The organism is Streptomyces albiflavescens (assembly GCF_014645835.1).
Classification (GTDB): Bacteria; Actinomycetota; Actinomycetes; order Streptomycetales; family Streptomycetaceae; genus Streptomyces; species Streptomyces albiflavescens.
Genome location: NZ_BMMM01000017.1, coordinates 56,945 through 113,044 on the forward strand (window position 1 = coordinate 56,945; position 56,100 = coordinate 113,044).

The window sequence follows — 56,100 nt, forward strand, 5'->3', positions numbered from 1 at the left end:
GATGCTGGCACTGCCGTAACGCCGGCGCTGTGCCTACGCCGATGGGGTGCTCCTCTCGCTGAGGGGCACCCCATCGCTGGTGCGGTGCCCCTCGCACTGAAGGGCACCCCATCGCTGGTGGCACGGGTCTGGGCCCATGGGGTGGGGGTGGGTGGGGACGGGCCGGCGCGAAGCGGCCTGCCCCGCGTCCGACCCGCTGCCTAGACCCCCGCGGGTTCCGGCTCCCCCGCCTCCGTCGGCGAGGACGGGATCCCCGTCTTCGCCGCCCGCTTCGCCGCCTTCTTCTTCGCCCGGCGCTCCTTGCGGAGTTCGATCACCGTGTACAGCGTCGGGACCAGCAGCAGTGTCAGCAGGGTGGAGCTGATCAGGCCGCCGATGACGACCACGGCCAGGGGCTGGGCGATGAAGCCGCCCTCGCCGGTGACGCCCAACGCCATGGGCAGGAGGGCGAAGATGGTCGCCAGGGCCGTCATGAGGATCGGGCGCAGCCGGTGGCGGCCGCCCTCGATGACCGCCTCGACCGTGCCGTAGCCCTGTCGCCGGTACTGGTTGATCAGGTCGATCAGCACGATCGCGTTCGTCACCACGATGCCGATGAGCATCAGCATGCCGATCATCGCCGGAACGCCCATCGGGGTACCGGTGGCGACCAGCAGGCCGATCGCGCCCGTCGCCGCGAAGGGGATCGAGACGAGCAGGATCAGCGGCTGCACCAGCGAACGGAAGGTCGCGACCAGCACCATGAAGACGATCGCGATCGCCGCCAGCATCGCCAGCCCCAGGGAGGCGAACGCGTCGTCCTGGTCCTGGGACACCCCGCCGATCTCCGCCGTGGCACCTGAGGGGAGCTTCAGCGCCTTCAGCTTCGAGGTGAGGTCGGCGCTGACCGCACCGGTGTTGTCGCCGGTCGGCTTCGCCGTGATCGTGGCCGCCCGCTGACCGTCGATCCGGGTCATCGAGACCGGACCGTCGACCAGCTTCACGTCCGCGATGTCACCGAGCTTCGCGGCACCCAGCCGGAGGTTCTTCAACTGGCCCAGCGTCTCGGCAGGCTTCGCCGACCTGATGACGACGTCCCGCTCGATGTCGTCCAGGATCGCCTTGCCGCTGGTCGTGCCGCGGACCGCCTCGGCCACGGCCGCACCGAGCGTCGTGTCGTTGAAACCGGCCGCCGCGGCCTTGGAGTTGGCCTTGACCGAGATGCGCGGCACGCTCTGCGCCAGGTCGCTGGTCACGTCCGTGACGTGGTCCAGCTTGGCGACCTCGTCGCGGACCTGGTCGGCCGCCTCGCGCAGCACGCTCGCGTCGGCCGCCTTCACGACGACGCTCAGGTCCTGGTTGCCGAACCCGTCACCGGCCGAGACCGTGGTCGTACCGATCCCGGAGAGCTTGCCGAGACCGTCCTCGATACGGCTCTGGACGTCGTCGTACGACGCCGAGTCGTCCAGCATGACCTGGTACGAGGCCTGGTTGGTGTCCGTGCCGCCGCCGAAGGCGGCCATGAAGCCGGAGGAACCGACCGTGACCTGGTAGTCCTTGACGCCCTTGACGCCGTCCAGCAGCTTCTCGACCCTCTTCGCCTGCGCGTCGGTCGCCGCCAGGCTCGTGCCCGGCTTCAACTCCTGCTTGACGGTGAGGACTTCCTGGTCGCCCTGGTCGAAGAAGTTCGTCTTCAGCAGGGGCGCCATGCCGAACGTGCCGACGAGGATCGCGACCGCGATCAGCACGCTCGTCAGACGGCGACGGGTCGCGAAGCGCAGTACGGGAACGTAGAAGCGCTGCAGTCGGCTGCGCGCCTCCTTCTCCTCCGCCTTGCGCCGGGCCTCGTCGGCGTCCGCCGGGGTGCCCTTCGGGGCGCGCAGGAACCAGTACGACAGAACGGGCACGACCGTCAGCGAGACGAGCAGGGAGGCCACCAGCGCCGCGGTGACCGTGAGACTGAAGGAGCCGAACAGCTCGCCCACCATGCCGCCGGTCAGGCCGATCGGGAGGAACACGGCGACCGTCGTCAGCGTCGACGATGTGACCGCACCCGCGACCTCGCGGACCGCCTTGAGGATGGCCTCCTCGCGCTCCTCGCCGTAGCCGAGGTGCCGCTTGATGTTCTCCAGGACGACGATCGAGTCGTCGACGACACGGCCGATGGCGATGGTGAGCGCGCCGAGCGTGAGCATGTTGAGCGACAGGTCGCGGGTCCACAGCACGATCAGGGCCAGGACCACCGACAGGGGGATCGAGACCGCCGTGACCAGCGTCGAGCGGATCGACGCCAGGAAGACCAGGATGACCAGGACCGCGAAGAGCAGACCCAGCGCGCCCTCCGTGGTCAGGCCGTCGATGGACTTCGACACCGCCGGACCCTGGTCGCTGACGACGGTGATCGTCGCCCCGGCCCCCAGGTCCTTGCGCATGCCGGACAGTTTGTCCTTGACCGCGTCGGAGATGGCGACCGCGCTGCCGTCGTGGTCCATGGTGACGTTCACGGCGAGGCTCGGGCGGCCGTCCGTCCGGGTGATGGAGTCGGCCTTGGACTGCTCCTGCTTGACGCCGGCGACGTCGCCGAGGCGCACCGGCTTCTTCCCCTGGGCGCCCGTGACCATCAGGTCCTGGATCTGCTTCAGGGAGGTGAAGCCGCCGCCGACCTGGACGGTGCGGTTACTGCCGTCCTCGTCGAAGGAGCCGGCGGGGACGGTCGCGCCGCCCGCCTGCAGGGCCTGGCCGAGGGCGGCAGAGGTGAGGCCGGCCTTCGCCATCTTCTTGTCGTCGGGAGTGACGGTGACCTGGACGTCGCGTACGCCGTCGACCGTCACCTGGCCGACGCCGTCGATGTCCTTCAGGTCGGGCACGACGGTACGGTCGAGCTGGTCGGACAGGGCCTGCTGGTCCTTGTCCGAGGCGACGGCGAGGACGACGGTCGGGATGTCGTCCGTCGAACCGGCGATGACCTGCGGGTCGACGTCGTCCGGGAGCTGCACGCGGGCGCGGTTGACGGCCTGCTGGACATCGGCGACGAGCTGCTTGGTGTCGTTGCCGTAGTCGAAGGACGCCATGATCACGGCGTTGCCCTCACTGGCCGTGGACGTGACACCGGTGATGCCGTCGACGGCTTCGAGGGTGTCCTCGATGGGCTCGACGACCTGCTTCTCCACCACATCGGGAGACGCGCCCTGGTACGGCGCGAGCACGGACACCATGGGCAGTTCGATGGTGGGCAGCAGCTGCTGCTTGAGCTGGGGGATCGCGATCGCTCCGAAGGCGAGCGCGATGATCGAGATCAGCCCTATGAGGGCCCGTTGCGCGAGGCTGAATCTGGACAGCCAGGACATGGGTGGCGGGTCTCTCTTCTGTGGCGTGAGCGGAACGTGAAGCAAGGGGGCGAGCACATCTGAGCGCCCCACCTCACACCCTGAGCCATGGAAGGGGACCGATCCGTAGCCCCTGAGTCCATTTCCTTATGCGGCTCCTACTCCAGGCGCAGTACGCCCAGGTGGAGCTCAGTCCACCCTTGGACGGACCAGCCCGGACTCGTACGCGATGACGACCAGCTGCGCCCGGTCGCGCGCGCCGAGTTTCGCCATGGCCCGGTTGACGTGCGTCTTCACCGTCAGCGGGCTGACTTCGAGACGCTCGGCGATCTCGTCGTTGGAGTGCCCGCCCGCGACCTGGACGAGCACTTCGCGCTCGCGCCCGGTGAGCGCGTCGAGCCGCTCGGCGCGGGCCGGATCCCGCTCCTCGTCCGAACCGTCGCCCTGCGCGAGGAACTTGGCGATCAGCCCCTTGGTGGCCGCCGGCGACAGCAGCGCCTCGCCACCGGCGGCGATCCGGATCGCGTTCAGCAGCTCCTCCGGCTCGGCGCCCTTCCCGAGGAACCCGGACGCGCCGGCCCGCAGCGACTGCACCACGTACTCGTCGACCTCGAAGGTCGTCAGCATGACCACCCGCACATGGGCGAGCCCCGGGTCGGCGGTGATCAGCCGGGTGGCGGCGAGCCCGTCGGTCCCCGGCATCCGGATGTCCATGAGCACGACGTCGGCGCGCTCGTCCCTGGTCAGCCGCACCGCCTCCGCGCCGTCGGACGCCTCGCCGACGACCTCCATGTCGGGCTCCGAGTCGACGAGCACACGGAAGGCGCTGCGCAGCAGTGCCTGGTCGTCGGCGAGCAGGACACGGATGGTCATACGGAGTCCCCCAGAGCAGGCGTGCGGTTCTTGACCGGAAGGATCGCATGGACCCGGAAGCCGCCTCCGTATCGGGGACCGGCCGTGCAGCTGCCGCCGAGCGCGGTGACCCGCTCCCGCATCCCGAGCAGCCCGTGCCCGCCGCCCTCTTCCGGCGCTTCGTCCTGCCCGGGCCCGTTGTCGAGGACCGTGACCTCCACATTCGGTCCCACGCGTACGACGCTGACCTCGGCCTTCGCCTCCGGGCCCGCGTGCTTCCGCACATTGGTGAGGGCTTCCTGGATGACGCGGTAAGCGGCGAGGTCGACGGCGGCGGGGAGGGTGGTGCCGTGATCGCAGCGGGCGACTTCGACGGGGAGGCCGGCATTGCGGAAGGTGTCGGCGAGTTCGTCGAGGCGGGCGAGGCCGGGGGCGGGTTCGGTGGGGGCCTCGGGGTCGCCGGACTGGCGCAGGAGGCCCACGGTGGCACGGAGTTCATTGAGGGCGGAGCGACTGGCCTCGCGGACGTGCGCGAGAGCTTCCTTGGCCTGGTCCGGCCGCTTGTCCATGACGTGGGCGGCGACGCCCGCCTGGACGTTCACCAGGGCGATGTGATGGGCGACGACGTCGTGCAGATCGCGGGCGATCCGCAGCCGCTCCTCGGCGACACGGCGGCGGGCCTCCTCCTCGCGGGTGCGTTCGGCGCGTTCGGCGCGCTCGCGGATGGCGTGCACGAAGGCGCGCCGGCTGCGTACGGCGTCGCCCGCGGCGGCGGCCATACCGGTCCAGGCGAAGATCCCCAGGTTCTCCTGGGCGTACCAGGGCATCGGTCCCGCGAGCATCGCGACCGCCGTCAGGACGGTCATCGTGACCAGTCCGACGCGCCAGGTCGTGGGGCGGTCGGTGGTCGACGCGACGGTGTAGAGGGCGACGACGGCGGACATCGCCACCGGGGCTCTGGGGTCACCGGTGGCCAGCTCCACCAGCGAGACGGCGCCCGTGGCCGCGAGGACCGCCATCGGGGCGCGGCGGCGGAAGACCAGGGCCGCGGCGCCGAGCACCATCAGAGCGAGGCTGAGGGCGTTGGGGGTGCGGGCTCCCCAGGTCGCGCCGTTCCCGCCGTGCGGGTCGACGAAGGAACCGGCGACCATGCTGGCGAGGACGCCTGTGGCCAGGGCGGCGTCCAGGGCGAGGGGGTGGGCACGCAGCCAGTCCCTCGTGCGCTCTAGGGTGCTCACTCCGTTTACGGTACGGGGACCTGCGGGGGCTTGGAACGGGTGCTACCGGGTACCGCGGGGCATGTTCTCGCCCCCTGCGCCCCCGCCCGACCCGTATCCGTGGGCTGCGCCCCCGGACCCCCCTAAAAGACTGCGCAGTTCCCCGCGCCCCTGAAAAGGGGCGCGGGGAATTGCGCTACAAGCCGTCGTCAGCCGGGGATCAGGCCCTCGTCGCTCAGCATTTCGCGGACCTCTTCCAGGGTCGCGTCCGGGGACGGGAGGATCAGTTCCGAGGGTTCCAGCGCGTCGTCGGGGAGCGGAGTTCCGAGGCGGCGTACCGATTCCAGGAGCGCGCCCAGCGTGCGGCGGAAGCCGGGCTCGTCGCCGCTCTCCATTTCGGCGAGCAGTTCGTCGTCCAGCTTGTTCAGTTCGGCGAGGTGGCTGTTGTCCAGCCTCACCTGCCCCTCCCCCATGATCCGTACGATCACGTCGCCCTCCTCAGGCGTGGGACCCGATCAGTCGGTCACTCACTCACTGCTTGTCGAAGCGCGGAGTGTCCTGTGGCTGCGACGGGGACTGCGACTGCCCCGTGCCGCCCTCGATCGCCTGCTGCGGCGAGGACCCACCGGCCAGCTCCGCCTTCATGCGCTGCAGCTCCAGCTCTACATCCGTACCACCGGAGAGCCGGTCCAGCTCGGCCTGGATGTCGTCCTTGGCCATTCCGGACTGGTCGTCGAGGGCCCCGGAGGCGAGCAGCTCGTCGATGGCGCCGGCGCGCGCCTGGAGCTGCGCGGTCTTGTCCTCGGCACGCTGGATGGCAAGGCCGACGTCGCCCATCTCCTCGGAGATGCCGGAGAAGGCCTCGCCGATTCGGGTCTGCGCCTGGGCCGCCGTGTACGTCGCCTTGATCGTCTCCTTCTTGGTGCGGAAGGCGTCGACCTTCGCCTGGAGACGCTGGGCCGCGAGGGTGAGCTTCTCCTCCTCGCCCTGGAGGGTCTGGTGCTGCGTCTCCAGGTCGGTGACCTGCTGCTGGAGGGCGGCGCGACGCGACAGCGCCTCACGGGCCAGGTCCTCGCGGCCGAGCGCGAGCGCCTTGCGGCCCTGGTCCTCCAGCTTGGTGGACTGGTTCTGGAGCTGGTTCAGCTGCAGCTCGAGGCGCTTGCGGCTGGTCGCCACATCCGCGACGCCGCGGCGCACCTTCTGCAGCAGCTCCAGCTGTTTCTGATACGAGTAATCGAGGGTTTCGCGCGGGTCCTCGGCCCGGTCAAGGGCCTTGTTCGCCTTCGCGCGGAAGATCATCCCCATACGCTTCATGACACCGCTCATGGGCTTCGCGCGCCCCCTTCTGACGGACTCCAGCTCCAGGTACTGCAACAGAACCCACAGTACGGGCCCTGCATCCATTACCGCACTGTTCGGGGACGGATGCGCTCATCCCCAAGGACGACTGCCCACGGCACCGCTCCGGCGTAGGGAGTAGGTGGACCTCGGGGTCCCCCGGCCCCGCCACCCGGCAAAGCCGCGCGCAACGTCCCCTCTGTCCCACTACAGACGTACGGTGTTGCCGGATCGTTCCCCACTCGAACGGCGTCCATGCCCGCGAACCCCGTACCCTTGGGTTTTGTGTTCCGTAGCCGTGCCAAGGAAGAGAAGGCCCCCGCCGACAAGGCGCCGGTGACCGACTCCAAGCAGACCCGTCACCCGCAGGCCCCCAAGGGCCGCCCCACGCCCAAGCGCAGTGAGGCCCAGACCCAGCGTCGCAGCGTCGCCAATACGCCGACGACGCGCAAGGAGGCGGCCAAGCGACAGCGCGATGAACGCCGCACCCAGATGGAGAGGCAGCGCCAGGCGCTGGCCAGCGGTGACGAGCGCTATCTGCCCGCCCGTGACAAGGGTCCGGTGCGGAAGTTCGCGCGCGACTTCGTGGACTCGCGGTTCTGCATCGCCGAGTTCTTCCTGCCGCTGGCCGTGGTCATCCTCGTCCTGAGCATGGTGCGGGTGGGCTCGCTGCAGAACATCGCGCTGCTGCTGTGGCTCGTCGTGATCGTGATGATCGTGGTCGACTCGATCGGTATCGCGATCCGCCTCAAGAAGCAGCTGAACGCCCGCTTCCCCGACCAGCCCAAGAAGGGCGCGGTCCCCTACGCGCTGATGCGCACGCTCCAGATGCGTCGACTCCGGCTTCCGAAGCCGCAGGTCAAGCGCGGAGAGCGGCCCTGAGCACGACGTCTTTCTCCGGGGGCGCGGCGGACGCCTGGCTGAACAAGCTGGGCGGCCTGCGTGATGTCGTACGACAGGAGCTGGTGGCCCGGCAGCTCGACGAGCAGATGGCCGGGCGGTTCCCGGTGGGCCTGCGGCTACGCATCCTCGACGTCGGGACGGGCCAGGGCACGCAGGCGCTGCGCCTTGCCCGGGCCGGGCATCAGGTGACCGGACTGGAGCAGGACGCGAAGATGCTCGCGGTGGCCCGGGAGGCGCTTGCCGCCGAGCCCGAGGGCATCCGGGGACGCGTACGGCTGATCGAGGGCGACGGCCGGGAGACCGGTGTCCACTTCCTGCCGGGCAGCTTCGACGTGGTGCTGTGCCACGGCGTGCTGATGTACGTCGAGGAGCCGGACGCACTGCTGGCCGGCCTGGCGCGGATGCTGGCTCCCGGCGGGCTGCTCTCGCTGCTCGTGCGGAACGCCGACGCGCTGGCCATGCGGCCGGGGCTGTCCGGGGACTGGGCGGCGACGCTCGTCTCCTTCGACACGACCGCGTACACGAACCGGCTCGGCCTCGACGTCCGTGCCGATCGGCTCGCCACGCTGACGTCCACGCTCGCGGGGATCGGCGCGCCCTTGCACGCCTGGTACGGGGTGCGGGTCTTCACGGACACCGCGGCGGACGGAGCGACGGTTCCGCCGGATGCGGCGAGTCTGCTGGCCGCCGAGGAGCGGGCCGGGCGGACGGATCCCTATCGCCAGGTGGCGGCGTTGCTGCACCTGTGCGGAGTGCGTGGCTGAGCGACCCGTTCGGGTGTGCATCGCAGGTCGGGGCATCCCCCGGAAAGGGACACTTCGGGCATGGATGCTTCCCGTGTGCCTGCCCGGCCCCGCGCCCGTACGCGCACCCTCCGGCTCCTTGCGTCCGTAGTCGTCCTCGCCTGTTCGGCCGCCCTGCTCTCCGGCTGCACCGGCGACTCCTCGTCGTCCAAGAAGGACGGTGCGAGGACGACGCAGGCCGCTGTCCCCCAGGTGGCCAATGACCTTCAGGACGACTACCTGAGAGTGATCAAGGAAGTCCTGCCGTCGGTGGTGCAGATCGAGGCGAGCCATGATCTTGGGTCCGGCGTGGTGTACGACGACGCGGGGCACATCGTCACCAACGCGCACGTGGTCGGGAACGAGAAGAAGTTCACGGTCACGACGGCCAACAACGAGGCCGCGCTGACGGCGACGCTCGTCTACGCGTACCCGGAGCAGGATCTCGCCGTCATCAAGCTGGACAAGATCCCCGACGGGCTGAAGGCGGCGACCATCGGGGACTCCTCGAAGGTCGAGGTCGGCCAGATCGTGCTGGCGATGGGGTCGCCGCTCGGGCTCTCGTCCAGCGTGACCCAGGGCATCGTCTCGGCGACCGGACGCACCGTCAGCGAGGGCACCTCCGGCGGGGGTACGGGGGCCACCATCGCGAACATGGTGCAGACCTCGGCGGCGATCAACCCCGGCAACAGCGGCGGCACGCTGGTGAATCTCGACGCACAGGTCATCGGCATCCCGACACTCGCGGCGACCGACCCCGATCTCGGCGGCGGTGCGGCGCCCGGCATCGGCTTCGCGATCCCCGCGTCGATGGTGAAGACGATCGCCGACCAGATCATCAAGCACGGCAAGGTCACCGACTCGGGACGGGCCGCGCTCGACATCACGGGCCGTACGGTCGTCAACGACGACTACCAGCCCGCGGGAGTCGCCGTGGTCGCGGTCAAGAACGGCGGCGCGGCGGACAAGGCGGGCATCCGGCCCGGGGACGTCATCACCAAGATCGGCGACAGCGACATCACCACGATCATCTCGCTCGCCGAGGCCCTCGCGGTCGAAAAGCCGGGCGACAGGACGAAGGTGACGTTCGTGCGGGACGGAAGCGAGCGCACCGTCGTGGTGACGTTGGCGGAGATCTGACGTCGGGCGACCGGCGGGCGGCGGGCGGCGGGCGACAGCAGCCGGCGGGCGACCGCGGTGGGGCGGCTTGCCGGGGTGGGCGGCTTGCCTGGGTGGGCGGGTTGCCTGGGTGGGCGGGTTGCCTGGGTGGGCGGGTTGCCTGGGTGGGCGGGTTGCCTGGGTGGGCGGGTTGCCGGGGTCCGGCCCCGGCAACCCCGACCGGCCTACTCCGGTTCGGCGTGCAGGCTCATCGGCCCGTAGATCTGCGTGCTGTCCTCGAAGAGGAACACCTGGTCCGCGCCGCCCTCGAGAAGGTCCTTCCACACCTCGCCGATCCAGGACTCCGCGTCCCCCTGCGTGGTGAACTCCTCGGGCTGCACCGCGGGTTGGACCTCTGTCCCGTCGGACTTCTCGAACCGCCACGTCCATGCCGCCATGTACGCCTCCAAGGTATGAGCACACTGCACAGCGGAAGCCGGACAAGATCCGGCTCCTGTCCGAAGCCTAGGCCCTGTCGTCAATGGCCCGCCCGCGCCCACCGGGCGAACGACGGGAATTTGCCGACAGGGCCTGGCCGGACGCGCAAGACCTGCGGCGACACGCAAAAATCAACCTCGTGGAACTGACTCTGCTCGGCACCGGCGCCCCCGAGGGCCTGCCCCGCCCCGACTGTCCCTGCGCGGCTTGCGCGACCGCGCTCGGCGAGAACGCGCGGGCGGCCACCGCGCTGCTCGTGGACGGCACGCTGCTGCTCGACCTCACGCCCGGCGCGGCGTTCGCGGCCGCCCGCGCCGGGCACTCGCTGGGCGGCGTACGACAGGTGCTGCTCTCGCATCCGCACGACGGGCCCGCGGTCGAGGTGCCGGCCGGGCTGCCGCAGCCCGGCCGGGTGCCCGACGGGCGCGAGTTGGCGCTGCTCACCGGGCACCGGGTGCGGGCGGTGCCGATGGACGCGCCCGGCACGGGGTACGCGGTGACCGGCCCGGACGGCCAGCGGCTGCTCTATCTGCCGCCGGGCGCGGCGCCGGCCGGGCTCGACACGACCAGTGACACGTACGACATGGTGCTCGTCGATGTGGTGGGGCGCCCCGACGGCCTGGCGAAGCTGCGGGCGGTCGGCGCGGTCGGGCCGACGACGGACGTGATCGCGGTGCACCTCGACCACGATGTGCCGCCGGGGCCCGAACTGCGGCGGCGGCTCGCGGCGGCGGGCGCGCGGGCGGTGCCGGACGGGACCACGCTGGACGTGGGTGTCTACGAGGACGTACCGGACGTGCCGCGCCGCACGCTCGTGCTCGGCGGCGCGCGTTCGGGCAAGTCGGTGGAGGCGGAGCGGCGCCTCGAGGCCTTCCCCGACGTGCTGTACGTCGCGACGGGCGGCTCCCGGAACGGAGACACCGAGTGGGCCTCGCGCGTCAGCGCGCATCGTGAGCGGCGCCCCGGCTCCTGGCGCACCACCGAGACCTGCGACCTCGTCCCCCTCCTGGCGGAGGACGGCCCTCCGCTGCTTATCGACTGCCTGTCGCTCTGGCTGACGGACGCGATGGACTCCGTGAACGCCTGGGACGACGCGGAGTGGGCGGGCGGCGGCGAACGCGCCCTGCGTGCCCGTGTCGAGGAACTCACCGCCGCTGTCCACGACACCCGCCGCACCGTCGTCGCCGTCTCCAACGAGGTCGGCTCCGGCATCGTCCCCGCCACCGCGTCGGGGCGGCGCTACCGCGACGAACTCGGGCGGCTGAACGCCGGGTTCGCAGCCGAGTGCGAGCACGTGTTGTTGGTCGTGGCGGGGCAGGCGGTGGTTTTGCGGGGGTGAGGTCCCGCGGAGCGGGCCGGTGCCTCAGCGCCGCGCGATGATCCGGTACGCGTTGGAGAAGCGGGTGCGGCGCAAGAGCGGGGCGAGGGCGTGGTCCAGGGCTGACGTCGTGGCCAGGAGGGGACTGGACGCCCGGGTCAGGGCCGCGTGCAGCGCGCGCTGGAGCGGGGCCGGCGGAGCGGACCGCCAGGGCGCGTCGAGGTCGGGCAGGACGTGACCGAGGGCCAGCGCGAGGGCGCCGGCGAGATCGTACGGGATGTGTGGTTCGCGACGGTCCGTGGCGACGATCGCGCAGCCGAGGGCCTCCAGTTCGCCCAGCAGGTTGGGCAGCGGCATCAGATGGAGGTGGCGCGGCTGGCCGTACGACACCCACCACTTGCCCAGCAGCGCGCCGAACGCGCTGTCGGGGTCCGGGACTTCGAGGAGGAGGTGCCCGCCGGGCCGCAGCACCACCATGGCGGCGCGCAGTTCCTCGCGCGGGTCGGCGGTGTGCTCCAAGTGGTGGAACATGCTGACGACGTCGTAGCGGGCACGCAGCCGCTCGGCGATCCGGGAGTCGGTGAGCCGGCCCCGGTGCGCCTCCTCGACGCGCCCGGCCGCCCGCGCCTTCACGACCCGTCGCGTGGCGTCGAGCCCGTCGAAGGCCGTGTACGGGTGGACCTCCTTGGCTGCGGCCGGGAAGTGCCCGTGCCCGGTGCCGACGTCGAGCCAGCTCTCCGGCTCGGTGTGGCGCAGCATCGCGCGGGCGGCCGCGTGGTGGCGACCGCGGGCGGCGCGGGCGCCGAGGAGCCGCACGACGAGGCCTTCGAGGGCGTCCCCCCTCAGATCCCTGAGGTCTCGGTGGTAGAAGGCCAGCCCCTCCGCCGTGAGCCGGGGGTTCTGGAAGGCGTGGGCGCAGTCCTCGCACTCGTCGACGACAAACGTGCCGGGCTTGCGCTGCACCAGGTCCGACGTGACCAGCCGGGTGCGCAGCCGCCTCGACCCGCACCAGGGGCAGTCGTCCCGGCGCGGTTCGTGGAACCGGTCGGTGCCCTGGGCGAGTTCGGCCGCGTAGGCGGCGCGGCGTTCGGCGATCGACTGCGGAGTGGGGGGCATGGGCGCTCCTGGGGGACGCGGGGCCGTGGGGGGGTGACTGGAGGACCTGGGCGAGGACTACCGGGCCGTACGACAATCCGATACAAACGGTACGTAGCGGAATGCGATCCAGGGTGCAGCGACGTGACGCGGACGTGTTCGATCGCTGCCGGTACTGTTCGGCGAATGAGCTCGCTTAATCTCGACGACTTCACCGATCTGATCGAGCGCCCCGACGGAGGCGTGCGCCGGGACGCCGAGGCGCGCCGGGAGCGCCAGATCGTGCCGCCCGGGTCACTGGGCCGCCTCGACGACCTGGGTGAGTGGCTGGCGGCGGCGCAGTCAGCGGTGCCGGTGCGGCCGATCGAGCATCCGCGCGTGGTGCTGTTCGCGGGCGACCACGGGGTCGCCGAACTCGACGTGTCGGCGCGGCCCGCGGGCACCGCCGACCAGTTGGTGCGGGCGGTCCTGGAGGGCGCCAGCCCGGCGGCCGTCCTTGCCCGGCGGCTGGGCGTGCCGCTGCGCGTCGTCGACATGGCGCTGGACTGCGAGCCGGAGGGGCTGCCCGCCGAGGTCGTACGGCATCGGGTGCGGCGCGGTTCGGGACGTATCGACGTCGAGGACGCGCTGACCTTGGAGGAGGCGGAGGCCGCGTTCCGCGCGGGCGTCGCGGTCGCGGACGAAGAGGCGGACTCCGGTACGGATCTGGTGGTGCTCGGCGACATCAGCGTCGGCGGGACCACGGCGGCCGCCGTGCTGGTCGCCGCGCTGTGCGGGACCGACGCGTCGGTCGTGACCGGGCGGGGCGGCCGCGCCATCGACGACCTCGCGTGGATGCGCAAATGCGCCGCCGTGCGTGACGCCCTGCGGCGGGCCCGGCCCGTGCTCGGGGATCAGCTGCTGCTGCTGGCGACGGTCGGCGGGGCGGACCTCGCGGCGATGACCGGGTTCCTCCTGCAGAGCGCGGTGCGGAAGATGCCGGTGATCCTCGACGGGGTCGTCTCCGCCGCGTGCGCCCTGGTCGGGCAGCGGGTCGCCTTCCGCGCGCCGGACTGGTGGCTGGCCGGCCAGAACAGCGGCGAGCCGGCCCAGGCGAAGGCGCTGGACCGGATGGCCCTGGAGCCCCTGCTCGACCACGGGGTGACCGTCGGCGAGGGCGCGGGCGCACTGCTGGCACTGCCCCTGGTCCAGGCGGCGGCAGCCCTGGCAGCCGACCTGCCGGAGACTCCCTCCCCCGAGACGAAGCCCGAGCCCGAGGACGCCGAGGACTCCGAGGGTTCCGAGGGCTCTGCGGAGGACGAGTAACGGGCTACGGCCGACTCGGCCCCACAGAGAGCCGCCGCCACGACAGAGAGCCGCCGCCACGGCTGAGCGCCGTGGCGGCGGCTTTCGTTTTCCGGCCGACCGAGACGGGCCGGCGGAAAACACCGGCGCGGAGCGGGGACAGCCTGGCGCGGAGCAGCGGCAGCCGCCTGGCGCGGGGCAGCGCGACACCAGCCGCTGGAGGGCACCTCGGCAGCCGACCGAGTCAGGCGGATCGGATGGGAAACACCCGGCGCGGAGCGCCGAAGAGGCGCCGTGGAGCGGCAAAGAGCCCGTCACAGAGCCCAGCGGCAGCGCAGACGTACCACCCGCCGCACCCCTCCCCCGCACACACCACCCCGCCCCATATCATCGCCCTTTATGGGAGATGCCCGAATTGCCGCCGAGCATGAGCGGGCGTCGGCCCGCCAGGGGGACGGGGACCGGCGGTCCACCGCTGCCTCACGGCGCGCCGCCGCCTTCACCGTCTGGTATCTGCGTGCCGTCACGTTCATCAACTTCCTGAGCGCCGTGTGGGTCTCGCTCGGGCAGGACGTTCGCCGGCACAACACGGAGAACTACTTCACGCCGTACCTGCTGACCGCAGGCTTCGCGTCCGGTGTGTTCACGATGTTCCTCGCCATCACCATGCGGCGGCGCAAACGAGCCGCGTGGATCCTCAACTTCGTCCTCAGCGGGCTGTTCCTGCTGCTGTTCGCCGTGGCCATGGCGTTCCCGGAGATCCGCCAGTACGCGCAGAACTGGATCTCGCTCGTCCTGACCGCCGCGTTCGTCGCCTCGCTCGTCGTCGGCCGCCGGGAGTTCTACGCGAAAGGCGACCGGTCGAACCCCAGGCTCGCCGCGGCCGTCGCGATCGGCGGGCTGCTGGTCACCTCGCTACTCGCCGCGCTGCTGGTCACGGTCACCAACCACGCCCACGACGCGCACCGTTCGACCTTCCTCGACCGCTGGCGCTACGGCACCCTGCGGCTCGTCTCGGTCGCCGCCGACGACTCCCACGTCGCCGGGATCGCGACGCCCAACTGGGTCAACGTCGCCATCAACGTGTTCAGCACCCTGCTGGTCCTCGCCGTCTTCTACGCGGCCTTCCGCTCCCGCCGCGCCGTCGACCCGCTCACCGAGGACGACGAGAAGCGGCTGCGCGCGCTGCTGGAGAAGAACGGCGACCGGGACTCGCTCGGCTACTTCGCCCTGCGGCGCGAGAAAAGCGTGGTCTGGTCGCCGACCGGCAAGGCCGTGGTGGCGTACCGCGTGGTCGGCGGGGTCTCGCTGGCCTCCGGCGACCCGATCGGTGACCCGGAGGCATGGCCCGGCGCCATCGAGCCCTGGCTCGCCGAGGCCCGCGCGCACGGCTGGATCCCGGCGGTGATGGGCGCGAGCGAGGAGGCGGGCACCATCTACTCCCGGCACGGCCTCGACGCCCTCGAACTCGGCGACGAAGCCATCGTGGAGACCGCCGAGTTCACCCTCGAAGGGCGGGCCATGCGCACCGTCCGGCAGGCCTACAACCGGGTCAAGCGCGCGGGCTACCGGGTGCGCATCCGGCGCCACGAGGACATCGCGGCCGACGAGATGGCGTACCTCTTGCGGCGCGCCGACGACTGGCGGGACGGGGCGACCGAGCGCGGGTTCAGCATGGCGCTCGGTCGGCTCGGCGACCCGGACGATGGGCAGTGCGTGATGCTCGAATGCACCGACGCCCAGGGTGAGTTGAGGGCGGTGCTGTCCTTCGTGCCATGGGGGCCGCACGGCCTCTCCCTGGACCTCATGCGGCGCGACCGCGACTCCGAGAACGGGCTGATGGAGTTCATGGTGATCGAACTCCTGCGACGGGCTCAGGAGATCAAGATCACTCAGGTCTCGCTCAACTTCGCCATGTTCCGTTCGGTCTTCGAACGTGGCGCACGCCTCGGCGCGGGACCGGTGCTGCGGCTGTGGCGCTCACTGCTCAGCTTCTTCTCGCGCTGGTGGCAGATCGAGTCGCTGTACCGCGCCAACGCAAAGTATCGACCCATCTGGGAGCCGCGGTTCCTGCTCTTCGAGAAGAGCGCGGACCTGCTGCGCATCGGTGTCGCGTCCGCGCGCGCCGAGGGGTTCCTGGAGGCGCCTGGACTGCCGAAGTGGCTGCACCGCAAGCACCTGGAGTCGCACAGATGATCAGGCTCGCCCGCTGGGGCCGCACCGAATGGGGACCGCTGTACGTCACCGTTCACGGCGCGCTCGCCGAAAGGCGCCTGCGGGCGATCCCCATGACCATCGGCGCGGTGTGTCTGACGGCCGTCCTCCAGTTCGTGCAGAACCAGTCGTGGGGCTTTCAGTTCGTCCAGAACATCGGCTCCGTACGGGCCGAGGAGCCGCTCTGGCTCGCTCTCCTGCGCACCCCGCTCTCCTTGTTCGTCCCGGCCCTGGACCTTCCGGTGTGGGGTGCGCTCGTGCAGATCCTCGTCGTGTTCGGCATCGCCGAGATCTGTCTCGGCTGGTGGCGCACGCTCGTCGTCGCGTACGTCGCCACGCTGGCCGGGACGCTCTGCGCGCGCGTCGCCATCGCCCTCGGCCCGCACCACCCACTGGGGCTGCCCGGGTCGGACGCCCAGGTCGTCGACACCGGCCCGTCGGCGGCCGTGGTGGGCCTCGCCCTGTTCCTCGGCTGGCGCTATCGCGCGTACATCACCGCGGGTGTGGTCGTCGGGGCCATGGTGGTCGAGGTGCTCCTCAAGGAGAACCTGGCGGGCAAGGAACACCTCGCGGCCATCGCCGCCGTACTGGTCGTGTGCGCGATGTCCGCGTTACGCCACCGGCGCCACCGGTGTCACCGGCGTCCGGTCACAGGCCGGGTGAGTTCATCGTCCGGTTTACCGCCGATCCAGTCCTGAAACCTGCGGCTGGGGCCCGCCCAGCGCCGGTCGTGGCGGTAGGCGCGCAGGCGCGCCCTGGCCCGGGCGTGCGGCCGTCGGCGATAGAGGCGTTTGGCCCACGGTGAGCCGGGCCGGGCCAGCCGGAGCGCGCCGATCAGGGCGATGAAGGGGACGATCACGCCGAAGACGGCGGTGCGCGTCTTGCCCTTGCTGAGGGCGACCAGGGCGAAGAGGAAGTTCACCGCGACGGTCAGGATCACGCCTCCGCGGTCCTGCAGTTCCTGATCGGTGAGGTCGTTGACGCCGAACGGCGCGAAGCCGCCGAGCACAAGGCCGACGAGGGCCGCCGTGACCACCACGACCTCGACGCTCTGGCGGCCGGCCTCCGTCCAGTAGACGTCGTCGAGGTGCAGGACCAACGCGAACTCGTCGAGCACCAGGCCCGCGCCGATTCCGAACAGCACGGCGCTCAGGTACGCGCCGAACCCGTACCGGCTGCTGGACACCGCGCCGAAGCCGCCGACCACCATCAGCAGTACACCGGGCACGACGTGATGGATGTGCAGGCCACCGGCCTTCACATTGCCGAAGGGCCCCTTGCCCGCACGGATCAGCCGGACGATGACACGGGTGATCACGAACGTCAGCACGAAGGAGGCGAGCGCCAGCAGCAGCGGCAGCTTTCCCGGTTCGATGATGTTCCGGTACAACCAGTGACCCATATATGAACTTTATCCAGCTATGCCGAGCGATGTTCGCACCGATCACGTCGGGCCCACGTGCTTGTCCGGCCGGGGGTCCGGGGGTTGTCCCCCCGGGAGAACGCAGCATCCACAGCCGCTGTCTCCGCCGTCCGGGCACCCGGGTACCCTGCGCCGGTGTCCAAGACGTCGTCCAAGTCCCCCCTGCCCGACAGCCTCCGCTTCGCCTTCGGCACCCTCACCGTGCTGCCCGTGAAGGTGACCCGCTGGGACCGCGAGGCCGCGCGCGGCGGAATGCTGTGCGCACCCGTGGCCGGGCTGGTGGTCGGGGCGGGCGCGGCGCTCGTGGGGGTGGCGCTGCTCGCGATGGGCGCGGGTCCGCTGCTGGCCGCCGTGGCCTCGGCCGCCGTACCGGCCGCACTCACCCGGGGCCTGCACCTGGACGGGCTCGCCGACACCGCGGACGGGCTCGGCAGCGGCAAGCCCGCCGAGGACGCGCTACGGATCATGAAGCAGTCGGACATCGGCCCGTTCGGCGTGATCACCCTGCTGTTCGTGCTGCTCGCCCAGGTGGCCGCGCTCTTCCAGGCGTACGACACCTCGTGGGCCCGGGGCGCGCTCGCCGCCGTCGTCTCGGCGACCGCGGCCCGCCTCGTCCTCACGCTGGCCGCCCGCACCGGGGTGCCCCCGGCCCGGCCCGAGGGCCTGGGCGCCGCGGTCGCCGGCACGGTCCAGGTGCGCGGCGCGCTGCTGGTCACGGTGGCCGTCGTCGGCGCGGCGGCCGGCACGGGCGCGCTGGTCGGGACGTCCGACCTGGTGCGCGGCGCGGTGGCGGTGCTCGCCGCCTGCGCGGCCGCCGAACTGCTGCTGCGCCACTGCACGCGCCGCTTCGGCGGCATCACGGGCGATGTGTTCGGCGGTCTCGCCGAGACGGCGGCGACGACGGCGCTGGTCGTTATGTCACTGGGCTGAAACGATCACCGGCGAACGGCACTCGCGCCCCTCCACCCCCACTAACCTGATCCGCCGAACAGACAAAGGATCGTGATCGGGGGACGTCTGTGCCGAACATGCTGAGACTGCCGAAACTTCGGCGGTTCCTGGCCTGGTTCATCGACTTCGCGCTGGTGCTCGCGGCGGCGTCCGCGCTCGCCGTGCTCACCTTCCACCGGATATCCGCTCTCGTGACGGATGTGCCCGACCTCGCCACGCGGGGCGGCTGGGACATCCTCACCTCGCGCGGCGATGTCATCGACGCCTCCGAGGGGTTCGGGCTCTCCCTCTGGCACAAGGTGGTCCGGGACGTGGAGCAGGCCTTCGGGCTCCTGGTGGTCGCCACCTTCCTCTACCAGTGGGCGGCGCTCGCCCTCACCGGATGCACGGTCGGCAAGGCCCTGCTCGGCCTCAAGGTCACGCCGAGTCCCCCGCGCCGGGCGGCGCTGCGGGCGGCGGTGACGACGACGGCCGATGTCGCCGTGTACGCGCTGGCCTGCATCCTGCTGGTGGAGGGCGAGTTCGCGCTCTCGGTGCTGGTGTGGGCCGTCGCCGTCGTGATCTTCTTCCTCAACGCCCTGCCCGTGCTCTCCCCGAGCCGCCGCTCCCTGGCCGACCGGCTGGCCGGCACGGCGGTCACCGGACTCGGGCTCAGCATGCCCGGCGCCACGCCCCCAACGCGTACTTTTTGAGCATCGAGCTCAGCTTCAGCCGGCGGGCCTCGGGGCAGAAGCCGCTGGTCCGCAGCTCGTACTCGACGTGGAAGACGGCCTTGTTCGCGGCGATGAACGGCTTGAGGCGTCCGCATTCCTTGTACTGGGCGCACTGTTCATTGACCGCGAAGTCGAAGTCCCCCACCAGTTGGGGGATTTGGTCGAGGTCGTTCTTCAGCCCGACGGCGAGACCGCGGTCGTGGGCCAGCTTCGCGATGAGCCGGTTGTAGCGGAGCTGGTCGGCGGCCTTCAGGGGGAAGCCGGTGCGGTTGAGGTAGCCGTCCATGTTGTCGGGCTCCACCGCGTCGAAGCCCTTCTCGCGGCACAGGTCGACACGGGCCGCCATCAGGGGTTCCAGCACGTCGGTACGGCGGATGTCGAGCCAGCGCTCGCCCTTCCAGCCGTTGCCGCGCCCCAGCACCGCCTTGGGGAACTTCGCCGCGTCCGGACGGAACTCCTCCCAGGCGCCGGTGGAGATGTAGCAGATGACCTTGCGGCCGCGGCGGTGCAGATCGGCGACCGTCGCCCTGGAGTGGTCGAAGCCGTCGATGTCGTAGACCGGCACGTCGACGGTCTTGTCGAGGCGTCCGCTGAGCTGCCACTGCCAGGCCACGCCCGGGCGGGGATGCCAGCGCGAGCCCGGCTTCCCGTTGTCCTCGGGGACGCTCGTGCAGCCCGCGAGGAGCACCAGCGACCCCAGGAGGAACAGAACGCGTTTCATCGGGCGGGCTCCAGGGTGTGCGGCAACGTACCCCAAGGATGATCGCCCACGCCCGGTACCGCGCAGTGCAGGGTGGCGCCCCGCTCCCGTACCGCCGCCGCCGGGTCGACACCCGTCGGCACGCCGTGCACGAGATGGCACAGCCGCGCCCCGGTACCCGTCCACGGCGGGAGGGGGCTCGTGCGGTACGTCTCCCACGTGCCCTCGAACGTCACCAGTACATCGGCGATGCGGGCGTACGAGGGGTGCGGCACCGTCCCGTGGTTGAGGGCGAGGGTGCCGCGGCCCAGGCCCCAGGCGGCCGCGGCGAGCCGCCGGTAGTACCCGAACTCGGCGACGGACGAGGCGACTTGGTCGAGGAACGCGCCGTCGGTCCGGTACCAGGCGCGATGCCGGGACAGGTCGCGCACGACGTCGGCGACCGGTCTGCGGCCGTAGTCCGTGTCGGCGTATCCGAGCACCCGGACGTCCGCCGCGCGCAGCCGCTCGGCGATCTCGGCGAACGCCGGGTCGGGGCGCTCGCCGGGGCCGCTGGCCGGGTTCAGCACGACGCCGTGGAGACGGGGCGCGGCGGCGATGAGCGCGTCCCATTCGGCGGGGCGGACGGACGGATGTTCGTAGTACGGAACCAGCAGCTCGCTCATCGGTGCGCGGTCGCCCTTCCCAACAGGCCGCAGACGAGCCCGGTCTGGACCCCGGCCGCCGCTCCGTACACGATCGGCCCCACCCAGTGCGGGCTGCCCGCGTGCGTCGCGAGGGCCACGGTCTGGGCGAGCGCCGCGACACCGCAGACCACGGCGGCACCGGTGACGGCGCCGAAGGACTGCAGCAGCAGCGCGGTCCACAGGACCACACCCAGCAGGAGCAGCCCGGCGAGCCGGACGCCCCCCGCGGTCGCGGGCGCGTGCGGCCACAGCGCGGACGTGGCGAGGCTGAGCGCGAGCAGCGCGGCGAGGTAACCGGTGAGGCACCGGACGAGGATGATCGCGGTGGTCCGCCAGAAGCCCTTCGCCGTGCCGCTGGAGCGCAGCCCGGCGAGGCTGCCACTGCGGAACCGGAAGAGCAGCCACTCGGCGGGGCCCATGCTGACCGTCAGCGCGACCGCGGCCGGCGCGGCCACCGTGGTGTGCGCCCCCGCGAGGACGTCCCCGATCGCCGCGTAGAGCACGAGGACGCCGCTGCCGAGCCCGAAGAGGGCGTACGGCAGCGATCCGGCGAGCCAGGGCGCAGCGGTGCGCGACGGTCGCACAGGAACGCCGAACGCCCCGTACGGCAGCAGCGCCGCGAGCCCGGCCGCCCAGCTTCCGTTTCCCGACTCGCGTACTGCCGGGGCCACTTCGAGCAGAGCCAGCAGCGCGACCGCCGCCAGCGAGCCCAGGAGCAGGGTCGCTCGCGCGAGGTCGGGGACCGGGTGGACCAGGGCCAGTACCGCGCCCGCCGTCATGGGTGACAGGGCGGTGAGCAGGGCCCGTTCGCGGCCCATCACGAGCAGGACGGTGGCCGCGCCCAGATAGCAGGACTGCCCGGCGGCGAAGGCGACCGCACCGGGGTCAGCCGTGCCCGCGGCGGCCAGGGCGACCAGGGAGCCGAGCAGCATGCCCACCGGGGCCCCGACGAGCAGCGAGCGGCGGGCGGCCGTACGGTCGCCCAGTCCCAGCCAGGAGTGGGCCCGGTGGGCGAGCCCCTGGTTCCAGGTCCAGCCGCACAGCGCCCCGGCGAGCAGCGGGACCGTCCCGGCCGGAAGCCCGAATCCGTCCTTCGGGCCGGCGAGGAGCGGCGCCCCCAGGACGTATCCGAGGCCCGGCAGGGCGAAGACCACACCCCGCAGCAGACAGCCCAGCAGGCCGAGCTGCCAGGGGTCGTGGACCGGGCCCTCCGGCTCGGGGTAGGCGCGCTCGACCCGTTCGTACAGCTCCTCCGCGAGGGCGAAGGAGTTCTTGACGCCGTAGCGCTCGCGAATCCTGTCGTCCGACATGCCGTCGGATTCGAGGAGCGCGGCTATCTCGTCGGGATGCACGGCCGCGGCTATGAAGTCGTGCAGCCGCTCGGTGAGTTCGTCGATCGGATCGGGCTTGGCCCAGCTCGGCGCGCGGCGCCCGCGCGGCACGTACGGGAGGGTGTCCTGGTAGGTGCCGGGCGGCATCCTCAGGGATCCGCTCACCAGCCGGTCCCGTCCGTGGCGACCGCCTGGTACCAGGGGTCGCGCAGTTCCACGGTCCAGTCGGCGACGGTCTCGACGGTGGGCTCGTACACCTCGGGCAGGCCCGCCAACTCCTGGTAGATCGTCCGAAAGGCATCGACGCTGCGGCGCAAGGTGAAGCGGTCGATGACCCGCTGGCGCGACAACTCGCCCAGTTTCAGACGCCGTTCGTCGTCGCGCAGCAGCGTCAGCGCGGCGGCCGCCATCTTCTCCGGCTCGCGCGGGGGTACGACGAGGCCCGTGTCACCGACCGCCTCGCGCACCCCGCCGACATCGGTCGACACCGTCGTACGGCCGCAGGACATCGCCTCGATGATCGAAAAGGGGAAGCCCTCGGAGATGGAGGAGAGCATCACGACGTGGCCGGCCGCGTACGCGCGCCACACCTCGCTGATGCGGCCTTCGAAGGTCAGCCCGTCCGTCACGCCCAGCTCGGCGGCGAGCTTCTCCAGGCGGGTCCCGTACTCCTCTCCGCCGGGCGGCACCGGGCCGAACAGCCGCAGCCTGGTCTCGGGCATTTCGGCGCGCACCATGCCGTAGGCGCGCAGCAGTGTCTCCAGGTCCTTGATGGGGTCGACGCGGCCGCACCAGGTGAGGGTCGGCACGTCGGGTTCGGGGCCCGCGTGCGGGAAGGCGTGCGGGTCGACGCCGTTGTAGACCGTGCGGATCCGCTCGGCGTCGGCGCCGCCGCGCTCCTCCCAGCGGCGGTTGTACTGGTTGCAGGGGGTGACCAGGTCGGCGGCCCGGTAGCCCAGGGAGTTGAGCTCGCGGTAGAAGCCGAGCATGAACGCCTTGACGGGCCAGCGCTGTTCGGCGCTGCGGTAACCGAGGTAGCGCTCGCGCAGATAGATGCCGTGCTCGGTGAGCAGGAAGGGGACCCCGTCGAGATGGTGCGCCGCCAGGGCGGGCAGGGTGGCCAGGCCGCTGCTGACCGCGTGGGCCACGGAGTCCTCGGGGATCCGGACGCCGAGCGGGCGCAGGGCGTGTTCCAGCAGGTCGGTGGCGGTCAGCGCGTCATGCACCGTCGGCCGGGCGGCGGCCGTCTTCAGATGGGGCATCGTCCAGATCCACATCAGCGAGCGCAGCGCGGCCTCGCTGCGCAGGGCCGCCGACAGGGCCCCGTCGCGGGCGAGTTCGGCCAGCTCGTACAGCGCCTCGCCGAAGTCGCCGTGCGCCTCGGGGTCGAGGAAGGCGAGCAGGAACCGCTCGTAGGTGTCGGTGAAGCGGCGACGGGCCCGGCCCCGCGGCGCCCGCGCGTGTCCTGGCCGCGGGCCCCAGGTCGGCACGGCGGTGTGCCGGTAGATGTTGGGCGGCAGCTCCCAGGTCACGGGTTCGCGGCCGCTGCCGGTGAGCGAGACGATGTGGAAGTCGACCTCCGGCATGCCCTTCACCAGCTGGTCGCACCAGGTGCTGACCCCGCCGTGGACATGCGGATAGGTGCCTTCGGTGAGCATGGTGACATGACGGCCGTTGCGCATCATGCGAGTTCCCCCCTGCGGAACATCTCCTACGGCTCGGTCGCGCACCCCGGCCCGTCGGGGCCGGGGTGCGCGTCGTGCTACTGAGCTTCCGTGCCCTACGCGGGCAGGGTCAGCCTGAGAGCGGACTGCAGAAGCTCCGGCGTGGTCCAGGCCGAGCGCTCTCCCGCGTACGGCGTCCCGAACGCGGCGGTGCCGAGCAGCAGTTGCTTCTTGGTCCCTTCGGGAGCGGTCACCGGGATCTGCGTCCCGGACGGGGCGGTGACGGTGACGGTCGTACCGACGCGGTACGCCGTGACCTTGCCGTTCGCGACGGCCGTCAGCCAGGCGGCGCGACGCTGCAGCTCGGTGCCGATGGCACTCTGCCGGGGGTTCTCCAGCGGGGCGTTGTCGGCGTAGAGCGCCTTGTAGTCGGCGAGGACCTCGTCCAGGACCGGGTACAGGATCCGGTCCTCGGCCAGGTTGGACTGGTGCGCGTAGTGCGGGCGCGGGTCGTTGCCGATGGCGTGCCCGAGCGCGGTGTGCGCCTCCAGCGGGACGATGTACGACGCGTAGCCGGTGGCGGTGTCCAGCGGTGCCGACAGGCAGGTGGACAGCGGGTTGTTCTCGCAGATGCCGCTGCCGCCGGCGGCCTTGGAGGTGTACAGCCAGTTGTACTCGTCGGCCATCTCCTCCGCCTTGCCGACGTTGTAGTACACGTTCATCGGGTAGCGGGGCACGGTCAGGACGCTGCTGCCGACCGAACGCTGCGCGGGTTCACGGGAGTTGTCCGAACCGGTCCATCTGACGCCGTTGTCGGCGAGCGCGCCCGCGAGGTTCGGGTTGTCGTCGGGCTGCTGGGGCAGCGTCCTCAGACCCGAGTGCTCGCCGGTCACCAGCTCGCTGCGGTCGGTCGAAAGCCCCTTGGACAGAGCCCAGTTGTAGTTGTTGCGGATCTCGGACGAGATGTCGGCGCGGCTCATGTACCGCGTCGAGCCGTCCGCGTTCCTGGCGCAGCTCCACGGCACGGTCGTGGTGTCCTGGACGCAGCCGAGGAACTGATGCGTGTAGGTGTGGTTCACCCAGCGGTACTTGGCCTTGTCGGCGAGCAGTCTGTCCGCGAGGGCGTCGGTGCCGCCGTTCTCGCTCTTCCACTCCTCGCCCGAACCCGCGTTGAAGACCATGTCGAGCGTGAAACCGTGCGCCGCCTCCCACTCTGCGGCGTACGCGGCGTCGTCAGCGGCCATACGGATCGGCGTGGTTGTCTCTCCGTCACCGCCCACGCAGTCGAAGTCGCCGGGCGTGCAGTCGCGTTCGCTGTCCCAGCGGGCGTCGGGCGCGAAGACGTCGTCGACGTGGACGGAGAAGTAGTTCCTGCTCCGGCCGAGGTGGACGCCCTGAGTCAGCCATTCGACGATGCCGCGGGCCAGCACCTTGAACTGCTGCTGGTACTGGTTGTACGCGAAGGTCAGCACGAGTTCACGGCGCCCGTCGTGCGCGTACTGGCCGAGCAGGGTGCCGCCGGCGGGCGCGTCCAGGTAGCTGGTGAACCCGTCCCTCGGATGGGCGGCGTAGCCGTAACTCTCCTGCACCGAGGGGTCGTTGTCCTCGAAGGTCAGCGGCCCGTCGAGGTAGCCGAAGGGGCCCGCTCTGCCCGCCGCGGTGACCTGGGTCCGCGCCCCGTCCAGGACGCCGGACCAGCCGCCGTTCTGGTCGGTGTAGTCGAGCCCGACCTCGGGGTGGGCCCAGGTGTAGGCGTCGACCTGGGGAATCCCGTACGTCTTCTCGTACGTCTCCAGGGCGGTCTGCTCGGCCGAGCCCGGGCCGAACGGCGCCTCGTCGGGCAGGACGATGCCCTGGTACTTGGCCCGCGGGGTGCCGTTCACGGTGTCGCTCAGGAACGCCGCGTCGATCGTCGGGCGGCCCGGGTCGGCCAGATCGACGGTGGTGTACGGGATGCCGGTGCTCTTCAGCTCGGCGGTGACGGCCCCGACCTGGCCGGCGCCGTTGTCGACGACCAGGACCTTCAGATCGATGCGCGGCGTGGTCGCCGCGGACGCGCCGGGCGCCCCCAGGCCCAGCACCAACAGACCGGCGGCCGCTGACGAAGCGGCCGCGTTTCTCCATCTCTGCGCACTCTGCGCCATATGTCTTGCTCCTCCCCCTCAAAGATCCCCTTTTGGTCAAACCGAGGAGGATCCGTGGAAATGATGCAAAGCGGCGAGCGGCACGCTCGCCGGAACACGATGAGTGTGGCTCAGCTCACCGGGAGTGAGGGGTGAGAAGTGGCCACGACGCCACCGGGCGGTGAACACCCGCAGGTATGAGCGAAACCCGACCCCGAGCGTAGGCTCGTCCCAGGTACTTACCTGCCCCCGGTAGGGACCGCCCCCGCAGGCCGGATCTAGGGTCAGCCGTCGGGCCCGGTCGACCCACCCCACTCGGCCACCGCAACTTCAACGGAAGCGAGATTTCACCACCGTGACTGCTCTCACTCTCAGCACCGCCGCAGCGTCCGGTCTGCGGGCCGACGCGATCGTCGTCGGTGTCGCGAAGGGCCCCAAGGGCCCGGTCGTCGCACCGGGCGCCGAGGCCGTGGACACCGCGTACGACGGCTCCCTCGCCGGAATCCTGGAGACCCTCGGCGCCACCGGGGCCGAGGGCGAAGTGACGAAGCTGCCCGCGCCCTCCGGTTTCAAGGCACCCGTCGTCGTGGCCGTCGGCCTGGGAGCGGTCCCGGAGAAGGACGACACGTTCGGCGCCGAGGCGCTGCGCCGCGCGGCCGGTGTCGCCGCCCGCGCGCTCGCCGGCGCGAAGAAGGCCGCCTTCGCCCTGCCGATGGCGGACGCCGCCGACGCCGGTGCCGTCGCCGAGGGCGCCCGCCTGGGCGCGTACGCCTTCGACGCCTACAAGGAGACCGGCAGGTCGGGGGAGGCCGCCAAGAACGGCAAGGCCCCGCTCGGCGAGGTCGCGCTGCTCGGCGGCAAGCCCCGCGACGCGGCGTACAAGGCGGCCGTCGCGCGCGCCACCGCCGTGACCGAGGAGCTCAACCGCGCCCGCGACCTCGTCAACACCCCGCCGAACGACCTCAACCCGGAGTCCTTCGCCGCCGTCGCCACCGCGGCCGGCAAGGAGCACGGCATCAAGGTGCAGGTGCTCGACGAGAAGGCCCTGGAGAAGGGCGGCTACGGCGGCATCCTCGGCGTCGGCGCGGGCTCGGCCGCCGCTCCCCGCCTGGTCAAGCTGTCGTACACCTCCCCCAAGGCGAAGAAGCACCTCGCCTTCGTCGGCAAGGGCATCACGTACGACTCGGGCGGCATCTCCCTCAAGCCCGCCGGGCACAACGAGACGATGAAGTGCGACATGAGCGGCGCGGCGGCGGTCTTCGCCGCGGTGGTCGCCGCCGCGCGCCTCGGCCTGGAGGTCAACGTCACCGGCTGGCTCGCGCTCGCCGAGAACATGCCGTCCGGCTCCGCCACCCGCCCGGGCGACGTGCTGCGCATGTACAGCGGCAAGACCGTCGAGGTCCTCAACACGGACGCCGAGGGTCGCCTGGTCCTCGGCGACGCGCTGTGGAAGGCCTCGGAGGAGAAGCCGGACGCGATCGTCGACGTGGCGACGCTGACCGGCGCGATGGTGCTGGCGCTCGGCCACCGGACCTTCGGCGTGATGGCCAACGACGACGCGTTCCGCACCTCGATCGTCGAGGCCGCGGAGGAGGTCGGCGAGGACTCCTGGCCGATGCCGCTGCCCGAGCACCTGCGCAAGGGCATGGACTCCCCCACCGCCGACATCGCGAACATGGGCGAGCGGATGGGCGGCGGCCTGGTCGCCGGTCTGTTCCTGCGCGAGTTCGTGGGCGAGGGGATCACCTGGGCCCACCTCGACATCGCGGGCCCGGCGTTCAACGAGTCCGGTCCGTTCGGCTACACCCCCAAGGGCGGCACCGGTTCCGCGGTCCGCACCCTGGTCCGCCTCGCCGAACTGACGGCGGCGGGCGACCTGGGCTGAGGCCCTGACCAGTGAGAGCGGCCCCGGGTCCTGGTGACCCGGGGCCGCTCTCATCGCCGTACGAGGGTTTCGCCCTCGACGAAATCGGCAGGTTCCCCCACATCCGCACCCCTTCGACGTGATGGATCAGACGTCTCACACACCGGCCCGGCGTCTCGAACGCCGTCGACAAGTGCGAAGATGGGTTCTCGGCAGGACAGGGCCCCACCACAGGGCCGAAGAAGAGCGGCCGGACACCAGCCGCCGACCGGTCACTGGAGACCGGCGTGGCGCACATGCATGGAGGACGTGACGTGGCGAACGACGCCAGCACCGTTTTCGACCTAGTGATCCTCGGCGGCGGTAGCGGCGGTTACGCCGCGGCGCTGCGCGGAGCGCAGCTGGGCCTGGACGTCGCCCTGATCGAGAAGGACAAGGTCGGCGGTACCTGCCTGCACCGTGGGTGCATCCCCACCAAGGCCCTGCTGCACGCGGGCGAGATCGCCGACCAGGCCCGCGAGAGCGAGCAGTTCGGCGTCAAGGCCACCTTCGAGGGCATCGACGTGGCAGCGGTCCACAAGTACAAGGACGGGGTCATCTCCGGCCTGTACAAGGGTCTGCAGGGTCTCATCGCGTCCCGCAAGGTGACGTACATCGAGGGCGAGGGCCGTCTCTCCTCTCCCACCTCCGTCGACGTGAACGGCCGGCGCATCCAGGGCCGCCACATCCTGCTGGCGACCGGCTCCGTGCCGAAGTCGCTGCCGGGCCTGGAGATCGACGGCAACCGCATCATCTCCTCCGACCACGCGCTGGTCCTGGACCGCGTCCCGCAGTCCGCGATCGTGCTGGGCGGCGGCGTCATCGGCGTCGAGTTCGCCTCGGCGTGGAAGTCCTTCGGCACCGACGTCACGGTGATCGAGGGCCTCAAGCACCTCGTCCCGGTCGAGGACGAGAACTCCTCCAAGCTTCTTGAGCGCGCGTTCCGCAAGCGCGGCATCAAGTTCAACCTGGGCACCTTCTTCTCGAAGGCCGAGTACACCCAGAACGGTGTCAAGGTCACCCTCGCCGACGGCAAGGAGTTCGAGGCCGAGGTGCTGCTCGTCGCCGTCGGCCGCGGCCCGGTCTCGGCCGGCCTCGGCTACGAGGAGCAGGGCGTCGCGATGGACCGCGGCTACGTCCTGGTCGACGAGAACATGCGGACGAACGTCCCGACCATCTCCGCCGTCGGTGACCTGGTCCCGACGCTCCAGCTCGCGCACGTCGGCTTCGCCGAGGGCATCCTGGTGGCGGAGCGTCTGGCCGGTCTGAAGACCGTTCCGATCGACTACGACGGCGTGCCGCGGGTGACGTACTGCCACCCCGAGGTCGCCTCCGTGGGCATCACCGAGGCCAAGGCCAAGGAGATCTACGGCGCGGACAAGGTCGTCGCCCTGAAGTACAACCTCGCGGGCAACGGTAAGAGCAAGATCCTGAACACCGCGGGCGAGATCAAGCTCGTCCAGGTCAAGGACGGTGCCGTGGTCGGCGTCCACATGGTCGGCGACCGTATGGGCGAGCAGGTCGGCGAAGCCCAGCTGATCTACAACTGGGAGGCGCTGCCGGCCGAGGTGGCTCAGCTCATCCACGCCCACCCGACGCAGAACGAGGCAATGGGCGAGGCCCACCTGGCCCTCGCGGGCAAGCCCCTGCACTCGCACGACTGATCAGCCACCGGCTGTCCCCAGTCACCGCGTCGAGTAGGACGCGACGACGACCACAGACTTCCGCACCATTCGTAAGGAGCAACAGAAACCATGGCGGTTTCCGTAACCCTTCCGGCGCTCGGTGAGAGCGTCACCGAGGGCACTGTCACCCGCTGGCTGAAGGCCGAGGGCGAGCGCGTCGAGGCCGACGAGCCGCTGCTCGAGGTGTCGACCGACAAGGTCGACACCGAGATCCCCTCGCCCGTCGCCGGTGTGCTCTCCTCCATCAAGGTCGCCGAGGACGAGACGGTCGAGGTCGGCGCCGAGCTGGCCGTCATCGACGACGGCACCGGCGCCCCCGCTGCCGCTCCGGCTCCGGCCGCCGAGCCCGCGCCCGCGCCCGCGGCCGCTCCGGCCCCCGCCCCGGTCGCCGAGGCCCCCGCGGCTCCGGCCGCCCCGGCCCCCGCCGCCGCCCCCGCCGCCCCGGCCGGTGGCGCCACCGGTACCGACGTCGTGCTGCCCGCGCTGGGCGAGTCGGTCACCGAGGGCACCGTCACCCGCTGGCTGAAGGAGGTCGGCGAGGAGGTCGCGGAGGACGAGCCGCTGCTCGAGGTCTCCACGGACAAGGTCGACACCGAGATTCCGGCGCCGGTCGCCGGTGTCCTGCTGGAGATCGTGGTCGGCGAGGACGAGACCGCCGAGGTCGGCGCGAAGCTGGCCGTCATCGGCGCTCCCGGCGCGGCTCCGGCCCCGGTCGCGCCCGCCGCTCCGGCTGCCCCGGCCGCCGCTCCCGCCCCGGCCGCTCCCGCGGCTCCGGCTCCGGCCCCCGTGGCTCCGGCCGCTCCGGCCGCTGCCGCCCCGGCTCCGGTCCAGCCCGCGGCTCCGGCCCCGGTCGCGCCCGCCGCTCCGGCTCCCGCGCCGGTCGCCGCACCCGCCCCGGTCACCCCGGCTGCCGCCCAGGCCACCGACGAGGGCGCGTACGTGACCCCGCTGGTGCGCAAGCTCGCCGCCGAGAGCGGCGTCGACCTGGCCGTCGTCAAGGGCACCGGCGTCGGCGGTCGTATCCGCAAGCAGGACGTCCTCGCCGCCGCCGAGGCCGCGAAGGCCGCTGCCGCCGCTCCGGCGCCGGCCGCCGCTGCCGTCCCGGCCGCCAAGAAGGCGCCGGCCCTGGAGGTCTCCCCCCTCCGCGGCCAGACCGTCAAGATGCCGCGCATCCGCAAGGTCATCGGCGACAACATGGTCAAGGCCCTGCACGAGCAGGCCCAGCTCTCCTCGGTCGTCGAGGTGGACGTCACCCGCCTGATGCGCCTGCGCGCCCAGGCCAAGAACTCCTTCGCCGCGCGCGAGGGCGTCAAGCTCTCCCCGATGCCGTTCTTCGTGAAGGCGGCGGCCCAGGCGCTGAAGGCCCACCCGGCCGTCAACGCCCGGATCAACGTGGAAGAGGGCACGATCACCTACTTCGACACCGAGAACATCGGTATCGCGGTGGACTCCGAGAAGGGCCTGATGACCCCGGTCATCAAGCACGCGGGCGACCTGAACATCGCCGGCATCGCCAAGGCCACGGCCGACCTGGCGGGCAAGGTCCGCGCGAACAAGATCACTCCGGACGAGCTGTCCGGCGCGACCTTCACCATCAGCAACACCGGCTCGCGCGGTGCGCTCTTCGACACGATCATCGTGCCGCCGAACCAGGTCGCGATCCTGGGCATCGGCGCCACGGTCAAGCGTCCGGCCGTCATCGAGACGGAGGAGGGCACCGTCATCGGTGTCCGCGACATGACGTACCTGACGCTCTCCTACGACCACCGCCTGGTGGACGGCGCCGACGCCGCCCGCTACCTGACGGCGGTCAAGGCGATCCTGGAGGCGGGCGAGTTCGAGGTCGAGCTCGGCCTGTAGTCCTTCATCGCCTCATTGCTTCATCGCTGGTGCGACGCCCCTGTCCGGGACCTTCCGGGCGGGGGCATCGCGTTTCTAGTGCGGCTTCAGGGTCTTGTCCGTCCACAGCACCAGCGTCTCCACCCACACGTTCGGGATCTCCGTCTGGTACGCGGGGGTCAAGTGCCGTGTGCGGTAGGCCCTGAGGACGTCGTACGTGGCGTCGAGGCAGTCTCGGGAGCCGAGGTCGCCGGTCTTCGGGTCGATGCCGACGAGGAAGCCGCGGCTCTCGACCGTACGGATCATGGCGCGGGCCGAGGCGACATCGCCGGCCGACGAGGACGTGCAGCGGTAACGGCTGTACGGGTGGGTCGACTTGCCGGGGTAGTGGGCGTCGCGGGACATGTCGCTGAGCATCCGGGCGTACGTGCCCTCGGCGTGCCAGGCGCCGATGTAGCCGCCGGGCGGGGTGTAGAGCGCGTTGGTCGGGTTCTCCACCGCGCCGTACTCCCAGCGGTCGGTGCCCGTGATGCGGAAGCCCCAGCCGGTGTGGCCGAACTTCTGGGCGCCGTCCGGCTTGACGAAGACGCAGGCGCCGCCGGGACCGGCGGGCTGCCCTGCCGAGCCCACGGCGGGCGACGAGCCCGCGGAGTGCGTGCCACCGCTCGGCTGCGCCGCCGCTCCCACGTCCGTCGGCTCACAGCCGGTCATGCCCACGACCGTCCCGGCCACGACAGCCGCCATCGCCCAGCGCACCCCCCGCTTCCGTCCCCATCCGCTCATGCCATCCCCCTGGCGTTCACGGGGGCGCCCCTCGCGGGAACCCCTGTGCCGACCCACACACCGTGCGGGCCGCGCGGGTTCTCGGGGTGACACGGACGTGACGCATCCGGACCCCGCCCGGTACGGGTCTTTACAGCCCTCGGCACTCTGACAGCGTGTAAGTCTCGTCTCACCTGCATGAAAGCGCCCCCGTGCGCCTCTCACCGGCGGGGGTGCGGCCTTATTGTCTAAACGTCAAACGCCCTGGGTCCCGCCCGTCGCCCGACCACCACCCCTCAACGAGGCCCTTCGGGCCGCAGCATTGGATTCAAGCCCCCGCCGAAGGAGCTCTCATGACCGCGCCCGTCGTCCACTCGCTGCGCGAACAGATCCGCGAGCACATCGTGGAGGGGATCGTCAGCGGGCGCTGGAAGCCGGGCGAGCGGATCGTGGAGCGGCGGATCGCCACGGAGCTGGAGGTCAGCCAGACCCCGGTGCGCGAGGCGCTGCGCGAGCTGGAGTCGCTGCGGCTGATCGAGTCGGCGCCGAACAAGGGCGTACGGGTGCGGAATCTGACCGCCGCCGACCTGGAGGAGAGCTACCCCGTACGAGCCGGTCTGGAGGCCATCGCGGCGGAGCTGGCGGCCGAGCGGCTCGCCCAGGACTGCTCGGCCCTGGAGCCGCACGTCGCGGCGCTGTACGAGGCCGACCGGCTGTCGGACGGGACCGGTCAGGTGCGGCACACCGTGGCCTTCCACCGCGAGCTGGTGCGGGCCGCCGGGAACTCGGTGCTGCTGCACACCTGGGAAGGCCTGGGCATCGAGGTGTTCACGGCCCTGTCGATCCGGTGGCTGGGGACCGTGCAGCAGTCGTACGCGGAGGAGCACGAGGCCCTCGTGGACGCGTTCAGGCGGCGGGACCCGCTGATCGCCGACCTGGTGAAGGCCCATGTGCTCGGCTGCGCCCCGCGCGCCTGACACAGCTGCGCCCCGCATGCCTGTCACAGTGGAGCGACCACCCGCTCAAGCGTGCTCTCACCTGCGTAAACCTTCGAATTCAAGGCACCGGGTGCCTGCCTTGAAGGCACCGGGTGCCGACTTTCTCGATCTGAAGAGGTTTTGCCCCTCAACCCTTTGATCGATCATCGATCAGGGAGTTACAGTCACCGACGGGCCACGCGGCGGACGCCGCATGGTGTCACAGCACCAGAGCCCGCCGCCCTGTCCTGCCAAAGACCAAGGGCACCCCCGAAAACCCCTTGCCGATGAGGGAACCCCCCTCCGCATCCGGAAGGCGGCGCAATGACCGACCCCACCGCAATCCAGCCGAGCGAGCTCGATCAGCTCCCGGACCGCGACCCCGAGGAGACCGCCGAATGGCAGGCCTCCCTCGATGCCGTCACCAAGGCGGCCGGGCCGCACCGTGCCGCATACCTGATGCGCCGCACACTGGAGCGCGCCGAGGGCAACGGCATCGCGCTGCCCAAGCTGCTTGAGACGGACTACGTCAACACCATCCCCACCGCCGCCGAGCCCGTCGTGGACGGCGACGAGGAGATGGAGCGGAAGGTCACCGCGTGGAACCGCTGGAACGCGGCCGCGATGGTGACCCGCGGCAGCAAATACGGCGTCGGCGGCCACATCGCCACCTTCGCCTCCGCCGCCTGGCTCTACGAGACCGGCTTCAACCACTTCTTCAAGGGCAAGGAGGCCGACGGGTCCGGCGACCAGCTCTACATCCAGGGCCACGCCTCCCCCGGCATCTACGCCCGCGCCTTCCTCGACGGCCGGCTCAGCGAGCAGCACCTCGACCACTTCCGCCAGGAGTCCGGCGGCAACGGTCTGCCGTCGTACCCGCACCCGCGCCGCCTCCCCTGGCTGTGGGAGTTCCCGACCGTCTCCATGGGTCTCGGCCCGCTGTCGGCGATCTACCAGGCGCGCTTCAACCGCTACCTCACCAACCGCGGCATCAAGGACGTCTCGCAGTCGCACGTGTGGGCGTTCCTCGGTGACGGCGAGATGGACGAGCCGGAGTCGACGGCCGCACTCGCGCTCGCCAGCCGCGAGGGTCTGGACAACCTGACCTTCGTCATCAACTGCAACCTGCAGCGCCTGGACGGCCCGGTCCGCGCCAACTTCAAGATCGTGCAGGAGCTGGAGGCCCAGTTCCGCGGCGCCGGCTGGAACGTCGTCAAGTCGTTGTGGGGCTCGGCCTGGGACGAGCTGTTCCAGCTCGACACCACCGGCGCGCTCGTACGCCGCCTGCGCGAGGTACCCGACGCGCAGGTGCAGACGTACCAGACCCGCGACGCCGCCTACATCCGCCAGGACTTCTTCGGCGCCGACCCGGCGCTCGTCGAGATGGCGAAGCTGATCAGCGACGACAAGATCCTGGAGTGCTTCCACCTCTCCCGCGGTGGTCACGAGTCGCGCAAGGTGTACGCGGCCTACAAGGCGGCCCTGGCCCACAAGGGCGCGCCGACCGTGATCCTCGCCCAGACGGTCAAGGGCTTCACGCTCGGCAACGGCTTCGCGTCCAAGAACGCCAACCACCAGATGAAGAAGCTGACGGTGGACGAGTTCAAGCAGATGCGTGACCTGCTCGAACTCCCCATCCCCGACAGCCGGTTCGTCGACGGCCAGGTCCCCTACGGCCACCCGGGCGCCGACGCCCCCGAGGTCCGTTACCTCCAGGAGCGCCGCGCGGCCCTCGGCGGCCCGGCCCCGGCCCGCCGCACGCACCCGCTGGCCCCGCTGCCCGCCCCCGCCGACAAGACGTTCGCGTCCTTCGACAAGGGCTCCGGCTCGCAGAACGTGGCGACGACCATGGCGTTCGTCCGCCTGGTCAAGGACCTGGTCCGCGACAAGCAGACCGGCAGGCGCTGGGTGCCGATCGTTCCGGACGAGGCCCGTACCTTCGGTATGGAGTCGCTCTTCCCCTCCCTCGGCATCTACTCGCCCAAGGGCCAGACGTACGAGCCGGTCGACCGCGACCAGCTGATGTACTACAAGGAGGCCAAGGACGGCCAGATCCTCAACGAGGGGATCACCGAGGCCGGTTCCATGGCCGACTTCATCGCCGCGTCCACCGCGTACGCCACGCACGGCGAAGCGATGATCCCCTTCTACATCTTCTACTCGATGTTCGGCTGGCAGCGCACGGCCGACCAGATGTGGCAGCTCGGCGACCAGCTCGGCCGCGGCTTCCTGGTCGGCGCCACGGCCGGCCGTACGACGCTGACGGGCGAGGGTCTGCAGCACGCGGACGGTCACTCGCCGGTGATCGCGGCGACCAACCCGGCGGCGCTTTCGTACGACCCGGCGTTCGCGTACGAGGTGGCGGCGATCGTCAAGGACGGTCTGCGTCGTATGTACGGCGAGGCGGCCCCGGGCGAGGACCCGAACGTCTTCTACTACCTGACGGTCTACAACGAGCCGATCCCGCAGCCCGCCAAGCCGGCCGGCCTCGGTATCGACGAGGGCATCGTCAAGGGCCTGTACCGCTTCAACACGGCGGAGTCGGCCGGGCTCTCGCCGGTGGCCAACGCCCCGCGCATCCAGCTGCTGGGCTCCGGCACGGCGATCCACTGGGCCCTGGACGCACAGAAGCTGCTCGCCGAGGAGTGGGGTGTGGCCGCCGACGTGTGGTCCGCGACCTCCTGGACCGAGCTGCGGCGCGACGCCCTCGAGGCCGATGCGGCGCTGCTGCGCGGCGAGGAGCGCGTGCCGTTCGTCCGCCAGGTGCTGCACGGCGCCGAGGGCCCGGTCCTGGCGGTCTCCGACTACATGCGCCAGGTCCCGGACCAGATCGCGCAGTGGGTCGAGCAGGACTACTCCTCGCTGGGTGCCGACGGCTTCGGTCTGTCCGACACCCGTGAGGCGGCCCGCCGCCACTTCGGCGTGGACGCCCAGTCGATCGTCGTCGCGGCGCTGGCGCAGCTCGCCCGCCGCGGTGAGGTCAAGGCGTCGGCGGTGAAGGAAGCTCGGGAGCGTTACGGGCTGTAAGAGCTCGGGAAGCCGACGTTCGGCTCGGCGGAGGGGTACGGCGACTGCCGTACCCCTCCGCCGTCTTGCGCGCCCTTTCGCCGTCGTGTGCGCCTCTTCGCCGCCGTGCACACGTCTCTTCGTTGTCAGTGGTGCCCTGCATCATGAACCCATGCGCGCTGCCCGCCTGATCAAGATGGTGCTGCTGCTCCAGTCGCGGCCGTCGATGACCGCCGCAGAGCTGGCGCGGGAGCTCGAGGTGTCCGAGCGGACGATCACGCGGGATGCGCAGGCGCTCTCGGAGGCGGGGGTTCCGGTGTACGCGGACCGGGGACGGGCCGGGGGGTATCGGCTGGTCGGGGGATATCGGACGCGGCTGACGGGCCTTGCGCGCAGTGAGGCGGAGGCGCTGTTCCTGAGCGGGGTGCCGGGGGCGCTGCGCGAGATGGGGCTGGAGGACACGGCCTCGGCGGCCCGGCTGAAGGTGTCCGCGGCCCTTCTCCCCTCCCTGCGGGACGCCTCGCGGACGGCGGCGCAGCGGTTCCATCTGGACGCGCCCGCCTGGTTCAGCGAGCCCGAGACACCCGAGCTGCTGCCCGCGGTCGCGGACGCGGTGTGGGACGACCGGCCGATCGTCGCGCGCTACCGGCGGGGCGAGGCGGAGGTGGAGCGCGCGCTCGAACCGTACGGGCTCGTACTGAAGGCGGGGGTCTGGTACCTGTGCGCGCGCGTGCCGGAGGCCGGTTCCTTCCGGGTGTACCGCATCGACCGCTTCACCGCGGTCGACCTCGACGAGGAGCGCTTCCGACGGGACGACGGGTTCGACCTGCCCGGATTCTGGGAGGAGCGGGCCGAGGAGTTCGCCCGGTCCATCCTGCGGGCGGAGGTCGTCGTCCGGCTGTCCCCGGACGGTGCACGACGCCTGCCGTACGTTCTTGATCCCACGTCCGCCAAGGAGGCCCTGGACGCGCCCGGTGCCCCCGACACCAGGGGATGGGTGACCGTCACGCTTCCCGTCGAGTCCGAAGAGGTCGCCCATACGCAGCTCACGGCCCTCGGGCCGGAGGTGGAGATACTCGCCCCGGCGGCGCTGCGGAGGCGCTTCGCGCAGGACGCGGCCCGGCTGGCCGCGCTCTACGGGTGACCGCATGCTGAAGACCGGCGACTGTGGCGTCGGTGCCGAGTGACCGCCCCCTTGAAATGCGTACGAACCCGGTGGTTTTACCTTCGGCATGTGCACGCATAACAATCTGCGCCACTCCACGTGCGTCGCTCCCGTCCAGGCCCGATGCTTGACCCGTGATGGACGAGACGGAGTTCTGGGAGCTGGTGGACACGACCCGCGAGGCCGCCGAGGGCGACCCCGAGGAACAGGCCGACCTGCTCGTCGAGCGGCTCGTCCAGTTGGAACCGGACATGGTCCTCGACTTCGCCCGGCACTTCGAGGCCCGCTACAACCGCGCGTACCGCTGGGACCTGTGGGGCGCGGCCTGGGTGCTGCTCGACGGCGCCAGCGACGACGCGTTCGACTTCTTCCGGTGCTGGCTGATCGGCCAGGGCCGGGAGATCTACGAGGGCGCGGTGCACGACCCGGACGCGCTCGCCGAACTCCTGGAGGACTTCGACGAGGAGATCGACGGCGACGGCGAGGAACTGGGCTACGCGGCGGACGAGGCGTACGAACAGCTCACCGGGGCCGTCGCCCCCGACCTGGGCATCCCGCCGGCTACCGCGGAGCCCGAGGGCACGGCGCTCGACTTCGAGAACGAGTCGGTCATCGCGGAGCGGTATCCCAAGCTGTGGGAGCGGTTCAAGGGGTGATGCCGCGTCGGTGGTGCGGGCCCACGTCACGGCCCGTCACACGGCCCGTCACACGACCCGGCCCACGACTCGTCCCACGACTCGTGACACGACTCGTGACACGACTCGTGACACGACCCTTCCCGCGGTTCATACTGCTGCCCGTCGGCGGCTGATGTCCGCGGGGATGTACGCCTGCGTCTGGTCGGCCCGCACGGCGTGGTACGGCGGTGCCGCGTTGGCCTGGTCCAAGGCGGACGCCGTGACGGCCGCCGGGCCCAGGACCACCGTCGCCACCGCGCAGACCACCGTCCAGGGGCTGCGCGCGGCCTTTGCCCAACCGGGCGTCTTCTCCGTGGTTTCCATCCGACTGCTCCTCATGATCCCCACCTCCAGTCAGTGCGTACGACGACCGTAGGAGGCACGGCTCTGGGGAGTCTGTGAGCCGGCTTCGGTATGGCTGTGTCGTTGTTCGAAGAAACTCACCGGCCCTGCAGGCGGGCCGCTCGGTCCCGTATCTCCGGGAGGCGGGCCGCCAGCGCCGCACCGGGGCAGCTGGTCATGAACGCCTCGCTGTGACCCGCCACGGTGGGCAGCACGGCATCGGCCCCCGCGTGGAACCGACTGAGACTGTTGCTGGACACCAACCGCACCGTCGCCCGCGGATCAACCCCGGACAACCCGAGCTTCCACGCCGCGAGCGCGGCAATCGCCTCGGTCATCGCCCGCGGCACCGACGTCCCCGCCGTGAACGTCCCGATCGCCGCGACCCCGGTGGTCCGATGGTTGAAGCCCTGCGTGTGCGCCCCGGTGACGGGCCGGTCGATGCCGCCCGCGCGGCCCTCGTAGATCGTTCCGCAGCGGTCGACGAGGAAGTTGTAGCCGATGTCGTCCCACTGCCGGGCGCCGGTCTGGCCGGCGTAGAGGTAGCGGATGATGCGGGGCGTGTCGGCGCAGTCGTACCCGTTGGGCGAGTCGGTGTGGTGGACGAAGACCGCGACGACCCGGTCGTCGTAGCGGGGCGGCGGCTGGGCGTGCGCGCTCGCGGTGTCCAGCCATCGCGTGCGCGGCAGGATGGTCGGCCGGGCCGCCGGGTGCGCGGCCGCGGCAGGCCGCGCGGCGACCGGCGGCCGAGCGGCTCGGGCCCCCGTGCGGTCCACCCCGACCGCGCACATCACCAGCGCCAGCACGGCGGCCAGCCCGGGCACACAGCCGAGCGCCACGAGGACCGTCCGCGGCATCCGCTCGCCCCACGGGAACCGTGCCCATCGCACGGCCCGCCCCGACGACGTCGCCCGAACCCCCCGCGAAAGCCGCACACACCACGACGCCCACGTCCATCGCACCGTTCGCCCGGACCATGGGACCCGCGCTTCCCACGAAAGCCGCGGCCGCCCCGTCCCCGACCGCCGTACACCCCACGGCACCCGGGCTCCATGCAGCGCGCGAGCCTCGCGGGAATCACGCGCCCGGCGCCCTCGGGCCGCACGCGACACGCGTCCCGCACCCCGGCTTCGTGCCCCCCGCGTCTTCCGGAAGACACGCATGGACCCACCCTGGCCCCGATCCGCTCCATCCGCGATGTGTGCTCTGCCACCCGGTGGAACCATCGTCCGGGTCCGGGACGTTTTTACAGGTCCACGCACGTGTGGCCGTTTTCGCGGCGCCACGCGTGCGTGCCTGATCACTGAGCCTGCCCCGCGCGTACTAAGGGGCCCGAGAGAAAGGCGGCTCCGTGGACGTGCTCGACCTCCTGCTGATGCTGGTGATCCTGGTCTACGCGGCGTCGGGCTACCGCCGCGGCCTGGTCGCCGGCTGTGTCTCGCTGGCGGGTTTCGTGGGCGGCGCCGTCATCGGCGTATGGGTGCTGCCGTGGATGATGGACCTGGTCAGGGCGGGGACCCAGGCGGCGACGGTGACGGCCGTGCTCACGGTGCTGGTGCCCGCGGTGGTGGGCCACGAACTGGCGGGGCGGCTGGCCCTGAAGCTGCGCCACGAGCTGGACCGGGGGCCGCTGCGGGTGGCCGACGGAATCGGCGGGGCCGCGGCGAACACGGTGGCCGTGCTGCTGGTGGCCTGGGTGGCCGCGAGCGTCCTGGGCGCGTCCTCGTCGACCGTGGTGACGCAGTCGATCCGCAACTCGGCGCTGCTGGGCGCCGTGCAGAACGCGATGCCGGAGACCACACCCACCTGGTTCTCCCGCGCGACCTCCGCGCTCACGGAGGCGGGCTTCCCACAGGTCTTCAACCCGTTCGAGAACGAGCCGACGGCGGGCGTCGCGAAGCCCTCCGGGGACAGCGTCACGGTGAGCGCGACGAACGCCGCCAAACTGAGCACGGTGAAGGTCGAGGGCGTCGCCGGCAACCAGGGCCGTGAGGGCAGCGGTTTCGTCTACACGTCCGAGCACGTGATGACCAACGCCCATGTCGTGGCGGGCATCGACCGGCCGACCGTCCGCGTGGGCGGCGTGGGCCGCTCGTACGAGGCCAGGGTCGTGCTCTTCGACGCGCAGAAGGACGTCGCGGTCCTGTACGTCCCGGGTCTGCGGGCGCCCGTCCTCGGATTCGACGACAGTGCCACGCGCGGCAACTCGGCGGTCGTGGCCGGTTACCCGCAGGACGGCGGCCTCGACCTCCAGGCGGCCACCGTCGCGGGCCGCATCGACGCGACGGGCCAGAACATCTACAACACGGACACCGTGACCCGCGAGATCTACTCGATCCGCTCCACCGTCCGCCCCGGCAACTCGGGCGGCCCCCTCCTCACCACCGACGGCAAGGTGTACGGCGTCGTCTTCGCCCGCTCGACCTCGGACGACGAGACGGGTTACGTCCTGACGGCGGACGAGGTCGGGGGCGACGCCCGGCGGGCGGCGAACGCCACCGCCCCGGTCGACACGGGCGACCTCGTCACCTCCTAGGCCTCAGAAGTGGGTGCCGCCATCGATGCGGACCTCGGTGCCGGTGATGAACCTGCCGTCCTCCGAGGCGAGCATCGCGACGACACCGGCGACGGCCTCGGGGCCCGCGAAGCCCTCGCCGAGCGCCGGCGCCAGCTTGCCGAACAGGCTCCAGTCGGTGTCCTCCGGCAGCCCCGGCCCGAGGCTCTGCCCGCTGGCGCCGGAGCCGTCGGTCATCCCCGAGGAGATCGAACCGGGCTGTACGGCGGTGAAGCGGATGCCCTGCTTGCTGTACTCGCTCGCCAGGGCGTGCGTCATGGACTGGATGCCGCCCTTGGACGCCGCGTACGCCGCCATGTACGGGTGCGCGAACATCGCCGAGGTGGAGCTGAAGTTGACGACGGCGGGGCTCTCACCGTGCAGCAGATGCGGTATCGCCTCGCGGATCATCAGGAAGGTGCCGGTCAGGTTGACGGCGATGACCTTGGTGAAGTCGGCGAGCGTCGTCTCATGGGTGTGCCCGGAGCGCAGGATCCCGGCCGCGTTGACGAGCACGTCGAGCCCGCCCAGGGCGCCTGTGGCCTGAGTGATTCCGTCCCGTACGGACACCTCGTCGGCGACGTTCACGACGACGGTGGTGAGCCGTCCGGTGTCGGCGCCCGCCTTGGCGACGGTGTCCTCGAGTCCGGCCTCGCTGACGTCGGCGGCGACGACCCGGCCGCCCTCCGCCAGCATGCGCAACACCGTGGCCTGGCCGATTCCGGAGCCGCCTCCGGTGACGATCACGCGACGTCCTGCATAGCGGTTCATGGTGTGGCTCTCCCAGTCTTCCCGGCGCGGTACCGGCGCTCTCACGGCGGTGTACCGGCACTCTCACGAAAGCGTTCGGCGCGTTCACGACAGCGTTCCGGCGCACTCCCGCGTCGCACCGACGCACTACCGACGCACTACCGGCGTCTCACCGGTCTCTCAGAGCGGTCGGCGCGGGGTGTCCCGACGTCGACCTGCTCGATACGCTTACACAGTACGTCGATGTGACACGTTTTGCCATCACGGCGAAATGTGCTCCCGCACACTGCTCGGGCGTACGCTTTCTCCCGTGAACCGCCAGCCGTCCCGCGCGCCCGAGCCCCCCGCCCTGTCCCTGACCGAGCGCCGCAAGGCGGCGACCCAGCTCGACATCGCGCGCGCCGCCGCCGAACTCTTCACGGAGTACGGGCCGGACGGCACCACGGCGGAGGACATCGCCCGCCGCGCCGGGGTCGCGCTGCGCACCTTCTACCGCTACTTCCGCAACAAGCAGGACGCCGTGGGCCCGCTGCTCGCCGCCGGCGGCGACCGCTGGCGCGCCCTGCTCGCGGCGACGGAGCCGGGCACGGCGGTGCCCCAGGCCCTGGAGAAGGCGATCGAGGAGGCGCTGTGCGCCCCGGACGAGCACGCGGCGGAGGGCCTGCACCAGACCCGCGCGCTCCTGCGGGCCGCCGTGGACGATCCGGCGCTGCGGGCCGTCTGGTACCGGGTGAACCAGGAGTCGGAGGAGCGGCTGATCCCGGTGGTGGCCCGGCTGGCCGGCGCCGACGCGGACCCGGTGCAGGCGCGCCTCGCCGCCGCCGCGGCCACGGACGCGATCCGGGTCGCCCTGGAGACCTGGGCGGAGACGGACGCGGCCGTCGAGGGCCCGGGCTCGCCCGCCGAGCTGGCGGTCCGCTGCCTACGTCAACTCATGGGCGGAATGGGCCCGTTGCTCGCCGACGGTAAGGGCTGACCGGGCTCCCCGACAGGCGTCCCCGGCGGCGCGCACGGATCGACCGGCGCCACGACGTGAGGGCTGATCAGAGAGAGCGCCCCATGAGTACGTCGTCCACGTACTCACCGTCCAGCAGGAACTCTTCGGGCAGGATCCCCTCCACCACGAACCCCTCGGACTCGTACAGCTTGCGTGCCGGGGTGTTGTGCCCGAGGACGCGCAGCGTGATGCGCCGGGCGCCCTGTCGGCGGGCCTGGTCCTGTACGGCGCGCAGCAGCGCGCGTCCGACCCCGGCGCCGCGCGCCTCCTCGGCGACGGCGAGTCCCTGGATCTGGCGCACATGGGCGTTGGAGGCGAGGGGGGTCGGAAATCCCAACCGGATGTAGCCGACCACCGTGTTGTCGATCTCGGCGACGAGATGGTCCCGCGGGCCGAACCGATCGCTGTAGAAGGGCTCGTACGGCGGCCGCGGGCGTGGCATGACGGCATGCACCGGGGACCAGGTGTCGCGGTCGAGGCGGCCGAGCGCGTCCTCGTCTTCGAGGGTGGCGGTGCGTATGTACGGAGCTGACATGCGGATCACTGTACGGCGGCCATACGGGGGCCCGTCCCGCGATTTTCCCGGCCGCCCGGGCAGGATGGACCCATGAGCGACTCACCCCTTCCCCCCGGTTCCCGCATCGCGATCGCCGGTGCGTCCGGCCTGATCGGCTCGGCGCTGGCGCGCTCCCTGGCCTCGGACGGACACGAGGTGGTCCGTCTCGTACGCCGTGCGCCTCGCGCGAAGGACGAGGTCCAGTGGGACCCGGAGGCGCAACGGATCGACGCGGCGGGGCTCATCGGCTGTGCCGCGGTGGTCAATCTCGCGGGGGCGGGAGTTGCTTCGCGGCGCTGGACGGAGGCGTACAAGCGGAAGATCCGGGACAGCCGGGTGCTGGGGACGGCGACGCTCGCCGAGGCGGTGGCGTCCCTTGACGAGCCGCCGCGGGTGTTCGTGAACGGGAGTGCGATCGGCTTCTACGGCGATACGGGTGAGCGGGCGGTGGACGAGTCCGCTCCGCCCGGGGACGGGTTCCTTCCCTCCTTGTGTGTGGAGTGGGAGGAGGCCACGGGCGCGGCCCAGGAGGCGGGCATCCGCACCGCCTTCGCCCGTACGGGGCTGGTGGTCGCCCGCAAGGGTGGGGCCTGGGGGAAGCTCTTCCCACTCTTCAAGGCGGGTGTCGGCGGGCGGATGGGGGACGGTCGCCAGTACTGGAGCTTCGTCTCCCTCCATGACGAAGTGGCCGCGATTCGGCACATCATCGACACGGAGACACTGTCGGGGCCGGTGAACGTGACAGCCCCCGATCCCCTGACCAACCGTGAGATCACCGAGGCGATGGGGCGCGTCCTGAACCGCCCCACCCTCTTCACCACGCCGGCCCCTCTCCTCCGCCTCGCTCTCGGCGACATGGCCGGCGACATCCTCGGCAGCCAGCGCGTCCTGCCGACCCGCCTCGTGGAGTCGGGCTTCACCTTCGCGTTCCCGTCGATCGAGGGGGCGTTGCGGGCGGCCCTGGGCTGAGAGGTTCTTTCGCCCCCTCCGCCCCTGCCCATTCCCGTCCCCTGGGGGCTGCGCCCCCAGACCCCCGCCAAAAGATCGCGCAGTTCCCCGCGCCCCTGAAAAGGGGCACGGGGAACTGCGCGAACGGGGTCCGGGGCTGAGCCCCGGTCGGGTCGGGCAGGGGCGGAGGGGGCGAGAAAACCCACCCCCACCCCCCGCCGGACAGGTACATGCACCCCCCATGCGCCCGTGCACGCCCGCCACGCGACTTCCCCCCGCTGCCGACACGCCACACCCTCGACCCGAACTCGGGTATCCCCGACGCCTGTTGGGGGCATGACGTCCCCACCGGCCGCGCAACCTCGAGGAGGGGCACGTGCTAGAGCCCGCACGCCAAGCCGCGGACATCGCGGAGATCGCGGAAGACGTGGACGTCGTCATCGTGGGAGCCGGAGTAGCCGGCCTCGCGGCCGCCCTGCATCTGACCAGGGCGGGTCTCACCACCACCGTCCTGGAAGCCGGCCCGAACGTCGGCGGCCGAATGTCCACGGAGAAGGTCGACGGCTTCCGGCTGGACCGAGTGGGCCGGCTCCTGTCCACCTCGTATCCCGAACTGCGCCGCACCCCGGGCCTGAACGCCCTGACCCTGCGCACGTTCTCCCCGGGCGTCCTGCTCCACAGCGACGGCCACCACCATCGTGCCGCCGCCCCCACCACCCCCCGGAGCGCAAGGGGCGCACTCACCACCGCACGCGCCCTCGCGAGCGCCCCCCGGCTCCCCCTGGCCCGCCCTCAGCGTGGAGCGCCACGCCCCGGCCCCCTCGGCGGCCCGCTCGACCAGTCGCGTCTCACCGCCGCCCTGGCCCGCCTCGCCACCACGCCACCGGACGGCCTCCTCGCACGCCCCGACCGCACCGCCGCCCAGTCGTTGACCACCCGGGGCCTCCCGGCCCGCACGGTCGACGGTTTCCTGCGCCCCCTGCTCGCCGCGCTTCTGTGCGATCCGACCCTGCAGACGTCGAGCCGTTGCGCGGACCTCGCCCTGCACTCCTTCGCGACCGGCCGCCTGTGTCTGCCGGAGGGCGGTGCGGACACTCTCCCCGAGCTTCTCGCGGCCGAGTTGCCGCCGGGCACGGTCCATACGGGCGTCCAGGTCACCGCGGTCTCCACGACCGCCGTGACGACGAAGGACCACGGCGAACTCACCTGTCGTGCCATCCTGCTCGCGACCGGGGCCCGCGCCGCCGCCGAACTGCTGCCGGGTCTGCGCGTTCCCGCCTTCCACCCGGTGACGGTCCTGCACCACACCACGGACGAGCCCCCGCTCGCCGAACCGGCGCTGCTCCTGGACGCCGACCGGAGCGGCCCGGTGGCGCACACCGGGGTCATCAGCCAGGTCGACCCCACGCGGGCTCCCGCGGGCCGCGTCCTCATCTCCTCGACCGTGCTGGGCATGCCACCGGCCGCGGCGCACCTGGACGCGACGGTCCGGGCCCAACTGGCCCGCCTCTACGGGACGTCGACCGCCCGCTGGGAACTCCTCGCGGTCCACCACGAGCCGGAGGCGGTCCCGGCGATGCCACCGCCGCACGACGTGCGCCGCCCGGTACGGCTGCTGGCGGGCCTGTACGTGTGCGGCGACCACCGGGACACCAGCACCCTCCAGGGGGCGCTCCACTCGGCGCGCCGGGCCGCCCACGCCCTTCTGAGGGACTTGGGCGCCCGGCCGACCCCGTGGGAGGAACCCTTGGAGACCGCCGCGGCCTGAGCCGCCTCGGCCTCAGGCCAGCGCCGCCACCTTGTCCCGGTATCCGCGTACGGGCGCCGCGTCCTTGTAGGGCTCCAGGCGGCGCTCGAAGTCCCGTACGTACTCGATGGCCCGCACCGACCGCATCTCCACCGCCTGCCCGGCGGCCTCCGCCGCCAACTGGCAGGCCTGGTCGAGCTCCCCGAGCCCGAGCCGTGCCGAGGCGAGCACCACGCGGCAGAACAGCCGGCTGCGCGCATAGCCGGGCGCCCGCAGTTGCAGCGAGCGCTCGGCGTGCTGCGCCGCGGCGCGAAACTGCGAGAGGTCGCGGTGGCAGTGCCCGAACTCGTCGGCGAGCTGTGCCTCGTCGAAGAACCGCGCCCAGTAGGGGACTTCGTCGCCGGACCGGGACGTCTCCAGCGCGCGTTCGGCGCGGACGAGGGACGCCGTACAGGCCCGCACTTCCCCCAGCACCCCGTGCCCGCGCGCCTCGACGGAGTGCAGCAGTGCCTGCACCACGGGCGGCACCGCTGATCCGACACCCTGCTGGGCGACCCGCGCCAGCTGCACGGCCTCCCGTCCGTGGCCCAGGTAGACGGCCTGCCGGCTCATCGTCACCAGCACATAGGAGCCGTACGCCCGGTCCCCGGCCGCCTGCGAGAGCCGCAGCGCCTGGACGAAGTACCGCTGCGCGAGTCCGTGCGCGGCGATGTCGTACGAGGTCCAGCCGGCGAGCCGGGTGAGGTCGGCGGCGGCGGCGAACAGGCGCCGCCCGGTCTGCTCCCCGTACGCGCCGCGCAGCATCGGCTCGGCCTCGTGCTCCAGATAGCGGACCAGGGCCTGGCGGGCGTGGCCGCCGCCGTAGGCGTGGTCGAGGGCGCGGAAGAGTTCGCCCACCGAGCGCAGCGCGGCGATGTCGCCGCCGGTGACCTTCTGGCCGGGACCGCGCTCGGTCTGGCTGCGCTGCCGGGGCACGGCGGGGCGTCCCTGCGCGGGGATGCGCGAGGGCCCCGGGTCGCCGCGGCCGACCCGGTCGTCGGCCCGCCCGATCAGCCAGTCCCGGCTCGGGACGACGAGCCCCGCCGGGGTGAAGGCGATCTTGCGCAGTTCGGCATGGCTGCCGGAGTCCTTGCGCCACAGCCCGCTGACGATGTCGACGGCCTCCTCGGGGGTGGCGGCGAACTCCAGACCGGCGTACACCGGGGCGCACGCGTCGAGTCCGAGATCCTGCGCGGTGAGCCGACGGCCGAGACGTCGGGTGAACACCTCGGCGATGAGCGCGGGCGTGGTCCCGCGGGGCTGCTGCCCGCGCAGCCACCGTGTCACCGATGTCTTGTCGTATCTGAGGTCAAGTCCGTGTTCGAGGCCGAGCTGGTCCACGCGACGGGCGAGACCTGCGTTGGAGAACCCCGCTTCTGCGATGAGCGCGGCGAGCTGGCGGTTGGGGGTGCGCTGCGCGGGTCGTTCCGTCATCTGCGGTGCGGTCTCCTGCCTTCGGACCCCCAAGTCGACTCGGGGAGGTGTGAGCGCGCGCTTACGCCTCCCCGAGGCCGCTCGGTGCCCGGATTGCCTGTGAGCAGCCCTTATGGCCTCGTGAACGGCGCGAATGTAGCGGAGCGTAAGTACCTCATCGCACACTTCGACGTTCATTCATCCGATCGTGTGAGGATTGGCCGCAGGGCTGACGAGTTTCGGCCGGACGTACAGTGGCGTGGGCGCGTTACGTGCCTTACGAGGGTTTCTGAAGGGCTTCTAGGGAGGCGCTTGCCGTGAGTGAGTTGCGGTTCGTCCGCATGGGATTCGGTGCCGAGGCCGTCGAGTACCAGGAGGCGTGGGACGAGCAGCGCCGTGTGCATGCCGCCCGTTTCCTGGACGAGGTCCCTGACACCTGTCTGCTCCTGGAGCACCCGCCGGTCTACACGGCGGGCCGGCGCACGGCGGACAACGAGCGCCCCCTCGACGGCACGCCCGTCGTCGATGTGGACCGCGGCGGCAAGATCACCTGGCACGGCCCGGGCCAGCTGGTGGGCTATCCCATCCAGAAGCTGCCCCGGCCGGTGGATGTCGTAGCACATGTACGCCGCCTGGAAGAGGCACTTATCCGTACGTGTGCGGAGTTCGGCCTGGAGACCACCCGCGTCGAGGGCCGCAGCGGGGTCTGGGTGCTCGGTGACCCGGTCGAGCAGCGCCCCTCGCTCGGCGGGCTCTCCCTCGACTTCGACCCGCGCCTGCAGGACGAGGAGTTCGACCCGCGGCTGAACGGTCCGGAGTACGCGCCGTCCAACGCGGGCCAGCGCCGCGAGGACCGCAAGATCGCCGCCATCGGCATCCGCGTCGCCAAGGGCGTCACCATGCACGGCTTCGCCCTGAACGTGAATCCGGACAACGCGTGGTTCGACCGCATCATCCCGTGCGGGATCCGCGACGCGGGCGTCACCTCCCTCGCGAACGAGCTGGGCCGCGACGTGACCATCGGGGACGTTCTCCCGGTGGCCGAGAAGCACCTCCGGGACGTCCTGGAGAACGCGGACCTGAAGCCACGGGTGGTGGAGCGGACGTCGGCCTAGGGCCTTTTCGGCCCCGGGAATGCACCCCCGTTCCCGAAGGTTGCCCACCCCGGGGAGCAGGAACCGCACGGGCGTACCCTGGTGTACGCCGAAGAATCGAAGCTACAGGGAGCCGATGTGTCCGCAGTCGCACCCGACGGACGCAAGATGCTGCGCCTGGAGGTCCGGAACAGCCAGACCCCCATCGAGCGCAAGCCCGAGTGGATCAAGACCCGGGCGAAAATGGGCCCCGAGTACACGAAGATGCAGAGCCTCGTGAAGAGCGAGGGCCTGCACACGGTCTGCCAGGAGGCGGGCTGCCCCAACATCTATGAGTGCTGGGAAGACCGCGAGGCCACCTTCCTGATCGGCGGCGACCAGTGCACGCGGCGCTGCGACTTCTGCCAGATCGACACCGGCAAGCCCGAGGCACTCGACCGTGACGAGCCGCGGCGTGTGGGCGAGTCCGTGGTCACCATGGACCTCAACTACGCCACCATCACCGGCGTCGCCCGCGACGACCTGGAGGACGGCGGCGCCTGGCTGTACGCGGAGACGGTCCGCCAGATCCACGCCCAGACGGCCGGCCGCGAGGCGGGCCGCACCAAGGTCGAGCTGCTCGCGCCGGACTTCAACGCGGAGCCCGACCAGCTCGCCGAGGTCTTCTCCTCGCGTCCCGAGGTCTTCGCGCACAACGTCGAGACGGTTCCGCGGATCTTCAAGCGCATCCGCCCCGGCTTCCGCTACGAGCGCTCGCTCAAGGTCATCACCGAGGCCCGCGACTACGGCCTGGTCACCAAGTCGAACCTGATCCTCGGCATGGGCGAGACCCGCGAGGAGATCAGCGAGGCGCTCCGGCAGCTGCACGAGGCGGGCTGCGAGCTCATCACGATCACGCAGTATCTGCGCCCCTCCGTGCGCCACCACCCCGTGGAGCGCTGGGTCAAGCCGCAGGAGTTCGTGGAGCTGAAGGAGGAGGCCGAGGAGATCGGCTTCTCCGGCGTCATGTCGGGCCCGCTGGTCCGCTCCTCGTACCGCGCCGGGCGGCTCTACCAGATGGCCGTCGAGAAGCGGGGCGCCTACATCGCCTCGCAGGCCGTCTGAGACGACGTAGCCTCGCAGGCCGTCTGGAGACGACGTACGACCGGTCCGGGACGCCCGTACGACCGGTCCGGGACGTCGTAGGACCGAGGCGGTCCGACACGCCGGACAACACAAGCGGTGGCACTCAGTGCCACCGCTTGTGTGTGAATCGGCACACAAGCAACTCCCCCCTCACTTCGGCCCGTTCGACGCGGTCCCGGCCGTCCCCGCAGATGGGGACGCCGTTTGGAGCACATCAACGTGCGCGCCCGCCACATCAAGGTTTCATTGGTGTTTGACCGGTCGGTCACGCCCTGGTAACACCAATCAGTGACCCTGGTCTTACGCCACGTACCCGTCCCAGCCAGAGCCGCCGATCCCGAGGGGGGACCTCCATCATGCAGGCCGCGCCCGTACGCGCCACCGCCATTCCGTCGTTCACCGATGCACTCCGTGCCGTCGAGTCGCTGCTCATGAGCAGCGGTCAGCGCACCGCCCGCCGCAATGCCTGGACCTCCGTCCTGGAGGACCGCCGCCGTGCCAAGGACAGGGTCGAGGCACAGCGCGTACTGGAAGCCGTCGCGACGCGTTCGTGAGCGCCGCTCCCCCCGGTACCGCGGGCCGCTCTCCCGGTACTGCCGTCGTCCGCCCCTCCCGGGCCACGTAGACTTCGTCGCATGGCGAGGAAGGAAACCGCAGCGGACGCTGCTGAACCCGGGCGACTCAAGCAGATCGCCCTGACTTACAAGATGACCCGCAAGGCCGACCCCAAGATCGGTCTTGTACTCGCGGCTGTCGGAATTCTCACCCTCGGTGTCTTCCTCGCGATCGGCTTCTTGATCGGCCACCCGGTCTATCTCGGCATTCTCGGCCTCCTGCTCGCCTTCCTCGCGACGGCGATCGTCTTCGGGCGCAGGGCCGAGCGAGCCGCCTTCGGGCAGATGGAGGGACAGCCGGGCGCGGCCGCGGCCGTTCTCGACAACGTCGGCCGAGGCTGGACCACCACCCCCGCGGTGGCGATGAACCGAAGCCAGGACGTGGTGCACCGGGCGGTCGGCAAGGCCGGCATCGTGCTGGTCGCCGAGGGCAACCCGAACCGGGTGAAGAGCCTGCTGGCCGCCGAGAAGAAGAAGATGGCGCGGATCGTCTCGGACGTTCCGGTGCACGACATTCTCGTGGGCACCGGCGAGGGCCAGGTGGAGCTCAAGAAGCTCCGGACGACGATGCTGAAGCTGCCGCGCGTCCTCACCGGCCCGCAGGTCACCGCGACCAACGACCGGCTGCGCGCGATGGGCGACCTGATGAGCAACATGCCGCTTCCCAAGGGTCCGATGCCGAAGGGCATGCGGATGCCGCGCGGCGGTCCGAAGGGCCGCTGACATCCCTCCTACTCGAAAGGGGGCGCCCGGATTCTCCGGGCGCCCCCTTCGTCGTAGGGACCCTCTCAGGAGTCGTACGGACGCTCTCTGGATACGGACGCTCTCTAGAGACGCTCTCTAGATACGGACCTCGACCGTGCCTGCGGCACGGTCGTGCAGGCCGCGGCCGTCGCGGTCCCAGATCAGGGCCGGGACGGCGAGGAACAGCAGGATCGTACGCAGCAGGGCGCGCAGCGGGTTGACGCGACCGGTGCCCAGGGACACCACCCGCAGGCCGAAGAGCCGCTTTCCGGGGGTGAAGCCGAGCGAGCCGACCGTGAGGACGATCAGCACGAAGAGGATGAGCGGCGCCCAGACCTGGGCCGCCCGGTTATAGCTGTCCGTGACCAGCCCGTATGCGATCAGCAGGCACAGGCCCCAGTCGACGGCGAGGGCGCCGAACCGGCGCCCCGGGCGGGCGATCGAGCCCGGTCCCTGCTCCGGCAGACCGAGCTGCTCGCCCCGGTATCCGAAGTCGACACCGGCTTCCTCCGCCGCCGCGCGGGGTCCGGAGAGCCACGATCCGATTGCTTGCCTGTTGTCCACCCGTCCACGGTACTGCGCCCGTTTTGGCATGCGGACAGGAGGGGCCGGACCGGCCCAGGTCGGTTAACTTGGGCGAAACAAATGGGTCACGCTTGAGAAATCCCCCGTCCCTAAGGTCGGCTGCAGCGTGTGCCACCGCACTGGCCGCACGAACGAACTACCACCCCGGTCCACTGTGGGCGGGAGTAGGAGGAGCTGGATGTTCCAGAACGCCGACGAGGCCAAGAAGTTCATCGCGGACGAGGACGTCAAGTTCGTCGACGTCCGCTTCTGCGACCTGCCGGGTGTGATGCAGCACTTCACGATTCCGGCGGAGGCCTTCGACCCGGCCGAGGAGCTGGCCTTCGACGGCTCCTCGATCCGCGGCTTCCAGGCCATCCACGAGTCCGACATGGCGCTTCGCGCCGACCTGTCCACCGCGCGCGTCGACCCCTTCCGCCGCGACAAGACGGTCAACATCAACTTCTTCATCCACGACCCGATCACGGGCGAGCAGTACTCCCGTGACCCGCGCAACGTGGCGAAGAAGGCCGAGGCCTACCTCGCGTCGACCGGTATCGCCGACACCGCGTACTTCGGCCCCGAGGCCGAGTTCTACGTGTTCGACAGCGTGCGCTTCGAGACCAAGTCGAACGAGGCCTTCTACCACGTCGACTCCGAGGCGGGCGCCTGGAACACCGGTGCCATCGAGGACAACCGGGGTTACAAGGTCCGCTACAAGGGCGGTTACTTCCCGACCCCGCCGGTCGACCACTTCGCCGACCTGCGTGCCGAGATCTCCCTGGAGCTGGCCGCCTCCGGCCTCCAGGTCGAGCGCCAGCACCACGAGGTGGGCACCGCCGGCCAGGCCGAGATCAACTACAAGTTCAACACGCTGCTCGCCGCGGCCGACGACCTCCAGCTCTTCAAGTACATCGTGAAGAACGTCGCCTGGCGCAACGGCAAGACCGCGACCTTCATGCCGAAGCCGATCTTCGGTGACAACGGCTCGGGCATGCACGTCCACCAGTCTCTGTGGTCGGGCGGCTCCCCGCTGTTCTACGACGAGGCCGGCTACGCGGGCCTGTCGGACACCGCCCGCTACTACATCGGCGGCATCCTCAAGCACGCCCCGTCGCTGCTCGCCTTCACGAACCCGACGGTGAACTCGTACCACCGCCTGGTCCCCGGCTTCGAGGCCCCGGTCAACCTGGTGTACTCGCAGCGCAACCGCTCCGCGGCCATGCGTATCCCGATCACCGGCTCGAACCCGAAGGCCAAGCGCGTCGAGTTCCGCGCGCCCGACTCCTCCGGCAACCCGTACCTGGCCTTCTCGGCGCTGCTCCTCGCCGGCCTCGACGGCATCAAGAACAAGATCGAGCCGGCCGAGCCGATCGACAAGGACCTCTACGAGCTCGCCCCTGAGGAGCACGCGGGCGTCGCGCAGGTCCCGACCTCGCTGCCGGCCGTCCTCGACCGCCTCGAGGCCGACCACGAGTTCCTCCTCGCGGGCGACGTCTTCACGTCCGACCTGATCGAGACGTGGATCGACTACAAGCGCACCAACGAGATCGCCCCGCTGCAGCTGCGCCCGCACCCGCACGAGTTCGAGCTGTACTACGACGTGTAAGCCCGTCGCACCAGCTGTACGCCGTCGGCCGTGCCCTTCCTCTCCGGGAGGGGCACGGCCTTCGTGCTGTTCGGCCAGGAGTAACGCCCGTGACGATCGGGAAGGACCAGGGTCTCAGGGCGTCATGGGGGGGGGCAGCCAGGTGAATTCGGACACGGTCACCGCCATATCGGCGACAGTCATAGCGCTCGGCTCGCTCTGGGTCAGCATCTCCCAGACCAGGGCCACCCGAGAGCACAACCGGCAATCCGTCAGACCCCTGCTGCAACTGCGCCACCGCAAGTGGTATGACGACCACAAGGCCGGCCTCCGGGTCATCAACGCGGGGCTCGGGCCGGCCATAGTGACGAACACAGTGGTGCGGCTGGACGGAGTGGAGATCGGGCAGTGGAACATCGAGACCATTGACCGCATTACCGCACCCCTGCCGGCGCGGCCCAAGACGTACACCCTGCGACCGGGTGCAGTCGTCGTAGCGGGGCAGTCCATCTTCTTGTTCTACCTGGAGCACTTCAGCGAGGACGAGCACGACTGGTTCTGGGATCTCGTCGCCCGGCGACTGGTGGTCGAGGTCACCTACGAGTCCCTGTATGGCGGCGAGAACTTCAAGGCGGTCCCGCCCACGTCCTGACACCGGCCGTTCTTTGCCCTCCATGGAGCCTTTCGGACCCTGTTCATGGGGAAGCGCAGGCGCACAATGGGTAGCGGGACGAGTGCCTGAGTGCAGGGGTGATGCGAGATGCAGAGCCGGTTCCGGAGTGATCGGCGGCTGACCGTACGGATGACGGTCACGTTGTTTCTGCTCGGATTGCTGTACGTGGCGTTCGTCGCCGCGTTGATCGTGCTGCTGAAGTCCTGGGTGCTGGTCGTCGTGATCGCGGCCGGGCTGCTGGGCGCGCAGTACTGGTTCTCGGACCGGATCGCGCTGTACGCGATGCACGGGCGGATCGTGGAGCGCGAGGAGTATCCACAGCTCCACGGGGTCGTGGATCGGCTGTGTGCCGTGGCGGACATGCCGAAGCCACTGGTCGCCGTGTCCGACCTCGATATGCCGAACGCGTTCGCGACCGGGCGCAATGCCGATCATGCCGTGCTGTGCGTGACGACGGGATTGCTGCGGCGGCTCGAGCCCGATGAGCTCGAAGGCGTGTTGGCGCACGAGCTGTCGCATGTGGCACACAAGGATGTCGCCGTGATCACCGTGGCGTCGTTCCTCGGGGTGCTCGCCGGGCTGATCGTGCGGTTCGCCTTCTACTCGCAGCTCTTCGGCGGACGCGGGAGGAAGGACCAGAACACGGTGGTGATCTTCCTGGCCGTGATGGCGATCTCCGCGGCCGTGTACGCGATCAGCTTCCTGCTCATCCGGGCGCTGTCCCGGTATCGCGAGCTGGCCGCCGACCGGGCCGCGGCCCTGCTCACCGGGCGGCCCTCGGCACTGGCGTCCGCGCTGACCAAGGTCACCGGGGACATCGCGCGGATCCCGACCAAGGACCTGCGGACGGCGCAGGCGTTCAACGCCTTCTACTTCACCCCCGCCCTCGGCGCCGAGCCGAGCATCTCCAAGCTGTTCTCCACCCACCCGAGCCTGGAGCAGCGGCTCGAACAACTGGCCCGTATCTCGGCCGAGTTGGGCGAGGCGGCGACCCCCGGAAGCGCCGTCTGACTCCCCCGGAAAGGCATCTGCATGGGGTTCCTGGACATCCTGCTCGGCCGCACCAAGGCCGTCGCGCCCGATCTCGACCAGCTCTTCGGGCTGCCGTCGGCGGCCGTGACCCTGCAGGCGGCCGCCGGGTTCACACCGACCGGGACGGGTGCGGTGTGCTTCGCGTCAGTCGAGGGCGCCGCCTTCGCCGAGGCGCACAAGGAGGTGCAGGCGCTCCTCGACGCCGACGCCGAGCGGCGCGGGCCGCCGGTGGAGGTCACCCGGGACGAGTACGGCTACTCGTGGCTGGTCTCACGGCGGGAGCCCGAGGAGCTGCCCGCCCTGGTGAGCGATCTGCACGCGGTGAACAGCGCGCTGGAGGGCAGCGGCTTCGGACCGCAGCTGCTCTGTTCCGTCGCCGCCTTCGAGGACACCGAGCGGCAGCGGCGGCTCGGGCTCGTCTATCTGTACAAGCGCGGGACCTTCTATCCCTTCGCGCCGCTGGCCGGTGACGGCCAGCGGCGCGACAACGCGCTGGAGCTGCAGATCAAGGCGACGCTCGCCGACGATCTGCGGATCGAGCAGGACCTCGGCCGCTGGTTCCCGATCTGGGGCGCGCCCGGCCTGTGAGCCGGTGACCGGAGGTCACTTGCCCTGTTCGCGTGCCTGGCGGCGGGACTCCAGGGGGCGCTCGCGGCGGTAGCGGCGCTCCCACTTCGCCTGTCGGTCACGGCGGTCGCGGTACGCCTTGTACGACGCGGACGTGGACGGCGGCGGGGGCCCCGAGGCGGATCCGCCACTCGACGAGGACGCCGAGGACGAGCCCCGCCCGTACTGCATATACATGAAGAGCACGCCGACCGCGGCGAGCCACCAGATGTGATTGCCGAATCCCAAGACGACCAGGACAACGGTCCCGGAAATGACGATGGTGCCCATGACGGGCCTCCGTGGGCGTGGGTGATGACTGGGTGGTGTCCGATGTGTCCGACGGGGCGCTGGGGGTGGGCGACCGCCAGTCGGTGCGTAGAGAGTAGCCCTGACTCCGTCGAGTGATGCCTGTCCGGCGGAAAGCGGTGGTGAGCGGCTCCGTAACGCATGTCCAGGGTAGGGATGCGGTCACTCCGCGTGCATCTCCTTTTCTTGCGACCCGGTCGGGCGGTGGCGGCCTGGCGGGCGGGCGACGGCGGCATGAGTGGGCGGCATGAGTAAATGAGGGGTGCTCTCTCCCTTCACGTACGACCACGACGGTGAACGACTGAGCTGCGTAGGCGGCGGTGGCGACAACGACGGCGATCGAGAGCCGGCCACCGCCGTTGTGCTGCACGGCGCGGGCAACGGAAGCAAGGAGCGACTGATCCCGCTCCTTGAGGAGTTCGCCGCGCGCGGCTGCCGCGGCCTCGCCCTCGACTTCTCCGGGCACGGCGAAAGCACGGGCGAGCTACGGGAGTTGAGCCTTCAGCGGCGTTTCGAGCAGGCCGTCGCCGTCATCGACGCGACGGTCTCGGCGAACGCTCCGCTGATCCTCGTCGGGTTCAGCATGAGCGGCCAGACGGTGGCCGATCTCGCGGGGCACTACGGGGAGCGGGTGGCAGCGCTCGGGCTGTGCGCACCCGCGGTGTACGGCCCGGAGGCCTGGCCGATTCCGTTCGGCGACGGCGATGGCCGCTTCAGCGAGATCATCCGTACGCCGGACAACTGGCGCCGGGCCCCGGCGCTCGACATCCTGCGGGCGTACACGGGGCGCGCGGTGCTCGCCGTGCCGGGCACGGACATGGTGATCCCGCCCGCGGTGACCGAGGCCGTGACGGACGCGCTCGCCACCAACGCCCAGTTCACACGGCTCGAACTGG

51 protein-coding genes (2 of these 51 only partly in view) are annotated in these 56,100 nt (G+C 71.1%); 30 read left to right on the top strand and 21 right to left on the bottom strand.

Annotation, left to right across the window (positions count from 1 at the left end; translation table 11 throughout):
• On the top strand, positions 1-19 hold the 3' end of the coding sequence (nadA, locus tag IEY95_RS36365; protein WP_189190461.1) for a quinolinate synthase NadA. 1,166 nt of this gene lie to the left of the window's left edge; only the last 19 of its 1,185 coding nucleotides appear in the window; its start codon lies off the left edge, out of view; the stop codon is at positions 17-19.
• A 181-nt stretch (positions 20-200) separates the two neighbouring features.
• Here nadA and IEY95_RS36370 read toward each other — a convergent pair whose 3' ends face one another.
• From IEY95_RS36370 to IEY95_RS36390, 5 genes are all read right to left on the bottom strand, one after another.
• Entirely contained in the window at positions 201-3,326 is a 3,126-nt protein-coding gene (locus tag IEY95_RS36370) for an efflux RND transporter permease subunit (RefSeq protein WP_189190462.1), read from the bottom strand.
• 168 nt (positions 3,327-3,494) lie between these two features.
• Positions 3,495-4,178, bottom strand: a complete 684-nt coding sequence (locus IEY95_RS36375; RefSeq protein WP_189190463.1) for a response regulator — start codon at positions 4,176-4,178, stop codon at positions 3,495-3,497.
• A complete protein-coding gene (locus tag IEY95_RS36380; protein ID WP_189190464.1) occupies positions 4,175-5,395 on the bottom strand; it encodes a sensor histidine kinase in 1,221 nt (406 codons plus the stop codon). Before IEY95_RS36380 ends, IEY95_RS36375 begins: the two co-directional genes overlap by 4 nt.
• Positions 5,396-5,583: 188 nt before the next feature.
• A complete protein-coding gene (pspAA, locus tag IEY95_RS36385) occupies positions 5,584-5,862 on the bottom strand; it encodes a PspA-associated protein PspAA (RefSeq protein ID WP_189190465.1) in 279 nt (92 codons plus the stop codon).
• Between the two features lie 43 nt (positions 5,863-5,905).
• Positions 5,906-6,700: a PspA/IM30 family protein gene (locus IEY95_RS36390; RefSeq protein ID WP_189190466.1), complete on the bottom strand. Its 795-nt coding sequence runs from the start codon at positions 6,698-6,700 to the stop codon at positions 5,906-5,908.
• Positions 6,701-6,967: 267 nt separating this feature from the next.
• Here IEY95_RS36390 and IEY95_RS36395 point away from each other — a divergent pair, with 267 nt between their 5' ends.
• The 3 genes from IEY95_RS36395 to IEY95_RS36405 all read left to right on the top strand — a co-directional run bounded on the left by IEY95_RS36395 (position 6,968) and on the right by IEY95_RS36405 (position 9,537).
• Entirely contained in the window at positions 6,968-7,594 is a 627-nt protein-coding gene (locus IEY95_RS36395; protein WP_189190467.1) for a DUF3043 domain-containing protein, read from the top strand.
• 83 nt (positions 7,595-7,677) lie between these two features.
• Complete coding sequence (locus IEY95_RS36400) at positions 7,678-8,379, top strand: class I SAM-dependent methyltransferase (RefSeq protein ID WP_189190468.1); 702 nt, start codon at positions 7,678-7,680, stop codon at positions 8,377-8,379.
• A 60-nt stretch (positions 8,380-8,439) separates the two neighbouring features.
• Positions 8,440-9,537, top strand: a complete 1,098-nt coding sequence (locus IEY95_RS36405) for a S1C family serine protease (protein WP_189190469.1) — start codon at positions 8,440-8,442, stop codon at positions 9,535-9,537.
• Between the two features lie 203 nt (positions 9,538-9,740).
• On the opposite strand, the gene IEY95_RS36410 is transcribed toward IEY95_RS36405, so the two are convergent.
• On the bottom strand, positions 9,741-9,953 hold the full coding sequence (locus IEY95_RS36410) for a hypothetical protein (RefSeq protein WP_099500908.1): 213 nt from the start codon (positions 9,951-9,953) through the stop codon (positions 9,741-9,743).
• A 179-nt stretch (positions 9,954-10,132) separates the two neighbouring features.
• On the opposite strand from IEY95_RS36410, the gene IEY95_RS36415 reads away from it, so the two are divergent.
• Complete coding sequence (locus tag IEY95_RS36415; RefSeq protein WP_189190470.1) at positions 10,133-11,332, top strand: bifunctional adenosylcobinamide kinase/adenosylcobinamide-phosphate guanylyltransferase; 1,200 nt, start codon at positions 10,133-10,135, stop codon at positions 11,330-11,332.
• A 24-nt stretch (positions 11,333-11,356) separates the two neighbouring features.
• On the opposite strand, the gene IEY95_RS36420 is transcribed toward IEY95_RS36415, so the two are convergent.
• A complete protein-coding gene (locus tag IEY95_RS36420) occupies positions 11,357-12,427 on the bottom strand; it encodes a class I SAM-dependent methyltransferase (RefSeq protein ID WP_189190471.1) in 1,071 nt (356 codons plus the stop codon).
• Between the two features lie 165 nt (positions 12,428-12,592).
• Between IEY95_RS36420 and cobT the strand changes: the two genes are divergently transcribed.
• The 3 genes from cobT to IEY95_RS36435 all read left to right on the top strand — a co-directional run bounded on the left by cobT (position 12,593) and on the right by IEY95_RS36435 (position 16,602).
• A complete protein-coding gene (gene cobT / locus IEY95_RS36425; RefSeq protein ID WP_189190472.1) occupies positions 12,593-13,711 on the top strand; it encodes a nicotinate-nucleotide--dimethylbenzimidazole phosphoribosyltransferase in 1,119 nt (372 codons plus the stop codon).
• Between the two features lie 378 nt (positions 13,712-14,089).
• Entirely contained in the window at positions 14,090-15,886 is a 1,797-nt protein-coding gene (locus IEY95_RS36430) for a phosphatidylglycerol lysyltransferase domain-containing protein (protein WP_189190473.1), read from the top strand.
• Complete coding sequence (locus tag IEY95_RS36435) at positions 15,883-16,602, top strand: hypothetical protein (RefSeq protein ID WP_189190474.1); 720 nt, start codon at positions 15,883-15,885, stop codon at positions 16,600-16,602. Before IEY95_RS36430 ends, IEY95_RS36435 begins: the two co-directional genes overlap by 4 nt.
• On the opposite strand, the gene IEY95_RS36440 is transcribed toward IEY95_RS36435, so the two are convergent.
• On the bottom strand, positions 16,539-17,306 hold the full coding sequence (locus IEY95_RS36440; RefSeq protein WP_189190475.1) for a hypothetical protein: 768 nt from the start codon (positions 17,304-17,306) through the stop codon (positions 16,539-16,541). The two genes, IEY95_RS36435 and IEY95_RS36440, sit on opposite strands and share 64 nt — an antisense overlap.
• Positions 17,307-17,462: 156 nt before the next feature.
• Between IEY95_RS36440 and IEY95_RS36445 the strand changes: the two genes are divergently transcribed.
• Both IEY95_RS36445 and IEY95_RS36450 read left to right on the top strand, forming a co-directional pair.
• Complete coding sequence (locus IEY95_RS36445) at positions 17,463-18,257, top strand: adenosylcobinamide-GDP ribazoletransferase (RefSeq protein WP_189190476.1); 795 nt, start codon at positions 17,463-17,465, stop codon at positions 18,255-18,257.
• 98 nt (positions 18,258-18,355) lie between these two features.
• Positions 18,356-18,970 carry an RDD family protein gene (locus IEY95_RS36450; protein WP_189190477.1) on the top strand — a complete coding sequence of 205 codons (615 nt, stop codon included), beginning with the start codon at positions 18,356-18,358 and terminating at the stop codon, positions 18,968-18,970.
• Here IEY95_RS36450 and IEY95_RS36455 read toward each other — a convergent pair.
• From IEY95_RS36455 to IEY95_RS36475, 5 genes are all read right to left on the bottom strand, one after another.
• Positions 18,930-19,712 carry an endo alpha-1,4 polygalactosaminidase gene (locus IEY95_RS36455; RefSeq protein WP_189190478.1) on the bottom strand — a complete coding sequence of 261 codons (783 nt, stop codon included), beginning with the start codon at positions 19,710-19,712 and terminating at the stop codon, positions 18,930-18,932. The two genes, IEY95_RS36450 and IEY95_RS36455, sit on opposite strands and share 41 nt — an antisense overlap.
• Positions 19,709-20,356 carry a spherulation-specific family 4 protein gene (locus tag IEY95_RS36460; protein WP_189190479.1) on the bottom strand — a complete coding sequence of 216 codons (648 nt, stop codon included), beginning with the start codon at positions 20,354-20,356 and terminating at the stop codon, positions 19,709-19,711. Before IEY95_RS36460 ends, IEY95_RS36455 begins: the two co-directional genes overlap by 4 nt.
• The gene (locus IEY95_RS36465) at positions 20,353-21,873 is read right to left on the bottom strand and encodes a hypothetical protein (protein ID WP_189190480.1); all 1,521 of its coding nucleotides are present in this window, start codon (positions 21,871-21,873) and stop codon (positions 20,353-20,355) included. The genes IEY95_RS36460 and IEY95_RS36465 overlap by 4 nt, the downstream gene beginning before the upstream one ends.
• The gene (gene pelF / locus IEY95_RS36470) at positions 21,870-23,393 is read right to left on the bottom strand and encodes a GT4 family glycosyltransferase PelF (protein ID WP_189190481.1); all 1,524 of its coding nucleotides are present in this window, start codon (positions 23,391-23,393) and stop codon (positions 21,870-21,872) included. The genes IEY95_RS36465 and pelF overlap by 4 nt, the downstream gene beginning before the upstream one ends.
• A gap of 95 nt (positions 23,394-23,488) precedes the next feature.
• On the bottom strand, positions 23,489-25,516 hold the full coding sequence (locus tag IEY95_RS36475; RefSeq protein ID WP_189190482.1) for a hypothetical protein: 2,028 nt from the start codon (positions 25,514-25,516) through the stop codon (positions 23,489-23,491).
• A 334-nt stretch (positions 25,517-25,850) separates the two neighbouring features.
• Here IEY95_RS36475 and IEY95_RS36480 point away from each other — a divergent pair, with 334 nt between their 5' ends.
• From IEY95_RS36480 to sucB, 3 genes are all read left to right on the top strand, one after another.
• Positions 25,851-27,380, top strand: coding sequence for a leucyl aminopeptidase (locus IEY95_RS36480; RefSeq protein ID WP_189190483.1), 1,530 nt, complete (start codon positions 25,851-25,853; stop codon positions 27,378-27,380).
• A 293-nt stretch (positions 27,381-27,673) separates the two neighbouring features.
• Positions 27,674-29,062, top strand: coding sequence for a dihydrolipoyl dehydrogenase (lpdA, locus tag IEY95_RS36485; protein WP_189190484.1), 1,389 nt, complete (start codon positions 27,674-27,676; stop codon positions 29,060-29,062).
• A 90-nt stretch (positions 29,063-29,152) separates the two neighbouring features.
• Positions 29,153-30,943 carry a 2-oxoglutarate dehydrogenase, E2 component, dihydrolipoamide succinyltransferase gene (gene sucB / locus IEY95_RS36490; protein ID WP_189190485.1) on the top strand — a complete coding sequence of 597 codons (1,791 nt, stop codon included), beginning with the start codon at positions 29,153-29,155 and terminating at the stop codon, positions 30,941-30,943.
• A 75-nt stretch (positions 30,944-31,018) separates the two neighbouring features.
• Here the strand turns inward: sucB and IEY95_RS36495 are convergent, their stop codons facing one another.
• Positions 31,019-31,705, bottom strand: a complete 687-nt coding sequence (locus tag IEY95_RS36495) for a hypothetical protein (protein ID WP_229703596.1) — start codon at positions 31,703-31,705, stop codon at positions 31,019-31,021.
• 332 nt (positions 31,706-32,037) lie between these two features.
• Between IEY95_RS36495 and IEY95_RS36500 the strand changes: the two genes are divergently transcribed.
• The 4 genes from IEY95_RS36500 (at position 32,038) to IEY95_RS36515 (ending at position 37,488) form a co-directional block, all read left to right on the top strand.
• Positions 32,038-32,661 (top strand): GntR family transcriptional regulator, encoded by a 624-nt coding sequence (locus IEY95_RS36500; protein WP_189190486.1) that lies wholly within the window; start codon positions 32,038-32,040, stop codon positions 32,659-32,661.
• A 324-nt stretch (positions 32,662-32,985) separates the two neighbouring features.
• On the top strand, positions 32,986-35,688 hold the full coding sequence (gene aceE / locus IEY95_RS36505) for a pyruvate dehydrogenase (acetyl-transferring), homodimeric type (RefSeq protein WP_189190487.1): 2,703 nt from the start codon (positions 32,986-32,988) through the stop codon (positions 35,686-35,688).
• Positions 35,689-35,839: 151 nt separating this feature from the next.
• Positions 35,840-36,811: a helix-turn-helix transcriptional regulator gene (locus IEY95_RS36510; protein ID WP_189190488.1), complete on the top strand. Its 972-nt coding sequence runs from the start codon at positions 35,840-35,842 to the stop codon at positions 36,809-36,811.
• A gap of 158 nt (positions 36,812-36,969) precedes the next feature.
• Positions 36,970-37,488 (top strand): DUF4240 domain-containing protein, encoded by a 519-nt coding sequence (locus IEY95_RS36515; RefSeq protein WP_189190617.1) that lies wholly within the window; start codon positions 36,970-36,972, stop codon positions 37,486-37,488.
• A 129-nt stretch (positions 37,489-37,617) separates the two neighbouring features.
• Here IEY95_RS36515 and IEY95_RS36520 read toward each other — a convergent pair whose 3' ends face one another.
• Both IEY95_RS36520 and IEY95_RS36525 read right to left on the bottom strand, forming a co-directional pair.
• Complete coding sequence (locus IEY95_RS36520; protein WP_189190489.1) at positions 37,618-37,848, bottom strand: hypothetical protein; 231 nt, start codon at positions 37,846-37,848, stop codon at positions 37,618-37,620.
• 101 nt (positions 37,849-37,949) lie between these two features.
• Complete coding sequence (locus IEY95_RS36525; protein WP_189190490.1) at positions 37,950-38,708, bottom strand: peptidoglycan recognition protein family protein; 759 nt, start codon at positions 38,706-38,708, stop codon at positions 37,950-37,952.
• 494 nt (positions 38,709-39,202) lie between these two features.
• Between IEY95_RS36525 and IEY95_RS36530 the strand changes: the two genes are divergently transcribed.
• Positions 39,203-40,387 carry a MarP family serine protease gene (locus tag IEY95_RS36530; RefSeq protein ID WP_189190491.1) on the top strand — a complete coding sequence of 395 codons (1,185 nt, stop codon included), beginning with the start codon at positions 39,203-39,205 and terminating at the stop codon, positions 40,385-40,387.
• 3 nt (positions 40,388-40,390) lie between these two features.
• Here the strand turns inward: IEY95_RS36530 and IEY95_RS36535 are convergent, their stop codons facing one another.
• The gene (locus IEY95_RS36535; protein WP_189190492.1) at positions 40,391-41,176 is read right to left on the bottom strand and encodes an SDR family NAD(P)-dependent oxidoreductase; all 786 of its coding nucleotides are present in this window, start codon (positions 41,174-41,176) and stop codon (positions 40,391-40,393) included.
• Positions 41,177-41,426: 250 nt separating this feature from the next.
• On the opposite strand from IEY95_RS36535, the gene IEY95_RS36540 reads away from it, so the two are divergent.
• On the top strand, positions 41,427-42,131 hold the full coding sequence (locus IEY95_RS36540; RefSeq protein ID WP_189190493.1) for a TetR/AcrR family transcriptional regulator: 705 nt from the start codon (positions 41,427-41,429) through the stop codon (positions 42,129-42,131).
• Between the two features lie 67 nt (positions 42,132-42,198).
• On the opposite strand, the gene IEY95_RS36545 is transcribed toward IEY95_RS36540, so the two are convergent.
• Entirely contained in the window at positions 42,199-42,687 is a 489-nt protein-coding gene (locus IEY95_RS36545; RefSeq protein ID WP_189190494.1) for a GNAT family N-acetyltransferase, read from the bottom strand.
• Positions 42,688-42,759: 72 nt separating this feature from the next.
• On the opposite strand from IEY95_RS36545, the gene IEY95_RS36550 reads away from it, so the two are divergent.
• Both IEY95_RS36550 and IEY95_RS36555 read left to right on the top strand, forming a co-directional pair.
• The gene (locus IEY95_RS36550; protein ID WP_189190495.1) at positions 42,760-43,677 is read left to right on the top strand and encodes a TIGR01777 family oxidoreductase; all 918 of its coding nucleotides are present in this window, start codon (positions 42,760-42,762) and stop codon (positions 43,675-43,677) included.
• Between the two features lie 355 nt (positions 43,678-44,032).
• Entirely contained in the window at positions 44,033-45,424 is a 1,392-nt protein-coding gene (locus IEY95_RS36555; RefSeq protein ID WP_189190496.1) for an NAD(P)/FAD-dependent oxidoreductase, read from the top strand.
• Between the two features lie 12 nt (positions 45,425-45,436).
• Here the strand turns inward: IEY95_RS36555 and IEY95_RS36560 are convergent, their stop codons facing one another.
• Complete coding sequence (locus IEY95_RS36560) at positions 45,437-46,876, bottom strand: NsdA family TPR-like regulatory protein (protein WP_189190497.1); 1,440 nt, start codon at positions 46,874-46,876, stop codon at positions 45,437-45,439.
• A gap of 296 nt (positions 46,877-47,172) precedes the next feature.
• Here IEY95_RS36560 and lipB point away from each other — a divergent pair, with 296 nt between their 5' ends.
• The 4 genes from lipB (at position 47,173) to IEY95_RS36580 (ending at position 50,411) form a co-directional block, all read left to right on the top strand.
• A complete protein-coding gene (lipB, locus tag IEY95_RS36565) occupies positions 47,173-47,970 on the top strand; it encodes a lipoyl(octanoyl) transferase LipB (protein ID WP_189190498.1) in 798 nt (265 codons plus the stop codon).
• Between the two features lie 117 nt (positions 47,971-48,087).
• Positions 48,088-49,053, top strand: a complete 966-nt coding sequence (gene lipA / locus IEY95_RS36570) for a lipoyl synthase (RefSeq protein ID WP_189190499.1) — start codon at positions 48,088-48,090, stop codon at positions 49,051-49,053.
• Between the two features lie 377 nt (positions 49,054-49,430).
• Complete coding sequence (locus tag IEY95_RS36575; protein ID WP_189190500.1) at positions 49,431-49,628, top strand: SCO2195 family GlnR-regulated protein; 198 nt, start codon at positions 49,431-49,433, stop codon at positions 49,626-49,628.
• Between the two features lie 81 nt (positions 49,629-49,709).
• Positions 49,710-50,411 (top strand): DUF4191 domain-containing protein, encoded by a 702-nt coding sequence (locus IEY95_RS36580; protein ID WP_189190501.1) that lies wholly within the window; start codon positions 49,710-49,712, stop codon positions 50,409-50,411.
• Between the two features lie 117 nt (positions 50,412-50,528).
• On the opposite strand, the gene IEY95_RS36585 is transcribed toward IEY95_RS36580, so the two are convergent.
• Positions 50,529-50,996 (bottom strand): RDD family protein, encoded by a 468-nt coding sequence (locus IEY95_RS36585; RefSeq protein ID WP_189190502.1) that lies wholly within the window; start codon positions 50,994-50,996, stop codon positions 50,529-50,531.
• Positions 50,997-51,195: 199 nt separating this feature from the next.
• Here IEY95_RS36585 and glnA point away from each other — a divergent pair, with 199 nt between their 5' ends.
• The 4 genes from glnA to pspAB all read left to right on the top strand — a co-directional run bounded on the left by glnA (position 51,196) and on the right by pspAB (position 54,877).
• The gene (glnA, locus tag IEY95_RS36590; protein ID WP_189190503.1) at positions 51,196-52,605 is read left to right on the top strand and encodes a type I glutamate--ammonia ligase; all 1,410 of its coding nucleotides are present in this window, start codon (positions 51,196-51,198) and stop codon (positions 52,603-52,605) included.
• Positions 52,606-52,747: 142 nt separating this feature from the next.
• Positions 52,748-53,236, top strand: coding sequence for a DUF8453 domain-containing protein (locus IEY95_RS36595; protein ID WP_189190504.1), 489 nt, complete (start codon positions 52,748-52,750; stop codon positions 53,234-53,236).
• Between the two features lie 108 nt (positions 53,237-53,344).
• On the top strand, positions 53,345-54,268 hold the full coding sequence (htpX, locus tag IEY95_RS36600; RefSeq protein WP_189190505.1) for a zinc metalloprotease HtpX: 924 nt from the start codon (positions 53,345-53,347) through the stop codon (positions 54,266-54,268).
• 21 nt (positions 54,269-54,289) lie between these two features.
• Positions 54,290-54,877, top strand: a complete 588-nt coding sequence (gene pspAB, locus IEY95_RS36605) for a PspA-associated protein PspAB (protein ID WP_189190506.1) — start codon at positions 54,290-54,292, stop codon at positions 54,875-54,877.
• Between the two features lie 15 nt (positions 54,878-54,892).
• On the opposite strand, the gene IEY95_RS36610 is transcribed toward pspAB, so the two are convergent.
• Positions 54,893-55,186: a hypothetical protein gene (locus tag IEY95_RS36610; protein WP_189190507.1), complete on the bottom strand. Its 294-nt coding sequence runs from the start codon at positions 55,184-55,186 to the stop codon at positions 54,893-54,895.
• Between the two features lie 280 nt (positions 55,187-55,466).
• Here IEY95_RS36610 and IEY95_RS36615 point away from each other — a divergent pair, with 280 nt between their 5' ends.
• Positions 55,467-56,100: the start of an alpha/beta fold hydrolase gene (locus IEY95_RS36615; RefSeq protein ID WP_189190508.1), read on the top strand. The gene runs 1,004 nt beyond the window's last position; only the first 634 of its 1,638 coding nucleotides appear in the window; the start codon lies at positions 55,467-55,469; its stop codon lies off the right edge, out of view.

What these genes read in the sequence shown, in the direction of transcription:
- IEY95_RS36440 (WP_189190475.1), bottom strand. Translation starts at nt 17,306, where the DNA reads ATGGGTCACTGGTTGTACCGGAACATCATCGAACCGGGAAAGCTGCCG.
- IEY95_RS36535 (WP_189190492.1), bottom strand. Translation starts at nt 41,176, where the DNA reads ATGAACCGCTATGCAGGACGTCGCGTGATCGTCACCGGAGGCGGCTCC.
- pelF (WP_189190481.1), bottom strand. Translation starts at nt 23,393, where the DNA reads ATGATGCGCAACGGCCGTCATGTCACCATGCTCACCGAAGGCACCTAT.
- sucB (WP_189190485.1), top strand. Translation starts at nt 29,153, where the DNA reads ATGGCGGTTTCCGTAACCCTTCCGGCGCTCGGTGAGAGCGTCACCGAG.
- IEY95_RS36610 (WP_189190507.1), bottom strand. Translation starts at nt 55,186, where the DNA reads ATGGGCACCATCGTCATTTCCGGGACCGTTGTCCTGGTCGTCTTGGGA.
- aceE (WP_189190487.1), top strand. Translation starts at nt 32,986, where the DNA reads ATGACCGACCCCACCGCAATCCAGCCGAGCGAGCTCGATCAGCTCCCG.
- IEY95_RS36560 (WP_189190497.1), bottom strand. Translation starts at nt 46,876, where the DNA reads ATGACGGAACGACCCGCGCAGCGCACCCCCAACCGCCAGCTCGCCGCG.
- IEY95_RS36455 (WP_189190478.1), bottom strand. Translation starts at nt 19,712, where the DNA reads ATGAAACGCGTTCTGTTCCTCCTGGGGTCGCTGGTGCTCCTCGCGGGC.
- IEY95_RS36540 (WP_189190493.1), top strand. Translation starts at nt 41,427, where the DNA reads ATGTGCTCCCGCACACTGCTCGGGCGTACGCTTTCTCCCGTGAACCGC.
- IEY95_RS36435 (WP_189190474.1), top strand. Translation starts at nt 15,883, where the DNA reads ATGATCAGGCTCGCCCGCTGGGGCCGCACCGAATGGGGACCGCTGTAC.
- IEY95_RS36390 (WP_189190466.1), bottom strand. Translation starts at nt 6,700, where the DNA reads ATGAGCGGTGTCATGAAGCGTATGGGGATGATCTTCCGCGCGAAGGCG.
- IEY95_RS36405 (WP_189190469.1), top strand. Translation starts at nt 8,440, where the DNA reads ATGGATGCTTCCCGTGTGCCTGCCCGGCCCCGCGCCCGTACGCGCACC.
- IEY95_RS36370 (WP_189190462.1), bottom strand. Translation starts at nt 3,326, where the DNA reads ATGTCCTGGCTGTCCAGATTCAGCCTCGCGCAACGGGCCCTCATAGGG.
- IEY95_RS36575 (WP_189190500.1), top strand. Translation starts at nt 49,431, where the DNA reads ATGCAGGCCGCGCCCGTACGCGCCACCGCCATTCCGTCGTTCACCGAT.
- glnA (WP_189190503.1), top strand. Translation starts at nt 51,196, where the DNA reads ATGTTCCAGAACGCCGACGAGGCCAAGAAGTTCATCGCGGACGAGGAC.
- IEY95_RS36375 (WP_189190463.1), bottom strand. Translation starts at nt 4,178, where the DNA reads ATGACCATCCGTGTCCTGCTCGCCGACGACCAGGCACTGCTGCGCAGC.
- IEY95_RS36460 (WP_189190479.1), bottom strand. Translation starts at nt 20,356, where the DNA reads ATGAGCGAGCTGCTGGTTCCGTACTACGAACATCCGTCCGTCCGCCCC.
- IEY95_RS36550 (WP_189190495.1), top strand. Translation starts at nt 42,760, where the DNA reads ATGAGCGACTCACCCCTTCCCCCCGGTTCCCGCATCGCGATCGCCGGT.
- IEY95_RS36525 (WP_189190490.1), bottom strand. Translation starts at nt 38,708, where the DNA reads ATGCCGCGGACGGTCCTCGTGGCGCTCGGCTGTGTGCCCGGGCTGGCC.
- IEY95_RS36430 (WP_189190473.1), top strand. Translation starts at nt 14,090, where the DNA reads ATGGGAGATGCCCGAATTGCCGCCGAGCATGAGCGGGCGTCGGCCCGC.
- IEY95_RS36450 (WP_189190477.1), top strand. Translation starts at nt 18,356, where the DNA reads ATGCTGAGACTGCCGAAACTTCGGCGGTTCCTGGCCTGGTTCATCGAC.
- IEY95_RS36410 (WP_099500908.1), bottom strand. Translation starts at nt 9,953, where the DNA reads ATGGCGGCATGGACGTGGCGGTTCGAGAAGTCCGACGGGACAGAGGTC.
- pspAB (WP_189190506.1), top strand. Translation starts at nt 54,290, where the DNA reads ATGGGGTTCCTGGACATCCTGCTCGGCCGCACCAAGGCCGTCGCGCCC.
- IEY95_RS36420 (WP_189190471.1), bottom strand. Translation starts at nt 12,427, where the DNA reads ATGCCCCCCACTCCGCAGTCGATCGCCGAACGCCGCGCCGCCTACGCG.
- IEY95_RS36580 (WP_189190501.1), top strand. Translation starts at nt 49,710, where the DNA reads ATGGCGAGGAAGGAAACCGCAGCGGACGCTGCTGAACCCGGGCGACTC.
- IEY95_RS36545 (WP_189190494.1), bottom strand. Translation starts at nt 42,687, where the DNA reads ATGTCAGCTCCGTACATACGCACCGCCACCCTCGAAGACGAGGACGCG.
- cobT (WP_189190472.1), top strand. Translation starts at nt 12,593, where the DNA reads ATGAGCTCGCTTAATCTCGACGACTTCACCGATCTGATCGAGCGCCCC.
- htpX (WP_189190505.1), top strand. Translation starts at nt 53,345, where the DNA reads ATGCAGAGCCGGTTCCGGAGTGATCGGCGGCTGACCGTACGGATGACG.
- IEY95_RS36495 (WP_229703596.1), bottom strand. Translation starts at nt 31,705, where the DNA reads ATGAGCGGATGGGGACGGAAGCGGGGGGTGCGCTGGGCGATGGCGGCT.
- IEY95_RS36395 (WP_189190467.1), top strand. Translation starts at nt 6,968, where the DNA reads ATGCCCGCGAACCCCGTACCCTTGGGTTTTGTGTTCCGTAGCCGTGCC.
- IEY95_RS36510 (WP_189190488.1), top strand. Translation starts at nt 35,840, where the DNA reads ATGCGCGCTGCCCGCCTGATCAAGATGGTGCTGCTGCTCCAGTCGCGG.
- IEY95_RS36520 (WP_189190489.1), bottom strand. Translation starts at nt 37,848, where the DNA reads ATGAGGAGCAGTCGGATGGAAACCACGGAGAAGACGCCCGGTTGGGCA.
- IEY95_RS36515 (WP_189190617.1), top strand. Translation starts at nt 36,970, where the DNA reads ATGGACGAGACGGAGTTCTGGGAGCTGGTGGACACGACCCGCGAGGCC.
- IEY95_RS36475 (WP_189190482.1), bottom strand. Translation starts at nt 25,516, where the DNA reads ATGGCGCAGAGTGCGCAGAGATGGAGAAACGCGGCCGCTTCGTCAGCG.
- IEY95_RS36500 (WP_189190486.1), top strand. Translation starts at nt 32,038, where the DNA reads ATGACCGCGCCCGTCGTCCACTCGCTGCGCGAACAGATCCGCGAGCAC.